This window comes from Pseudomonas cedrina subsp. cedrina (genome assembly GCF_001983175.1).
In the GTDB taxonomy this organism is placed as follows: domain Bacteria; phylum Pseudomonadota; class Gammaproteobacteria; order Pseudomonadales; family Pseudomonadaceae; genus Aquipseudomonas; species Aquipseudomonas cedrina.
The window spans coordinates 111,242-167,167 of sequence record NZ_MNPW01000006.1; the positions used below are offsets into that span (position 1 = coordinate 111,242).

Here is a 55,926-nt window from a genome sequence, read left to right on the forward strand (position 1 = left end):
AAGATGGGCGCGACCCATCAGGAATGCACGGTGGAAGATATCGTCGAAGACAAGGCACGCAAACTGGTGAGCACACCGGCCTACATGCTCGGCAAGAACATCAGCGAGGTCGCCTCGGGGATCAACAAGCTGGTGGACCGCGTGTTGGAGCTGACCCACGAGAACGACTGATCGTGATGAACGGGCTTGTGGCGAGCGGGCTTGTCGAATCGTCGCACCGCCCGCGTTGGGTGGCGAAGCCGCCCCCGTTCAGCCCTGGCGTATCAATCGAGTGAGAATGCGGTCCAACGCGTTGGCGAACGCCTGCTTGTCCTTCTCACCATGGGGCGGTGGCCCGCCGCCCATCTGGCCTTGCTCACGCAGGTCAGTAAACAGGTTACGCACCGCCAGCCGTTCACTCATGTTCGCCGGGCTGAACTCCTTGCCGCGTGGGTCGAGGGCGGTAACGCCCTTTTTCACCAAACGGTCGGCCAGGGGCACATCGCTGCAGATCACCAGCTCACCGGCCACTGCGTGCTCCACCAGGTAATCATCGGCCGCATCCGGGCCGCTCGGCACCACGATCAGCTTCACACACGAAAAACTCGGCTTGATCTGGCTTTGCCCGGCCACCAGCACCACTTCGAACTGGCGCTTGAGGGCAAACTTCACCACCTGGTCCTTGGCCGCCCGAGGGCAGGCGTCTGCATCGATCCACACGCGCATTTTCAATTCTCCATAAGCCCGCTCCCACACGCTCAGGCAACAGCGCGGCGCTTCTCGGCCAACCGACTGCGGCCATACAGGATCACAATCGCCAGGATCGCCACCGCTTGCGCGCTCAAGGAGTACGCATCGGCGTGGATGCCCAGCCAGTCGAAGTCGAAGAAGGCCACCGGCCGCGTGCCGAAGATGCCCGCTTCCTGCAACGCCTTCACGCCATGCCCGGCAAATACCACTGACAGCGCACACAGCAGTGCCGCGTTGATCCCGAAAAACAGCGCCAACGGCAGCTTCGCCGAACCGCGCAGGATCACCCACGCCAGGCCCACCAGCAGCACCAGCGCCGTGGCGCCACCCGCCAGTACCGCGTTGTGCCCGGCCGGGCCGGCTTGCAGCCACAGGGTTTCGTAGAACAGGATCACCTCGAACAGCTCGCGATAGACCGAGAAGAACGCCAGCATCGCAAAGCCGAAACGCCCGCCGCCGCCCACCAGGCTGCTCTTGATGTAATCCTGCCAGGCGGCTGCGTGGCGTCGGTCGTGCATCCAAACGCCAAGCCACAGCACCATCACGCTGGCGAACAGTGCCGTGCAGCCTTCAAGCAACTCACGCTGGGCGCCGCTGACGTCAATCACATACGCGGCCAACGCCCAGGTCGCCAGGCCGGCCAACAGCGCTAGACCCCACCCCACGTTGACGCTGCGTACCGCCGATTGCTGGCCGGTGTTGCGCAGGAACGCGAGGATCGCGGCCAACACCAGAATCGCTTCCAGACCTTCACGCAGCAGGATCAACAACCCGGAGATGTAGCTCAACGACCAGCTCAGGCCGTCGCTGCCCAGCAAGCCGGCGGACTCGCTGAGCTTGCCCTTGGCCACGTCCAGACGTTGCTGCACCTGCTCGACCGGCAAACCGTCCTGCAACGACTGTCGATAAGCCATCAGCGCCTTCTCAGTGTCCTTGCGCACGTTGGCGTCGACGTTATCCAGTGAGCTTTCCACCAGTTCGAAGCCTTCCAGGTAGGCAGCCACCGACAGGTCGTAGGCCTGTTCGTGATCACCCTTCTGGAACGCGGCCAGGCTCTTGTCCAGTGTGGTGGCGGTGTAGTCGAGCAACTGCGCCGGGCCACGCTTGACCTGCGGCGGTTGCGCGCGCTGGGCGCGGAACGTCGCCGCGGCAGCCGGGCCATTTGCGGCCAGCACTTCATCAGGCGTCTGGCGGGCCAGCTCGGCGAGATTGAACGGCTGCTCGCTGTGGGCGGCGGCCGGGTCGGCGGTGAAGCCGGCGATGTAGGTGGCCAGGTCCCAGCGTTGGCGGTCGTCGAGCTGGTCGGCGAAGGACGGCATATCGGTGCCTTCGACGCCCAGGCCAAGGGTGTTGTAGATCGCGTAGAGGCTCAGACGGTCCAGGCGCCCGGCGTCGCGCAGGTTGGCGGGTGCTGGCGTCATGCCAACGCTGGCCGGGCCGTCACCCGCGCCCGATGCTCCGTGGCAAACCGAGCAATGCTGGGCGTAGAGCGGTGCGCCGCGCGTTGGATCAGGCGTGATCGCCGGGGCCTGGCTAACCTCATAGGCCACTGCCAGTTGGGCACCCAGTTGACGGGCTTGGCGAGCGACCGCCGCGCCGTCCTGATGCGCAGTTACAGCTGCTGACAGTTCATCGACGCCTTTGGTCAAGGCCGCGCGTTCCGGGCGCTGTGGCAGTTCTGCCACCAGCCCCTGCAACACTCCGAGAAACTCTAGCTGTTCGCGGTATTCGGATTCGTCGATAACCTTGCCCGCCTCCACCGTCTGTGGATAGTCAGCGCCAATGTAATCCAGCAGATGCAAGGCTTGTTGGGCGCCCTCGGCAGTCGCGGCGAACAGGTTGAAGCTGCACGACATCAACGCCGGCAGCAGCAGCCCGGCGAGAAAACGGAAAGGGGCGGTCATGAACGAATCTCAAATGGAAATACGAAGTAACACATTGTCAAACCTTAAGGGGTTTGACTCAAGGCGTAAGTGATTTGAGGCAGGCACTTTCAAGAGCGGGATGGTGGCATCTTTGTCAATTCACGCTGCAAAAAGCCACTGTTTTGCCATTAATGGTGCTTATAATGCCGCGCCCTGTTAGTGCAAAAGGGAATTTGGTTCCTGGTTTTTATAAGGAATTCCGATGATTGATACTTTCAGGGAAGACATCTGCATGGCATTTCGCGCCCTACCTTCGCTTGCGCTTGTGGCGGTTACCTTGTTATCCGGCTGTTCGATGTTTCGCAGTTATGACACCGAACTGCAGGCGACCAACCAGCAATTGGCCACTGGCAATGTCGACGCCGCACTGACGCTACTGGAAAAGAACAACACCGGCGACGACAAGGACCTGCTCTATTTCTTCGAAAAGGGCGAGTTGCTGCGTGCCAAGGGCGATCTGACCGGCAGCCAGACCGCCTGGCGCAGCGCTGACCTGCAAGTCTACAAGTGGGAAGAGTCGGTCAAGTTCGACAGCGCCAGGTACCTGGCCCAGTTCGGCAGCTTCCTGACCAATGACAAAGTGCGCCGCTACGAAGGTTATGACTACGAAAAGGTCATGCTGACCACGCAGATGGCCCTCAACCTGCTCGCCCTGAACGACTTCGACGGCGCGCGCACCGAAATCAAGAAGACCCACGAACGCGAGGCTGTGATCGCCGACCTGCGGGACAAGGAATACCTCAAGCGCGAAGATGAAGCCCAGCGCGAAGGCGTGACCACCCAGCTGAAAGACCTGCGCGGCTACCCGGTGCAAGCCCTGGACGCGCCGGAAGTGGTCGGCCTGAAAAACAGCTACCAGAGCGCGTTCAGCCATTACCTCGCCGGTTTCGTCTACGAAGCCCTGGGCGAAAAAGACCTGGCGGCACCCGGCTACCGCAAGGCCGCCGAGTTGCGCCCCAATACCCCGTTGCTGGAACAGGCCCTGCTGAACCTGGACAAATCCAAGGTCGGTGCCGACGAAACCGACGTGCTGATCGTAGTGCAGAGCGGCCTGGCTCCAGCCCGCGACTCGATTCGCCTGCCGCTGCCGATCCCGATCAACGGCAACCTGGTAATTACCCCGCTGTCGTTCCCGGTGATCAAGGCCGATACCTCTACCGCGACCTTTGCCCAGATCGGTGTCGACGGCCAGCAACAGAACCTCACCGCACTCAACAGCACCACGGCCATGTCCCGCCGCGCCCTGCGCGATGACATGCCGGGCATCATCCTGCGCACGACCGTGCGTGCGGTTACCCGTGGCGTGGCGCAGAACAACCTGAACAAGACCAACCCCATGGCAGGCCTGGTGCTGGGTATCGCGTCGGCCGTCACCGAAGGCGCCGACACCCGCACCTGGCGCACCCTGCCGGACATGACCCAAGTGGCCCGCCTGCGCCTCAAGCACGGCGAGCATCAGGTCAGCCTGCCCAACGCCTTCGGCGGCACGCTGGTGACGGTCAAGGCGGACCAGCGCTACCAGGTCATTACACTGCGCGTGGTCGGCAACCAGGTATTCGCCGGTGGCCTGGCCGCCCATGTGGTGCCGAGCACAACCACCCAGGCCATCGCCCTCAAACAACCTTAAGGAGCACGCTATGCGTCATTTCATCCTCGGCGCCCTGGCGCTGGTCCTGCTCGCCGGCTGCGCCACCCCGCCGCCGCCGGAGCCCGGCAGCGCCGCGAGCAAAATCGTGGTGATGGGCAAGTTCAAGGGCATCGCCGTCGGTGCCATCCGCGTTGCGCGCGAGAACGGTTTTCTGACCGCCAAAGTGCAGTTGAGCAATATCACCAGCAGCAACCAGATGATGTATTACCGCTTTGCGTGGCTGGGTGCCGACGGCTTTCCGGTGGGCGACGAAGAAACCTGGAAAGTGCTGAACCTGTACGCCAACCAGGCGACCTTCCTGCCGGCGATTGCCAATCTGCCGCAGGCAGCCGACTTCCGTCTTGAAGTGAAAACCCCTTGAACCGTCCCTCCTTATTGCTGCTGAGAGAATTCCCCATGTTTGCACGCTTCACGATCCTTGCCGCCGTGGTCGTCCTGGCCAGCGGCTGCGCCAATACCTCCCCGGTCCTGGGTGGCAAGAACATCAGCTACGGTGATACCAAGGCTGTGGAACTGGTCACCAACGAGTTCGGCTCCACCGACCTGCAAATGATCGCCGAAAGCATGACCCGCTCCCTGGCCCAGTCCGGCATCCTGCAAGGCCGCCCGGTGGTGCAGGTGTATGACGTGAAGAACAAGACCAGCGAGTACATCGATACCCGCGAGATCACTACATCGATCAAGACCCAGCTTATGAAAACGGGTACCGCACGCTTCGCCAGTGATAACACCGACATGCAGAGCCAGGTCGACCAACTCAAGTTGCAGAACCAGAGCGGGCTCTACAAGAAGTCCACTGTCAGCAAGACCGGCAACATGGTCGCCGCCAAGTACCGCCTGGAAGGCTCCATCAGCTCCATCGTCAAGCGCAGCTCGGACTACAAGGACGTGTTCTACAAATTCAGCCTGCAGTTGATCGACGTCGAGAGCGGCCTGGCGGAATGGATGGACGAAAAAGAAATCCGCAAGACCACGGAGCGCTGAACAATGCGTGCATGGATCGGCATGATCGGCCTGCTGTGCGCCTTCGGCGCCTCGGCCGCCCCGAAGATCGCGGTGACCGACCTGGCCTACGAGGCACGGGTCGAGGAATACATCCACCAGGTTTCGGCCAGCAATAACTTCCAGGCAAGCGGCTACCACGCCAGCGGCGCGTCGACCTACAGCGAGTACGAAAGCCGTAACAGCTACATCGAACAGACCGAGCTGCGTAAATTCAGCGGTGATATCAAGGGCGAGATCCTCAAGTCCCGCCAGTTCCAGCTGGTGCAAGGCACGCCCTATACCGCCGATGCCAAAGGTGATGTCTACGACGTCATCAAGCGCATCAAGGCCGGCAACTTCAAGGGGGCGGACTATGTGCTGTTCGGCACGCTGTCAGACATCGACTTTACCCAGGACATCAACGCCCTGGACCACACCAACAGCTACTCGGCGGTGCTGGGCCTGACGTTGGTGGCGGATTTCAGCCTGATCAATACGCGCACCTATGAGATAACCTCGGCGTTTACCGCCATGGGTGAAGGCCAGGACACCAAGCTGGTGAACAGCCGTGACGTGCGCGTGAGCCTGAACCGGCCGCGTGTGGTGAAGGAGGTGTCGAAAGCCCTGGGTGAGGATGTGGCGCGGCAGTTGGCGGAGCAGTTGGGCGGCGGGTATCAAGACCCGGGCCAGCCGCCGTTGCGCAATAACCTGCCAAGGGATGAAGCGCCGAAAATTCTGCGCTGAACCGCTATTGCACAAGCACCACAAAACAAATGTGGGAGCTGGCTGGCCTGCGATGCGGACACCACGGTGTTTCAGAAACACCGAGGTGCCTGCATCGCAGGCAAGCCAGCTCCCACACTTTGATGCGGTTTTGTCAGTTATGCCGTTGCACGATGCAAGCTGGCAAGAAACCCCGCCGCCCCCACGAACAACCCGGCAAACGTACGGTTCATGCGTTTCTGCTGTTTAGGCGTACGCAGCAGGCGCAATACCTTCGACGCCAGCCCCGTATACCCCGCCATCACCACCATATCGACGCTGATCATCGTCGCACCGATGATCAGGTACTGGCTCAGCAACGGCGCCTGCGGGTTCACGAACTGCGGCAACACCGCCAGCATGAACACCAGCGCCTTGGGGTTGCTGGCGTTGACCAAAAAGCCCCGGAACATCATGGCGATCGGCTTGCCGATCGGGCGCACGGCAGCGTCGTCGGTCATGTCCATGGGCAAGGCGCGCCATTGCTTGATGGCCAGGTAAACCAGGTACGCCACGCCAAACCATTTGATCGCATAGAAGGCAGTGGACGACGTCGCCAGGATTGCACCCAAGCCGAAAGCAACGACCGCAATCTGCATTGCCAGGCCCAGCTGCAGGCCAATGGCGTTCCAGTAACCGCGCAGGAAACCGTATTGCAGGCCACTGGACATCGAGGCGATGGCGCCGGCGCCGGGGGAAAGGGAGATGATCCAACTGGCCAGGAAAAAGGCCAGCCACGTGTCGAGTGCCATTACACACCTCAATCGGGAGTTTGCTGTTGTGCCTTAAGCTAACTCCGCCGACCAAAGACTGGCTATAGATTTTTACAAGATGTGAATACTAGCGGTCACCCGGGAACACGTGGGTGCCGGGCCAACGTCGCACCGAGCGCTGAAAGAACAGGCTGTTGGGCACTTGCACCATCGCACTGTCGGTGCCGGCTTCCGCCACTTCGACCAGCGTGGTGTAGAGCAGGTTGATCGCCACGACGCGGCCCTTTACGCCGGGCTTGTCGACAGTATCCACCAGCTCGACAATGTCACCGAGGCGAAACGGCCCGACCGTAAAGATGAGGATGGCGCACAACAGGTTCGACAGCACCGACCACATGGCGAAAAACGCCACGGCGGCGACCGCCACGAACCCCGACAATGCCGTCCACAACACCGTCGCGGAAACGCCCAGCCGGCCCAAGACGAAGATCAGCGCACTGCCCATGATCAACCAGCGCAAGCCACCGCGCAGCGGCATCAACAGCTGCGGAGGGAACGGATAGCGCTCACCCAGGCGAGTCAGGCCTTTGCCGACAAAACGCTGGGCGAGGTAACCGGCCAGCAGGATCAACAGAATTTGCACGCCGATCCATACGGGTTCGACCCACTGCGCCGGTAACGCCAACTGCAACGCTTCCATCAAGACAGCGCCTCCAGCTCCGCTTGCAAGGATTCGAGCAGTTCGAGGGCTTCCATCCAGGTTTCCTCCAATTGTCCCTCGCGTACCTTGAGCCTGGCTTGCTCAGCCAGCAAGTCGCGCAACTCGTCCTTGCGGGCGGCTTCGTAGACGGCGCTGTCGCCCAGGCTGGCCTCGATACTGGCCAGGCGCTCATGCACCTTGCCCAGCTCGGCTTCCAATTTGTCCGCTTCACGCTTGTGCGGCGCCAACTGCTGACGCAGTGCAGCGGCGGCCTGACGCTGGGCTTTCTTGTCGGTTTTGTCCGGGTTGACCGGGGTGTTGCTGGCCGGCGCGTTGCGTAGGCGGTAATCCGTCAGCCAGCGTGCGTAATCGTCCAGATCGCCGTCGAACTCTTCGACTTTGCCGTCCGCCACCAGCAGGAAATTATCGGTGGTGCTCTTGAGCAAGTGACGATCGTGAGACACCACCAGCACCGCACCGCTGAACTCCTGCAGGGCCATGGTCAGCGCCAGGCGCATTTCCAGGTCCAGGTGGTTGGTCGGTTCATCGAGCAGCAGCAGGTTCGGGCGGTCCCAGGCGATCAACGCCAACGCCAGGCGGGCTTTTTCGCCGCCGGAGAAGTTCAGCACCGGCTCATCGATACGCGCGCCACGGAAGTCGAAACCTCCAAGAAAGTCGCGCAGGGGCTGCTCGCGCTCGGTCGGTGCCAGGCGCTGCAGGTGCAGCAACGGGCTGGCCTTGGCGTCGAGCGAGTCCAACTGATGCTGGGCGAAGTAGCCCACCACCAGGTTCTCGCCGCGCGTCAGGCGGCCGGCCAACGGTTGCAGCTCACCCGACAGGTTTTTGATCAGCGTCGATTTGCCCGCGCCGTTAGGCCCGAGCAAACCGATGCGCGCGCCCGGCGTGAGCTGCAGCTTCACTTTTTCGAGGATGGTTTTATCGCCATAACCCAGGCGTGCGTCAGAAAGATCCAGCAACGGGCTGGAGATCTTCACCGATTCGCGGAACACAAAGTCGAATGGCGAATCGACGTGGGCCGCCGAGAGCTCTTCCATGCGCTCCAGGGCCTTGATTCGGCTCTGGGCCTGACGGGCCTTGGTGGCCTGGGCCTTGAACCGGGCAATGTAGCTTTCCATGTGCGCACGCTGCGCCTGTTGCTTCTCGAACGCTTGCTGCTGCTGGGCCAGGCGCTCGGCACGGGCACGTTCGAACGCGGTGTAGCCGCCCCGGTAGAGGGTGATTTTCTTCTGTTCGACGTGGGCGATGTTGTCGACCACGGCGTCGAGGAAGTCCCGGTCGTGGGAAATCAGCAGCAAGGTACCCTGGTAGTTCTTGAGGAAGTCCTCCAGCCACAGGATCGCATCGAGGTCCAAGTGGTTGGTCGGTTCGTCGAGCAGCAGCAGGTCCGACGGGCACATCAACGCCTGGGCCAGGTTCAGGCGCATGCGCCAGCCACCGGAGAAGTCGGCGACCGGGCGATCCATCTGTTCGTTGGTAAAGCCAAGGCCGGCCAGCATCTTGCGGGCGCGGGCGTCGGCGGTGTAGCCGTCGGCGCTGTCGAGTTCCGAATGCAGGCGCGCCTGTGCGGCGCCGTCCTGGGCTTTCTCGGCCTCGGCCAGGTCGTGTTGCACCTGGCGCAGGCGCAGGTCGCCATCGAGCACGTAGTCGATCGCAATGCGGTCCAAGGTGTCGATCTCCTGGCGCATATGGGCGATGCGCCAGTCGGCCGGCAGCAGGCAGTCCCCGGAGTCCGGGGTCAGCTCACCGAGCAACAGGGCGAACAACGTGGATTTGCCGGCGCCATTGGCACCGATCAGGCCGGCTTTGTGACCGGCGTGCAGGGTCAGCTCGGCGTCTTCGAGAAGACGTTGCGGGCCACGCTGTAATGTTAGGCTTTGAAGTCGGATCATAATGGCGGCGGAGTCTACCAGCTTCGTTGCCCGCTGGCTTGGGTGTGAATATGTGCGCTGACCTGTGGAGCTTTTCTCTCTCGACTTACGCCCACCCGGGCGTCGAAGCGGCGTGCCTGCGTTTGCAGGCGCAAGGTGCGGATGTGTGCCTGTTGCTCTGCGGCGCGTGGCTGGAGCAACGCGCTGTTACCGTGACCGCCGAGCGTATACAGGCGCTGAAACAGCTCGCCGGACCTTGGCAAACGCAGGTAATCGAGCCATTACGACAGGTGCGCAGGCAGTGGCGCGAAACGGCGCAGCACGATGAAAATCTGGCGGGGTTACGCGAGCGGGTCAAGGCCCTGGAGCTGGATGCCGAACGACAGCTGCTGACGCGCCTGGAAGCACTGGCGCACTTATGGCCGACGGGTGATGCAACGGCTCAGCAACGGTGGCTGGAAGGACTGGCGGCTGAGGATGCCGCCAACCTTGACCACGACGCGCTGCAAGCGCTGCGCGTCGCGGCCACCAGCGCTTAGGAAGCGCTGGTTGGGGTGGCGCTTGGCGCTGCCGGTGCAGGCGTGCTGCTGGCCGGTGTAGTTGGAGCGGTGGACGCTACCGGAGCGACAGCAGGCGTCGGCTTGGCTGCGGCTGGTTTGGCGGTTGGCTTCGCAGCAGCAGGTTTGGCAGCTGGCTTGGCGGCCGGTTTCGCGGCAGCAGGTTTGGCAGCTGGCTTGGCGGCTGGTTTCGCGGCAGCAGGTTTAGCAACTGGCTTAGCGGCTGGTTTCGCGGCAGGAGTTTTAGCGGCTGGCTTGGCAGCCGGTTTCGCAGCGGCGGTTTTGGCAGCTGGCTTGGCGGCCGGTTTTGCAGCAGCGGTTTTGGCAGCTGGCTTGGCGGCCGGTTTCGCGGCAGCAGTTTTAACAACTGGCTTGGCGGCCGGTTTCGCGGCAGCAGTTTTAGCAACTGGCTTGGCGGCTGGTTTCGCGGCAGCAGTTTTAGCAACTGGCTTGGCGGCCGGTTTCGCAGCAGCGGTTTTGGCAACTGGCTTGGCGGCCGGCTTCGCGGCAGCAGTTTTAACCGCTGGCTTGGCAGCCAGTTTCGCGGCAGGGGATTTAGCGACTGGCTTGGCCACAGGTTTTGCGGCCGCTTTGGCAGGCGCCTTCTCTGCAACAACCTTGGCAGGCGTACGAGTGCTCAGCGCCTTAGCTACGGCTTCCTTAACGCGGCCAATGCCCTGGGCCAATTTCAGGCTTTCCTGGGCATCTTTCTTGAGTTGGGAAATGTAAGTGCGGGTTTCAGCCTGGCGATCCTTGAGGGCGTCCAGCAGGTCCTCGAGTTCTTTGACAGCGTCCTTGGCTTTGGCTTGAGCCTTGGCCTTGCCGGCAGTGGCGGCGTCTTGCAGTTTGGTGCGGGATTTGTGCAGCTTTTCTTGCGCTTTACCGCGTTGTTTTTCCAGCTTGGCGAGCAGTTTTTCTGCATCGGCCAAGGCTTGGGAACAAGCGCTTTCCAGATGTTCGAGCAGGCTGCCCGAAAGTTGTTGGAGTAAGTGCAACGGGGTATTAACAGGCTTCTGTTTGGCCGACATGGTTTACCTCCTGGCTGACGTGGGTGCGGCTCATACTAGCCCTCTGCTCTTACCGCCGCTAGGGCATGTTGACAGTATCGTTTGGCTTGCGTTGCAGCCGGCGAAAATTCTTATGGATATAACGAAAATACGCGGCACTTTTTAGCCTTTCACACTGGCATAATCCGTCCCACTTTCGGCGGGAGAAAACCCATGTCGCGTTACGTTTTTCTTGTACTTGGCTTGGCGATTTCGGTAGCCAATGCAAGTGATGGATCGCCTGCAAAAAACGTTGATCAGAACCAGCACGACCTCGCCTACAGCCTGGGTGCCAGCCTCGGTGAACGCCTGCGCCAGGAAGTGCCCGACTTGCAGATCCAGGCTTTGATCGACGGCCTCAAGCAAGCCTATCAGGGCAAACCGCTGGCCTTGGACAATGCACGCATCGAGCAGATTCTTGCCCAGCATGAAGCACGAAACGAAGCCGACACACAGGCCCCCCAAAGCGAAAAAGCGCTGGCGGCCGAAGAACTGTTCCTGAGCAAGGAAAAAGCCGCGAAGGGCGTACGTGAACTGGCGGACGGGATTCTGCTCACCGAACTCACTCCCGGCACCGGTGAAAAACCGAAGGCCAGCGACCAGGTTCAAGTGAAATATGTGGGCCGGCTGCCCGATGGGACGGTATTTGACCAGAGCACGCAGCCCCAATGGTTTCGTCTGGACAGCGTGATCAGTGGTTGGAGCAGTGCGCTGCTACAGATGCCGGTCGGTGCAAAATGGCGCCTGGTGATTCCATCGGCCCAGGCTTATGGCACCGACGGTGCCGGCGAGTTGATCCCGCCCTACACACCGTTGGTATTTGAGATCGAATTGCTCGGCATCCGCCACTGACTATCTATAAAAAACGGCGCGCCATGCGCACCGTTTTTTTGTGACGTTACCTAGGATCAAGCCTGGGTCGCGGACTCTTCCTTGTGAGCGTTGTGCAGCACTTCGATCAAGCAGTCTTCCAGTTCGAAACGCTCGTGCAGCAATGCGCCCAACTCTTTGAATTTTTCTGCAACACATTTCCCGGCATCACACAGGTCGGTGAACGCCAACAGCTTCTCGGTGATAACGTCGATACGCGGGTAAATCGTCTCGGCCAATTCCAAGCCACGCTGATCGTCGAAGGCTTGTGCCTCTTTGGTCAGTTGCTCGTAGACGCCAAAATGACCGGCGGACACGTAGTCAACCAATACGCCGCAGAAATCCTGTAACGACTCACGATTCTCAGCCAGTGCCTCTGGCTTGGCGCCGAGAGCATCAAAGGCCCGAACCAGTTCGTGACGCGCCTTCAGCCAGCTATCGATCAGCTTGTGCACCCCACCCCAGCGTTCCTGAGCATTCTGACAACTTTCCAGCATGATGATCTCTCTTCCCTATAGGGGGCGCTGCCGCCTGGTGCCCGCGCAACACTTCAAGGTAAAGCCGCAGCCGGACAGGGCCGCATCTGACAAATGGTTTCAATAACGCATGCGGGCCAGATTATGCCCGCATGCCTATGGCTTCAAGGTACGCAGGACACAAAGTTCATACAAGTGTTTAATCCCGCCCTGCAAACTGAACACGGGGTTCACTGCCTCGCGGGGCGCGAAGGCTGGCGCAGAAACAGCGGTGAAAACTGCATCACGCCCACTACCAATATCCCGACGAAGAACAACAGGCTCCACTCGGGAGGGCTCAGGTCAAACAGCGTCCAGTTGGTTTCCACGCAATCGACAGTGCCTTTGACGGTCAATTGCAGGGCCTGCCAGAACGACAAGTTTTCAATCATGTAATGCAGGCTGGGCCAGCAATCGGCGGCCTGGTCCGGCGCGGCATTTTGTAGCAGCACCTGGCGCACGGCTGTCAGGGCGCCGAGCAATGCGAAGCCGATGCTGGCCAGCCTGTATAAGTGCAGAGCCACACGCTTGGGATCATGGAGGGCGGCAACCAGATTGATCAAGGTGACAGCGGCCAGGAACCCCCGCTGCATCTGGCAAAGGAAACACGGCCGCAACGACACGCCGAACTCGAGGTAAAAGGACGCGCCCAATGTCAGCGCACCCGCCAGGAACGCAAGGAAAAACAAGGAGCGTGAAGGGGCCAAAGACATGCTTTATCCGCATCGCGAAAGATAGGTCGCTACGGTAGAGGAAAGGCCTGACCCCTTTCAATACGTGCCAGAGCAGACAATTCCGCGAGAAGGTACGGACTTTCCGCCAGAAGATGGAAGACCTTGGAAAACTGAGCGTCGGACTTTGCCTACAATCGCTCAACTCCCGGCTTTGAGGGCCTAATGCGGGGTCGGCTGCCAGATATATCTGAACCGACCCTCGCCAACTTGCCTACATCAGGCTCGAGCCGGTACCGGCAACGGCGACGCCAGCAGTCGGTTATCCAACAATCCCAGGCCTTCCTGGAACAACTGGTTACTGCGTTCGGTGTCACCCAGCTGGGCCAACAAACGCGCCAGCTCGGCACAGGCCTCGGGATTGCGTTGTACTTGAAGGCTGCTTTCCAGGTAATCGCGCGCCTTGCCCCACAGGCTGTTTTGCAGGCACAGGCGGCCCAGCGTCAGCAGCAGGCTGGCATCACTTGGATGGTCCTTGAGCCAGCCTTCGGCAAACTTCAATTGCCGGGCCGGGTCACTGCCGCGCAACAGGCCGTACAGCCGGATCAGGTGGCTGTCGTAGCCGCGCTTGATGGCGCCACGCAGCGCTTCCTCGGCCTTCGCATCGGCACCCAGTTGGCGCAATTGCTCGGCGTACGCCAGAACCAGTTGCGGCTCCTGGCGCTGGGGGGAAGTCAGTTGCTGCCAGGCCCGCTCAAGGGACTGCAAACCGGCCTCACCCTCCTCTTCGCGCCGGGCCGCCAGACTCAGGTTCTCACCCCAGGCGCGGCGCTCGAGCTCGGCCAATTCACTGGCCGGCAGCACTTTGTCCTTGCGCAGTTCGGGCAACAGGCGGATCACCGACGACCAATCGCCCCGCTGCTGATGCAGGCGCTGCAATTGACGCAAGAGCTGGGCGTTATGGGGATGACGTTCGTGCATCGCCTGCAGCGTGGTCAACGCACCGTCCGTGTCGCCACGGTCCAGTTGCAACTGCGCATGGCTCAAGGCAACCGCGAGCTCGGCCTGAGGCTGACGCTCAAGCGCGCGCTCCAGCAAACCGTCGGACTCTTCGTAACGCCCTTGTTCATTTGCGGCACGGGCCGCGCCGAGGTAGTACAGCAAAGGCTGGCGCTCGGCTTCGGCGGCGCGGTGCAGGTGACGTTCAGCGCTGGCCCAGCGGCCCTCGGCGAGGTCCATCTGGCCTTGCTCAATGGCGATCTGCACGCGGCGGCTGCGGTTGCGCCGCGACCAGGGGTTGACCACGCCACCGGAGGTGGTGACCAGGCTCAACAGCACGCGGAGCAGGTAGATCGCCAAACCAATGGCAACCACCGCCACCAAAGTCGCCCACAGGCTCGACTCGTAATGCAGCACATGAGGGTAGGTAATCAGCACGTAGCCGGTGTGTTTCGAAATGCCCACCGCCAGCGCCAGCGCGATGGCAATCGCCAGCACCAGGATCACATAGAAACGTTTCATCGGCTCTACTCCTGCTTCGCCGACGGGGCCGCCGGCGTCGCTGCCGCCTTGGCTTCGTCGGCAGACAGATGACGACGCTCAAGGTAGGCCTGCACGGCAGCCAGGCTCGCGGCCAGGTCCGGCGTCACCACCGACACCGCCTTGGGCTCAAGCTCGGCAATACGCGCCAGCATCGCCTTGCTCTGCGGGTTGTCCTGGTTGAAGTTGTCCTGCAACACGCTGCGCGCCTCGCCGAGTGAGCGGCTATACACCGCCGACTCGCCGTTGAGCGCCGCCCATTGCGCCTGCTCCAGGGCCAGGCTCAAGGCCAGGCGAACCTGGTTCAGGCCCTGGCCGGCCAGCAGAGGGCGAATGTTGTCGTCCGGGTTGAAGTCAATGCGGAAGTACCGGGAAATCTGCTCCCACCACTGACTCCAACGGCTGTCCGTGTCGGTGGTCGAACGCCCTTGGGAAGCGGGCTCGGTCAGTTGATACTCCGGGGCAATGGCTGCCAGTTGCACAACCTGATCGCGCAAGGCCGCCAATTGCAGGTACAGCCCGGTGCGGTCAGGCTGCTCGGTACTGCGCAGCGCGACGAGGCTCTTGGCCAATTGCTCGCGGGCAGCGTAGGCGCCCGGATCGCTCTGTTCGCGAAGAATCTCGTCGGCGCCCTGGACCAGCGCCTGGGCGCTGTTGATATCTTGCAAGGCCGACAGGCGCAGGCTTGCCAGGCGAATCAGGTGTTCGGCCTCGGCCAAGCGCCAGTCCTTGCGGCTGGAACCCAGCACGGTTTCCAGGCGCTGGCTCAGGCGCTGCTGATCACCCTGCAACTGGGCCACCAGGCGACGACGCTCCTCCAGCTCATCCGCGGCGGGCAACTGCGCCAGCCGTGCAGCCAATTGTTGCTGGCTTTGCTTGAGGGACTGGGATTGCTCATCGAGGGTCTGCACCTGACCCAACTGCTGCTGGCTGCTGGCTTGCAGGGCGCGGACCTGCCAGATCCCCCAACCGCCGGCGGCAACGCCGGCAGCGCCCAGCAGCAGGGCGACGATTGCCAGGCCATTGCCACGGCGCGGCGCGGGGGCCGGTGCAACCTGCGCATCAAGTGCGGGTTGAGCTTCATCTTTAGGCAAGGCTGTTTCGCTCACGTATCCGTCCTTTGCGTATCAGAGAGTGGGAACGGTATAGCTCCGTATCGCCACTAACAAAGCCGCGGCACTCGCACCGCGACAATCCACAACTTTTTCTGCGCCGGCGGCCCGCGCCATCTCTTGGACTCGCGGGCTCGGCACGAACAACGGCAGCTGTGCCAACTGTGGCCAATCGGCTCCGGCCAGGGCTCGCAAGTGTAAAAAACCTTGCCCACTGCTGACCACCAGGCCGTTCAAGCGTTCCAACTGGATGCGTCGCATCAGTACCCCGGCGTCGTAGGCCGGCAGGAACCGACGATACAGCTCCAGATAGTCGACACTAGCACCTCTCTCGCGCAAACGCTCCGCCAGCAGCTCGCGGCCGCCCTCGCCGCGCAGAATCAGCACTCGGGGATCGGCGCATGCGATAGCCTCGCGCAGTGCAGGCAATTGAAGCAAGGCCTCGCTGTCGTCGCCAGTAGGGGGATGCTTAACTTCCAGACCGTGCTCGGCCAGTACGTGCGCGGTGGCGGCGCCGACGCTGAACCATCGCAACTGCGGCCATGCTCGATCCAGCTGTTGCACGGCCAGGCGCGCAGCAGGCTTGCTGACAACGATGACCGCACAGTAGCGACCCAGGTCATGAAAGACCGCCTGCTGTTGAGCGGTAACGGGCAGTGGCTCGATATCCAGCAAAGGCAAGCTGCTGCTGAAGATGCCAACTTCGGACAACGACGCCGCCAGGGCCGTCGATTCCTCGGCAGGCCGCGTCAGCAGCACACGCCATTGGGTCACTGCGGGCCGGCCTCGCCGTAGACTTTTTGCAGAATGGCGCCGGCGCCCTTCTCCAGCAGCGCTTCAGCCACCTGGACACCCAGCGCCGTGGCGTCACGCTGCGGGCCACGCACCTCGGCGGTCAACAGCGTGCCGCCGTTGGGGTCGCCCACCAGGCCGCGCAGCCACAGGTTTTCACCTTCGAGCACGGCGTAGCAGGCGATCGGCACCTGGCAGCCGCCATTAAGGTGCTTGTTCAGGGCGCGTTCGGCCGTGACGCGCACTTCGGTGTCATGGTGATCCAGCGGTTTGAGCAGGGCATGGATTTCGCTGTCGGCGGTACGGCACTCGATGCCAACGGCGCCCTGGCCACCGGCTGGCAGGCTGTCCTCGACGCTGATGGCCGAGGTGATACGGTCTTCGAAACCCAGGCGGATCAGGCCGGCCGCCGCAAGAATGATCGCGTCATATTCACCGGCGTCCAGCTTTGCCAGGCGGGTGTTGACGTTGCCACGCAGGAAGCGGATCTGCAGGTCCGGGCGACGGGTCAGCAACTGCGCCTGACGGCGCAGGCTGGACGTGCCGACAATGCTGCCCAAAGGCAACTCATCAAGGGACGCGTACGTGTTGGAAACGAACGCATCACGCGGGTCTTCGCGCTCGCAGATGCAAAACAGGCCCAGGCCTTCGGGGAAGTCCATGGGCACGTCTTTCATCGAATGCACGGCGATGTCGGCTTGGTTTTCCAGCAGCGCGGTTTCCAGTTCCTTGACGAACAAACCCTTGCCGCCGATCTTCGACAGTGGCGAGTCGAGCAGCTTGTCGCCGCGACTGACCATGGGTACCAGGGACACCTTGAGGCCTGGATGCGCCAGCTCCAGGCGTGCTTTGACGTATTCGGCCTGCCACAAGGCCAGGGCGCTTTTACGGGTGGCGATGCGAATTTCGCGAGAGGACATGGAACAATCCGTACTGAATAGATACGGCAGATAATAACAGCTCAGGCAAATACGCTTTGATTTGAATCAGCAAGTGCGAGGCCTCCCTGGCCACGTCGCACCGGGATAAGGACTGCAGGCCTCTGCACAGCCCTCGGGCTAAAGCTGCTGCATCATCTTGCGCACACCGGCGACATGCCGCCGGCTGACGATCAACGCGTCGCCGTTAAGGCCTTTCAGAAACAACTGAAAGTGCCCCAGAGGCGTACGCTGCAGGCGCTCGATTCGCTCGCGGGCTACCAACGCATTGCGATGGATACGCACAAAGCGATCGCCGAATTCATCCTCAAGCGCCTTGAGCGGCTCATCGAGCAGCACTTCACCGCCTTGATGGCGCAGGGTCACATACTTGTGATCAGCGATAAAGTAGACCACCTCGCCCAGAGGGATCAGCTCAATGCCTTTGCGTGTGCGCGCGCTGATATGGCTGCGCGGCCCGTTGCCACTTTGAGCCGCGGGCTGGGTCAGCGCGGCGAGCTGGACGCGGGTTGGGCGCTCGGCTTTTTTCAAGGCCTTGAGCAAGGCATCACCGGCCACCGGCTTGGTGAGGAAGCTGACACCGCTGGCTTCCAGCGTCGGCGCGGGAAACTCGTCGCTCGCGGCACAAAACACCACGGCCGGAGGCGACTCTCGCTCGCTCAGTCGGGCGGCAACCTGGAGGCCATCAAGGCCAGGCATACGGATATCGAGCAACACCACATCCGGCTTGAGGCTGTCGATCAACGTCAACGCCTCTTCGCCCGTGGTGGCGCTTGGCTCCAGTACGGTATAACCCTCGATTTCACTGACTGAACGACTCAGTCGCTCGCGGGCTTGGGGTTCGTCATCAACGATCAGGACATTCATATAGCGCTGGATTCCTGCGTGAGTCTCGCACAAGGATAGCGTAGACAGGTGCGGTGACTTGCGTCACAGCGATCCACGCTAAGACTAGCGCGAGCGGCAAAAAGTGCCCTGGGAGTGGCACCCATATTTACCCGGACCTGTTCAATAGCGCCCAAGACCTGGTGCCTGCGGGCATCGTCGTAGGGTTTGTTGATACACAATCCGAATCCCCCCTTCTTTAATGGATAGTCTGGGCTCTGACCGCGTCACCCGACTTTGGTGCATTCCACGCACGGTCAGTCCAACTGTAGACGCTCACCGAGACGACATTGCTCAATCGATAAATATGGTTTCAAAAGCACCTGCGCCCAGTCTCGTCCTGGACGCGGTCGGCGGCAAGGCACTTAGCCATCCTTTGCGCAAATAAAATGCCGACAACCCACAGCACCGCCTCAACAGGCAACCCTGTTATTATCGCCGGCACACTTTCCTGTCTCTTATTAAGCAGATCACGAGCGAATCCATGAGCACCGACAAGACCAACCAGTCCTGGGGCGGCCGCTTCAGTGAACCCGTCGACGCCTTCGTCGCCCGCTTCACCGCCTCCGTCACCTTCGACCAGCGCCTGTACCGCCACGACATCATGGGCTCCATCGCCCACGCGACGATGCTGGCCAAGGTCGGCGTGCTGACCGACGCCGAGCGTGACAGCATCATCGACGGCCTGACCACTATCCGTGGCGAGATCGAAGCCGGCACCTTCGACTGGCGCGTCGACCTGGAAGACGTGCACATGAACATCGAAGCCCGCCTCACCGACCGCATCGGTGTGACCGGCAAGAAACTGCACACCGGCCGTAGCCGTAACGACCAGGTGGCCACCGATATCCGCCTGTGGCTGCGTGACGAAATCGACCTGATCCTGTCCGAAATCACCCGCCTGCAAAAAGGCCTGCTGGAACAGGCAGAGCGTGAGTCAGACACTATCATGCCTGGCTTCACTCACCTGCAGACCGCGCAGCCTGTGACGTTCGGCCACCATTTGCTGGCCTGGTTCGAAATGCTCAGCCGCGACTACGAGCGCCTGGTGGACTGCCGCAAGCGCGCCAACCGCATGCCGCTGGGCAGCGCCGCGCTGGCCGGCACCACCTACCCGATCGACCGCGAATACACCGCGCAACTGCTGGGCTTTGACGCCGTCGGCGGCAACTCGCTGGACGGTGTGTCGGACCGTGACTTCGCCATCGAATTCTGCGCCGCCGCCAGTATCGCGATGATGCACCTGTCGCGCTTCTCGGAGGAGTTGGTGCTGTGGACCAGCGCGCAGTTCCAGTTCATCGACTTGCCGGACCGTTTCTGCACGGGCAGCTCGATCATGCCGCAAAAGAAAAACCCCGACGTGCCTGAGCTGGTACGTGGCAAGAGCGGCCGTGTGTTCGGCGCGCTGATGGGCCTGCTGACCCTGATGAAAGGCCAACCGCTGGCCTACAACAAGGACAATCAGGAAGACAAGGAGCCGCTGTTCGACGCCGCCGACACCCTGCGCGACTCGCTGCGTGCGTTTGCCGACATGATCCCGGCGATCAAGCCCAAACACGCGATCATGCGTGAAGCGGCGCTGCGTGGGTTCTCCACCGCGACGGACCTGGCGGACTATCTCGTGCGCCGTGGCCTGCCATTCCGCGACTGCCACGAAATCGTCGGTCATGCCGTGAAGTATGGCGTGGACACCGGCAAGGACCTGGCGGAGATGAGCCTGGAGGAATTGCGCAGGTTCAGCGACCAGATTGAGCAGGATGTGTTTGCGGTACTGACCCTGGAAGGCTCGGTGAATGCCCGTAATCACATCGGCGGCACTGCGCCGGCGCAGGTGAAGGCCGCTGTTGTGCGTGGCCAAGCGCTGCTCGCCAGCCGCTAAAAGCATCGCAGGCAAGCCAGCTCCCACAGGAGACCGGGTATCTCCAGACACTTCGGCCAACTGTGGGAGCCGGGCTTGCCCGCGATGGCGCCCTCACAGGCGCCGTAAATCTACTTTCTAGCGGCAATCTTCGCCATAAAACCCGGCATCGCCGCCAGCCTGTCCGCTTCCACCTTCTGCGCATTGGGCATCTCATTCAAACGCCCCAGCAATGCCTTGGCCTTTGGCAACTCAGCCAACAGATCCAGCCCAAACAGCTTCTCGCCCACCCCCAAGGCCAGGTTCAGGCTGTACATGAAATACAGATCGGCAAGGGTGAAGCTGTCTCCCGCCACGTACGGCGTGAACTTGCCGTGCCTTGCCAGCGAACCGATTCCGAGCAGTAACTCCGCCCTGGTTTTTTCCTTGATCGCCTCCGGCACCGTCATGCCAAAAAACGCTTCGGCGAAACACGCACGCGCAGGCAACTCGATGTACAGCTCGATCTCCCTGCACAACGCCAACACCTGAGCACGCTCGAACGGCTCGGCGGGCAGCAGCGCGGGCCCTTGCTGGGTCTGCTCGATATACTCGAGGATCACACTGGTTTCGTTGATGAACCCCTGCTCGACGCCCAGCACCGGCACCTTGCCGCGCGGGCTTATGGCCAGCGCTTCGGGCGTTTGCCCGGCATAAAAAGGCACCTCTTCGAACGGCAGTCCTTTCTCCAAGAGGGCCAGTTTCACCATGTTGTAGTAGTTACTGACCGAAAATCCGTAAAGCTTGAGCATCGCAAAGCCTCCAGGCCGTGTGCGGGGTTGGCTGCAAGCGTTATAGATGCCCTGACGCGTCCTGACCAGCAGCATCACCTGCCTGAATGGCGGTAGACTGATGCCCTTTTCCTTGAGGAGCCTGCCATGAGCGAGCCGACCGATATCGACAACGACGAAGAAGAATTCACCGAAAGCACGCTGGTCCAGGCCATCGAGAACCAGATCGAAAGCGACAACCCGCCGGCGGCCAAGGCCACGTTCAACAAGCTGACGCTGGTGGGCTACGAGCGCGAAGAGATATTGAACCTGATGGCCCACGTGCTGGCCTTCGAGATCGACGCGATGCTGGATGAGGACCGGGCGTTCGATACCCAATGGTATGAAACCGCGCTGCGAGCACTGCCGGAGCTGCCGCCCGAAAAGGAATAATCCAGCCGCGCTGCAACACGCTGGACAGTTCGGCAAAGTGCGTTCACCTTATGGCCTGCTAGCCTCTAATAAATTTTAGAAAGTCTGGAGTCCTTATGTCGTATACCCCTGAGTTGGTTGCCGAACTGGAAATCCTTGTACTCTTCCCCTTGGACAGCACCAAGGAAGGTCTGAAAGTCCACCAGACCGCCGCCCCCACTGCTATCGCCGCCGCCAAACGCCTCCACGCGAAAGGATTGATCGACCAGCCGGACGGAGGCTACCTGACCAGCCTTGGCCGGGACGCCGCAGAGCAAGCCCAAACCTTGCTGACTATCTTGACCACCGCCTCGACCAAAGAAGCCGCCTGACACCTGATATGCCCATGGGGTCCGCCCTGTGCGGACTCCGAGGGCTTTGCCGTGCAACAGCGAAAATTCTGACGTCTAAATCCATTTCCCGCTAAAACTCCTACGCTACTGGCTGTAAACTCCTACACGGCCGCCCACGTCGGGCCCTGCGAGCCACCGAGTTCGACATGACCCGCACCCATGAAATCCGCCCCGACCTGGACGAAGGCATCGACCGCAAGGTGCTGGCCCAATTGCGCGCGCGTTTCATGGCCCTCAACGATGGGCGCATGGCCCGGGCGATCGAAGGGCTGACGCCGCGCCAGCAAAGCGTGCTGACCCTGCTGCCGCTGTTTTTCCACGTCAACCATCCACTGCTGCCCGGCTATGTGTCGGGCAGTACACCAGCCGGCCTGTCGAATTTCGAACCCGACACCCAGGCCCTGGCCGAAGCCCAGCGCCTGACCCGCTCGTTCTCCTACAAGCCACGCCGCGGCAATCCGCCAACGCCCATCCACGGCCTGTTCCTGATGGGCAGCCTTGGGACATTGGCCCAGGCCGACCAGAGCGATATGGACGTCTGGGTCTGCCACGCCGCCGACCTGAGCGAGAATGAACTGGCCGAGCTGCGCAAGAAATGCCAGTTGCTGGAAGCCTGGGCCCTGAGCATGGGCGCAGAGGCGCATTTCTTCCTCATCGAGCCGACACGCTTCGTGCTCGGCGAGCGCGACACCCAGCTCAGTTCGGATGACTGCGGCACCACCCAGCATTACCTGCTGCTGGACGAGTTCTACCGCACCGCCATCTGGCTGGCCGGGCGTACGCCGATCTGGTGGCTGGTGCCGGTGTATGAGGAAACCCGCTATGCCGAGTTCACCCACACGCTGATCAGCAAGCGCTTCATCCGCGCCGATGAAACCCTCGACCTTGGTCACCTGGCGCACATCCCTCCCGGCGAATTCATCGGCGCCGGGCTGTGGCAACTGTTCAAAGGCATCGAGTCACCCTACAAGTCGGTGCTCAAATTGCTGCTGACCGAGGTCTACGCCAGCGAACACCCGCATGTGCAGTGCCTGAGCCTGCGCTTCAAGCGGGCGGTGTTTGCCAACCAGATGGACCTGGACGAGCTGGACCCGTACATCGTGGTGTACCGCCGCATAGAGGAATACCTCAAGGCCCGCAACGAGCCCGAACGCCTGGAGCTGGTGCGTCGTGCGCTGTACCTGAAGGTCAACCGCAAGCTCAGCGCCGGCCAGCGCACCACCAGTTGGCAACGGCTGTTACTGGAGCGCCTGGCCCATGAGTGGGGCTGGAACCAGCGTCAGCTGGCGCTGCTGGACAGTCGCAGCCAATGGAAAGTGCGCCAGGTCGCCTCGGAGCGCCGGGCGCTGGTCAATGAGCTCAATTACAGCTACCGCTTCCTGACCCAGTTCGCGCGCACCGAGCAAACCGTCAGCCTGATCAACAAGCGCGACCTCAACGTGCTGGGCCGGCGCTTGTACGCCGCCTTCGAACGCAAGGCCGGCAAAGTCGAATTCATCAACCCCGGCATCGCCCCGGATTTGGCCGAAGACACCCTGACGCTGGTTCAGTCGCCCAATCGCAAGGAGCCGGGCCAGCACCACTGGGGCCTGTACAACGGCAACCTCACCGCCCTGGAATGGGAACATTTCGCGCCGATCAAGCGCAGCCGCGACCTGCTGGAAATGCTCACCTGGTGCCATCGCAACGGCGTGATCGACAGCAGCACCCGTTTGGCGCTGCATCCGGGCACCAGCGACATGACCGAATTCGAGCTGTTCAACCTGCTGGGTAGCCTGCAACAGACCGTCGCCCTGCCCTTGGCCACCGTTGATGAGGAGCGCCTGCTGCGTTCGGCGGTGCCCGAAGCGGTATTGCTGCTGATCAATGTCGGCGTCGACCCGCTCAAGCATCACCGCGACCTGAATATCCTGATGACCACCGAGCGCACGGACTCGCTGAGTTATGCCGGCGTGCGCGACAACTTGGTACTCACGTTGGACCAGGTCACGCTCAACAGTTGGAACGAGGTGATGGTTAACCGCTATGACGGCCCCCACGCCTTGCTTGACTGCCTGCGCGATTACCTCAACCAGTTGCCGCCGGATCACTTGCCACGGCTGCGGGTGCGCTGCTTCTGTCACAACCGTGCGCAGTTCATCGCGCAGCGCGTGGAAGAAATCTTCGACACGGCGCAGAACCTGCTGCTGGGTCAGTCCAACCATCGCTACCTGTTGCAGGTGCAACAGCACTATCACGTGATGGAATTGATGCCGGGCCAGGCCACCCATGTGTCGCTGCCGACCCAGGATGCACTGATCGCCTACCTCAGCGAAGAACTGGCCAGCTACAGCCCGCTGCACCTGGATGCCATGGCCCTGGAAGATCACGATCTGGCGTTGCTGCTGCCGATGGGCTTGGCCGATTGCGTGCAGGTGTTCTATCGGGTCAACGAAGGTTTCGCCGAGCTGTATGTGCTGGATGAATTCAACGCGCTCTGGCAGCAACGCCTGCCATTCCATGATGAGCAAAGCCTGCTGGCACCATTGCAGCGTTTTCTGCAATCGATCATCTATCGCCGGGAGGCGCTGTCGCCGCTGGACCCGCAGCAACCGCTGGGCGCAGTGCAAACCCTGTTTTACCAGCTAGTGCCGTCGGGCAGTGGCCGCGCTCGCAGCATCGAACCGCGCCCGGTGCCGATGAACCCGGCGAACAAACCGTTTTATGACGTGCAGGCGATTATCGGCAAGGCCGCGCCTGGCCAGGTGGGCATTACCCTGTATTGCGATCAGCGCGAATTTTCCGAACTGGAATTTGGCGACCAACTGTTTGCAGTGGTCGCCCGGGAAATCGTCGGGCAACGCCGGGAAACCGAACGTTACCGCTGCTACATCACCGACCTGGACCTGTCCGGACTGATCGGTGATGTGCAGAGCCCGAGTAACCTGTACCTGCGTTACAAGGCCGAGCTGGAGCTGTCGCTGAACGAGGCGTTGAGCCAGCTGTAGAGAACATGTGTATCTACGCATGTGTAGTGAGCGGGCTTGCCCCGCGCTGGGCTGCGCAGCGGCCCCAAACCAGGCGACCTGGTTCTATCTGGAGATCGGCGGTGCCTTTAGTGGGGCCGCTACGCAGCCCGGCGCGGGGCAAGCCCGCTCACTACAGGTATGTCGATTTATAGAGGGAACGCGCCGCCATCCTTAGGCTGGCCTTCGACGCTGAGCAGTTCCAACTTGAGGGTCTTGCCGCCCGGGGCCGGCCAGTCGATATGCTGGCCTACCTGCAGGCCGAGCAGTGCGCTGCCCACCGGGGCCAGGATCGAAATCTTGCCTTCGTCGGCGTTGGCGTCCTTGGGGTAAACCAGGGTCAGATGATAGTCCTTGCCGCTACCTTGCTCGCGGCAATGCACGCTGGAGTTCATGGTCACGACACTTGCAGGCACTTCATCGTGGCCAACCACTTCTTCGGCGCGGTCGAGTTCGTGTTGCAACGCTTCGACGCCGGGAAACTCGTCGCCCAGGCGGTCGATCAGTTGCTCCAGACGCTGCACGTCAAGACGGGTGAGGATGATGGACGGTGCGGTGGTCATGATTCAGGCAGACTCCTTTTTTCTGCACAAAAAAGCAAAACCCCGCCAGGAAAAGGCGGGGTTCTCACGGGCCTCGATGAGTTGAGGCGTACCCGGACACTACCACAGCGTCACAAATAAACAAGACGACTTCAGGCGTGGGCCCGGCGCTGCTGGGCCTGGGCACAGATCACGCGACGCCGCTCATCGTCGGCAGAGCGCCATTCGCGGATATCTTCCACATGGCGGAAGCAGCCGAGACAGACTTTCTGCTCATCCAGGCGACACAAACTGATACAAGGTGACGGCACCGCCGGGCTGACATTACTGAACAGCGGCTTGGGCGGGCGTACGGGTGCAGGCTGGGTCACGGTCAAATCTCGTCGAAGTCCAGCTCTTCGCCGGTATATTCCTGGACCAGGCGCGCAAGCATCTCGCCCAGCAACTCTTCACTCTTGTCGCACTGCCATTTGCCGCTTTCTTCGTCGTAGTCGAAGTGAACGCCACCGGAGCGCGCAGCCAGCCACAGCTGACGCAATGGCTCCTGGCGACTGAAGATCAGTTGCTGGCCGCTCTCGAACTTGACGGTCAGCACGCCAGCCGAGTTTTCCAGGTCCACGTCCAGGCCGCTGTCGTCGAAAATATCTTCCAGCGCCTGCTGGGTCGCATCCACCAGGTCGTGAAAACGGGCTTCGGTCAAACTCATTGTGGCAACCTCAAAAGTGTCTGGTTTTGCTCAAGCGCCGCACGATACGGGCGAGCCCCGCCGATTGCAAAGGATACCGATTTCAACACGATTGACGGTGTGAAATATCCTCAAGCAGCGTAGTCCGCTTCTCGGCTATCTCAGCAAACCCCCGCCGGACGGGTATTCCAGCGCATAGGCAAGCTGACGGGGGGTCGGTATACTCGGGCGCAATTAATGCATATTCAAGGATTTCGCCATGAAGCGCCTGATCTCTTCCCTTGCTGCGCTCGTCGCGGTCGCTTGCCTCGTTAGTGCCTGTGGTCAAAAAGGCCCGTTGTACCTGCCCGATGACAGCAAAGACCCGAATGAGCAGGCGCAATCGTCGCAAAAGCCGTCAAAAGCGCATAAGCACGATACCTACGAATAAGGGAACTCCATGGACGCTTTTAACTACCGGGACGGCGAGCTGTTCGCGGAAGGCGTGGCGTTGTCCGCGATTGCCGAGCGCTTTGGTACCCCGACCTATGTGTATTCCCGTGCACATATCGAAGCCCAATACCGTTCCTTCACCGACCCATTGGACGGCGTGCCGCACCTGGTGTGCTACGCGGTCAAGGCCAACTCCAACCTCGGTGTACTGAATGTCCTGGCGCGCCTGGGCGCCGGTTTCGACATCGTGTCCCGTGGCGAGCTGGAACGTGTACTGGCTGCCGGCGGCAAGGCTGACAAGATCGTTTTCTCCGGCGTCGGCAAGAGTCGCGATGACATGCGCCGCGCCCTCGAAGTGGGCGTGCATTGCTTCAATGTCGAGTCCACCGACGAGCTGGAGCGCTTGCAGGTCGTGGCCGCCGAGATGGGCGTTCGCGCGCCGATCTCGCTGCGCGTCAACCCGGACGTCGATGCTGGCACCCACCCGTACATTTCCACCGGTCTCAAAGAGAACAAGTTCGGCATCGCCATTGCCGACGCGGAGGACGTGTACATCCGCGCCGCGCAGTTGCCGAACCTTGAAGTACTGGGCGTCGACTGTCATATCGGCTCGCAACTGACCAGCCTGCCGCCCTTCCTCGATGCGCTCGACCGCCTGCTGGCGTTGACCGACCGCCTCGGCGAGTGTGGCATCTACCTGCAGCATATCGACCTGGGTGGCGGTGTGGGCGTGCAGTATCGCGACGAAGAGCCGCCGCTGATCGCCGATTACATCCGGGCCGTGCGCGAGCGTACCGAAGGCCGCGGCCTGGCGCTGATGTTCGAGCCGGGCCGCTATATAGTCGCCAACGCCGGCGTACTGCTGACCCAGGTCGAGTACCTCAAGCACACCGAATACAAGGATTTCGCCATCGTCGATGCGGCGATGAACGACCTGATCCGCCCGGCGCTGTACCAGGCCTGGATGAACGTCACCGCCGTGACGCCTCGCGACAGCGAAGCGCGCACCTATGACATCGTCGGCCCGATCTGCGAGACCGGCGACTTCCTGGCCAAGGAGCGTCAGCTTGCGCTGGAGGAAGGTGACCTGCTGGCCGTGCATTCGGCCGGTGCCTATGGGTTTGTCATGAGTTCCAACTACAACACCCGCGGGCGTGCCGCCGAGGTGCTGGTGGACGGTGATCAAGCGATTGAAGTGCGTCGCCGCGAGACGGTAGCCGAGTTGTATGCTGGCGAAAGCCTGCTGCCGGAGTAAGCCATGCTGCTGCGTTTTACCAAGATGCACGGGCTGGGCAATGATTTCATGGTCCTCGACCTGGTCAGCCAGCACGCGCACATCCTGCCCAAACACGCTAAACAGTGGGGCGACCGTCATACCGGCATCGGTTTCGACCAATTGCTGCTGGTGGAAGCGCCGACCAACCCGGAGGTGGATTTCCGTTACCGGATCTTCAACTCCGACGGCTCCGAAGTGGAACAGTGCGGCAACGGTGCGCGCTGCTTCGCACGCTTTGTGCTGGACAAGCGCCTGACCGCCAAACGGCAGATTCGCGTCGAGACCAAGGGCGGCGTGATCGAACTGGACATCCGCAGTGACGGCCAGATCAGCGTCAACATGGGCGCGCCACGCCTGGTGCCAGCGGACATTCCGTTCCAGGCGCCCGAGCAGGCCCTCAGTTATGCGCTGGACGTGGACGGCAAGACCGTGGATATCGCCGCCGTGTCCATGGGCAACCCCCACGCCGTGCTGCGGGTCCACGACATCAACAACGCGCCCGTGCATGAACTGGGGCCGAAGATCGAACACCACCCGCGCTTTCCGGCACGAGTCAATGTGGGCTTCCTGCAGGTGATCGACCGTTCCCGCGCGCAATTGCGTGTGTGGGAACGCGGCGCCGGCGAAACCCAGGCCTGCGGTACCGGTGCCTGCGCCGCTGCCGTAGCCGCGATCAGCCAGGGCTGGATGGATTCGCCGCTGCTGATCGACCTGCCCGGCGGACGCTTGTCCATCGAGTGGGCAGGCCCTGGCCACCCAGTGATGATGACTGGGCCGGCCTCGCGCGTATACGAAGGACAGGTCCGTCTATGAGTGAGTCAAGCCAATGACCGATAAGCCTCTAGTACCCGCACATGCCAACCCGAGCGACAGCCTGGAGGCCGCTGCCGTCGCGGCGTACCTTGAGGCTAATCCGGACTTCTTCGTCGAACACGAAGAGCTGCTGGCGGCCCTGCGCATTCCGCACCAGCGCGGCGACACCGTGTCGCTGGTGGAGCGGCAGATGAAGATCCTGCGCGAGCGCAATATCGAGATGCGCCACAAGCTCTCGCACCTGATGGATGTCGCCCGCGACAACGACCGCCTGTTCGACAAGACCCGCCGACTGATCCTGACCCTGATGGACGCCAGCAGCCTGGAAGAAACGGTCATCGCCGTGGAAGACAGCCTGCGTCAGGATTTCCAGGTGCCCTTTGTCAGCCTGATCCTGTTCAGCGACAACCCGATGCCGGTGGGTCGCTGGGTCAGCGGCAGCGACGCGCAGACTGCCATCGGTGGTTTGCTGTCCGAGGGCAAGACCATCAGCGGCACCTTGCGCGAGCATGAACTGGACTTCCTGTTTGGCGCCGAACAGTGCAAGCAGATCGGCTCAACCGCCGTGGTCGCCCTCAGCCATCAAGGCCTGCATGGCGTGCTGGCCATCGCCAGCCGCGATCCCGCGCACTACAAGAGCTCGGTGGGCACGTTGTTCCTGACCTATATCGCCGAAGTACTCGGCCGCGTATTGCCGCGTTTCACCACTGCCCTGCGCGCGGTGCGCTAGCCATGGAACGGCAACTGGACGCTTACTGCGCTCACCTGCGCAACGAGCGCCAGGTGTCGCCCCACACCCTGGAAGCCTACCGCCGGGACTTGAACAAGGTCCTGGCGTTCTGCGAGAAACACCAGATCACCAGCTGGAAAGCCCTGGATATCCAGAGCCTGCGCAGCCTGGTCGCGCGCCTGCACCAGGCGGGCCAGTCCTCGCGCAGCCTGTCGCGCCTGCTCTCGGCGGTACGTGGGCTCTATCATTACCTGAACCGTGAAGGCCTGTGCGACCACGACCCGGCCAACGGCCTGTCGCCGCCCAAGGGCGAGCGGCGCCTGCCCAAGACCCTGGACACCGACCGCGCCCTGCAATTGCTGGATGGCGCCGTCGAGGATGACTTCCTGGCCCAGCGTGACCAGGCGATCCTGGAACTGTTCTATTCTTCGGGCCTGCGCCTGTCGGAGCTGACCGGCCTGAACCTGGATCAATTGGACCTGGCGGACGGCCTGGTGCAAGTGCTCGGCAAAGGCAGCAAGACCCGCGTGCTGCCGGTTGGCCGCAAGGCGCAGGAAGCCTTGCAGCGCTGGCTACCGCTGCGATTGCTGGCCAACCCGGCGGATGACGCGGTATTTGTCAGCCAGCAAGGCCGGCGCCTGGGGCCACGGGCGATTCAGATGCGCGTCAAGGCAGCCGGCGAGCGCGAATTGGGGCAGAACCTGCACCCGCACATGCTGCGACACTCGTTTGCCAGTCATTTGCTGGAATCGTCCCAGGACTTGCGCGCGGTGCAGGAGTTGCTCGGCCACTCGGACATCAAGACCACACAGATCTACACCCACCTGGATTTCCAACACCTGGCGACGGTGTACGACAGCGCCCATCCACGGGCCAAACGCATCAAGGGCGGCGACTCATGAGTATCAAGCTGATCACCTTCGACCTGGACGACACACTCTGGGACAACGTACCCGTCATCATCAGCGCCGAAGCGTCGATGCGCGAATGGCTGGCAGTCCACGCCACCAAGGTGGGCGACCTGCCTCTGGAGCATTTCGCCAGCTTGCGTCAGCAGGTGCTGGAGCGTCATCCCGAGCTGAAGCATCGCATCAGCCTGCTGCGCCACAGGGTGTTGATGCATGCGTTTGAAGAGGCCGGTTATCCACAGCCTGAAGCCACGCAAATGGCGGATGTGTGCTACGAAGCGTTCATTCATGCGCGGCATCAACTCACTGTATTTCCTGAAGCCGAGCCGATGTTGAAGGCCCTGCGCCAGCACTTTTTGCTGGGCGTGATCACCAATGGCAATGCCGATGTGCAGCGCGTGGGCCTGGCGGACTATTTCCACTTTGCCCTGCGTGCCGAAGATATCGGCATCGCCAAACCGGATGCGCGCTTGTTTCAGGAGGCGTTGCAACGCGGTGGGGTGGACGCCGGTGCCGCGGTGCATGTGGGCGACCATCCCGGGGATGACATTGCCGGAGCGCAGCAGGCCGGGCTGCGGGCGGTGTGGTTCAACCCGACGGGCAAGGCGTGGGAAGGGGATAAAGCCCCAGATGCGCAGATTCGCAGTTTGACTGAGTTGCCGCCGTTGCTGAGTAGCTGGAATCAACGCTGAGCCCATGCTGGAGCTGGCTTGCCTGCGATTGCGGAGTATCTGCTAGCCCTTTGTTGTCTGGCCCATCGCTATCGCAGGCAAGCCAGCTCCCACAGGAATTGGGGCAAGCCAGCAGTTTTGCACCAGCCATGAAAAAGCCCGCAGCGACGGCGGGCCTTTTCGGCAAGCGGGAGGCAAACCTTAAATAGGTCGGCTGCCGTACTTGTTGTCCGGCTTCTTCGGTGGATCCGCAACCACATTGGGCTCGACTTCGACCACTTTGCCGCCTTTGGCGAGGAATTCTTCCATCGCACGGGCCAGGGCATCGCGCTCTTTGTTCTTGGCCTCAACGCTGGGCAGTTCGTCTACCGAAACGGCAGCCTTGGCTTTGCCTTTGGCTTTGGGAGCCGCATCATCGCCAGCACTGTCATCGAGGTCTTCAGCAACGTCCTCAGCCGCCACTTCAAGACTTTCTTCAGTGTCCTCTTCGTCACCTACTTCAAGGTCGTCGTTTTCCAGATCATCGTCGCTCATGTTCTACCTCATGACTTGCGAAAAGCAGATTAGTTATAGCCCAGCTTCACCCTCTGTCGAGGCAGCCGGAAAAAAATCAACGTCCACAGGATTCCCAGTGGCTTATGCCCCATCACCGTGCAAGGTGGCGAGGACTTTACGGGCACCGCCATGATCGCGGTGCTCGCCCAGATAAACACCTTGCCAGGTCCCCATCGCCAAGCGGCCGGCCTTGACCGGCAAACTCAGCTGGCAGCCCAGGAGACTGGCCTTGAAGTGCGCCGGCAGATCATCCGGACCTTCGTCGTTGTGTTCGAACCCTGCACGCCCTTGCGGCACCAGCGAGTTGAAAAAACGCTCGAAGTCACGGCGAACCGCCGGGTCGGCATTCTCGTTGATCGTCAACGAGGCCGAGGTGTGCTGCAGCCATAGATGCAACAGACCCACGCGACACGCCTTTAATTCAGGCAGGCCGGCCAGCAACTCATCGGTCACCAGGTGAAAGCCCCGAGGCTTGGCCCGCAGGGTAATCAGGGTCTGTTGCCACATACAGTTCTCCGCCCATCGGCGCGCATTCTAGCGCGCTCTGGGAAAAAACAAAGTGCCGAATACGCCTACATGCCTGTAAGACATTCGCACCCTTGAAAGTGCCGTATGCATCCCATCACAAATGCGGCGCAAAACCGGCACGGATTGTTATGACTGACAAACGCCAGGCAAAAAAATGCCCGGCAAGCCGGGCATTTTTTTTCGCGTACTTACAAGTTGTAGCCGCGCTCGTTGTGTTGCGCCAGGTCGAGGCCGACAGCCTCTTCCTCTTCGGTTACCCGCAGGCCCATGACCATGTCCAGTACCTTGAGGATGACGTAGGTCACGATCGCTGTGTAGAGCACAGTGAAGCCCACGCCTTTGCACTGGATCCAGACCTGTGCGGCGACGTCCGTCACCGTGCCGAAGCCGCCCAATGCAGGCGCTGCGAACACACCGGTGAGGATCGCACCGACGATACCGCCGATACCGTGCACGCCGAATGCGTCCAGGGAATCATCGTAGCCCAGCTTGCGCTTGAGGCTGGTCGCGCAGAAGAAGCAGATCACACCGGCGACCAGACCGATCACCAGGGCGCCCATCGGGCCCACGGTGCCAGCGGCCGGAGTGATTGCAACCAGGCCGGCCACTACGCCCGAGGCGATGCCCAGTGCGCTTGGCTTACCGTGGGTGATCCACTCGGCAAACATCCAGCCCAGCGCTGCGGCAGCGGTCGCAATCTGGGTGACGAGCATCGCCATGCCGGCAGTGCCGTTGGCCGCGGCAGCGGAACCGGCGTTGAAGCCGAACCAGCCGATCCACAGCATGGCCGCACCGATCAGGGTGTAACCGAGGTTGTGCGGCGCCATCGGGGTGGTCGGGAAGCCTTTACGCTTGCCGAGCACGATGCACGCTACCAGGCCAGCCACACCGGCGTTGATGTGCACCACGGTGCCACCGGCGAAGTCCAACACGCCCCAGTCCCACATCAAGCCGCCGTTACCGCTCCACACCATGTGCGCGATTGGCGCATAGACCAGGGTGAACCAGATAGCCATGAAGATCAGCATCGCGGAGAACTTCATGCGTTCGGCGAACGCACCAACGATGAGTGCCGGGGTGATGATGGCGAAGGTCATCTGGAAGGTGATGAACACCGCTTCCGGGAACAGCGCCGCAGGCCCGGTGATGCTGGCCGGGGTAACGCCCGCCAGGAACGCCTTGCCCATGCCACCGAAGAAGGAATTGAAGTTGACCACACCCTGTTCCATACCGGTGGTATCGAACGCGATGCTGTAGCCGTAGACAACCCACAGGATGCTGATCAGGCCGGTGATGGCAAAACATTGCATCATCACCGACAGAATATTCTTGGAGCGAACCATGCCGCCGTAGAACAGCGCCAGGCCGGGGATGGTCATGAACAGCACCAAAGCGGTGGCGGTCAGCATCCACGCGGTGTCGCCGGAATTGAGGACTGGAGCAGCCACTTCGTCTGCCGCCATGGCCAGGCTTGGCATTACGATGGACAACAGGGCTCCGAGCCCTGCGAATTTACGCAGAGTCATATTGTTTTCTCCTGGGGCGTTGGGGTTTGGCGGCTTAGATTGCGTCGGTATCGGTTTCGCCGGTACGGATGCGAATAGCCTGTTCCAGATTGACCACGAAGATCTTGCCGTCACCGATCTTGCCGGTGTTGGCGGCCTTGGTTATCGCCTCGATAACCCGGTCAAGATCCTTGTCGTCAATGGCGACATCAATCTTCACCTTCGGCAGGAAATCGACCACGTATTCCGCGCCGCGATACAGCTCGGTATGACCCTTCTGCCGACCGAAGCCCTTGACCTCAGTAACGGTAATGCCCTGCACGCCGATCTCGGACAACGACTCGCGTACATCGTCCAACTTGAACGGCTTGATGATGGCAGTGACTAGCTTCATGAAAACTCTCTCCCGAATTGGTGGACTTGCCCCAGGAAAACAAACCCGTCTCAAGTCTAAGCGCAGTGCCTGGCTTTGTAACGCATCGTCGCCTCGGCATTTGCCTTTGCGACGCCAGCGAACCACTGGTGACGAAACCTGTACCCCTGATCCGTCGGCGCACTGCATTCGTCACAGCGACTGCATCAGTGCATGGGTCATGATCGTCTAAGCAGAAACCTTGCCAGCTCCGTAAAAACCACTGAAATCAGTCCTTTGCTCACTTATGCCCACCCTCGAAGCTTTCCGGCGGCGCCAATGCGCACAAAAACAGTGCGCCTGCGCCCGGCACCCTGCGCGAAAACCGTGCGCTCACCACCGTGAAAAGACTATAGACGCTGCGTGATACACTGCCCGCCAACAGTTATTCCGGAATATTTCCCATGCTCGCGCCCAAAGACCTCCTCGACGCCCTGAGCGGCCACGCCTCTCGCTTGTTCAGCGGTGAAACCCAATTGCCTCGCAATGAAATCGAAAGCCAGTTCAAGGCGCTGCTGCAAAGCGGCTTCAGCAAACTCGACCTGGTGAGCCGCGAAGAGTTTGATAGCCAGATGGTGGTGCTTGCGCGCACCCGTGCACGGTTGGAGAACCTGGAGGCGAAGGTGGCCGAGCTGGAAGCCAAACTGACGCAACCTACTGAATAAACGCGCTAAATGTGGGAGCGGGCTTGCTCGCTCCCACAGGTGTTCTGTGTGTTCTCTGGATACGTTCTGTAAAACCTCCCCCGCAGCGCTTTCCCCCACCTCGTCTACCCTTGAAAAACCGCAGGAAGCGGCCTCCCCTTTCAAGGAACGAGCATGTCCCTCGCCATCGTCCATAGCCGCGCCCAGATCGGCGTCGAAGCCCCCGCCGTCACCGTCGAAGTGCACATGGCCAATGGTTTGCCGTCCCTGACACTCGTGGGCCTGCCGGAAACGGCGGTCAAGGAAAGCAAGGACCGCGTGCGCAGCGCCATCCTCAACTCGGCCCTGCAATACCCGGCCCGCCGCATCACGCTCAACCTCGCGCCCGCCGACCTGCCCAAGGACGGCGGGCGTTTTGATTTGGCGATTGCCCTGGGGATCCTGGCGGCCAGCGTCCAGGTGCCGGCGTTGATGCTTGATGATGTGGAATGCCTGGGTGAGTTGGCGCTGTCCGGCGAGGTGCGGGCAGTCAAGGGTGTGTTGCCTGCCGCGCTGGCGGCGCGCAAGGCCGGGCGCACCGTGATAGTGCCTCGGGCGAATGCCGAGGAAGCGTGCCTGGCGTCGGGGTTGAAGGTGATTGCCGTGGATCACTTGCTGCAGGTCGTGGCACACCTGAACGGGCATGTGCCGATTGAGCCCTACAAGTCCGATGGCTTGCTGTATCTGAATAAACCTTACCCGGATCTGAGTGAGGTCCAGGGCCAACTGGCGGCCAAGCGCGCATTACTGATCGCCGCGGCGGGTGCGCATAACCTGTTGTTCAGCGGGCCGCCCGGCACCGGCAAGACCTTGCTCGCCAGCCGGCTGCCCGGCCTGCTGCCACCGTTGAGTGAGCAGGAAGCCCTGGAAGTCGCCGCGATACAGTCGGTGGTCAGTCTTGCGCCGCTGAGCCATTGGCCGCACCGGCCGTTTCGCCAGCCACACCACTCGGCATCAGGGCCGGCGCTGGTGGGCGGTGGATCAAAGCCGCAACCGGGGGAAATTACCCTGGCCCATCACGGCGTACTGTTTCTGGATGAATTGCCGGAGTTTGATCGCAAGGTGTTGGAAGTGCTGCGCGAGCCTTTGGAATCGGGGCATATCGTGATTTCCCGCGCCCGTGACCGCGTGAGCTTTCCGGCACGCTTCCAACTGGTGGCCGCCATGAACCCCTGCCCTTGCGGCTACCTGGGCGAACCCAGCGGGCGTTGTCGCTGTACACCGGAGCAGATTCAGCGCTACCGCAACAAACTGTCCGGGCCGTTGATGGATCGTATCGACCTGCATCTGACCGTCGCACGGGAAGCCACTGCGTTGAATCCAACCCAACAGGCTGGTGATAACACGGCAAAGGCGGCGGCAGAGGTGGCCAAGGCCCGGGAACGCCAGGAGCGGCGTCAGGGTTGTGCGAATGCCTTCCTTGATCTGCCCGGGCTGCGCAAGCACTGCAAGCTGGTAAAGGTGGATGAAGGCTGGCTCGAGACCGCCTGCGAGCGACTGACGTTGTCGTTGCGCGCGGCCCATCGCCTGCTCAAGGTGGCACGTACCCTGGCGGATCTGGATCAGGTGGATGCCATCACCCGAGACCATCTCAAGGAGGCTTTGCAATACCGCCCGGCGGCGATCACGTGAGCCTTACACAGTCCCCAATGTGGGAGCGGGCTTGCTCGCGAATGCGGTGTGTCAGTCGCCGGATTAATTGACTGATCCACCGCCTTCGCGAGCAAGCCCGCTCCCACACTGAACGGCAGTATTTCAGCGGAAGCGGTCTACCTCATGCCGCAAGCCCGCCGCCAACGTTTCAAGCTCCTTCGCCGTAATCGCCAAGTTCGACACCACCTCACGCTGTTCGCTGTTGGCCAGCGCAATGCTCTGCAGGTTGCTGCTGAGCAAGGTCGCGGTGCTGCTCTGTTCCTGGGTGGCGGTGGTGATCGCAGCGAATTGCTCACCGGCCGAGCGGCTTTGCTCGTCGATGCGCGCCAGCGCCGAAGCGACATCGGCATTGCGCGACAGGCCTTCCTGCATCAGCGCATTACCCTGCTCCATGGTGCTGATGGCGTTGCCGGTTTCCTGCTGGATACTCTGGATCATCCCGGAAATTTCATCGGTGGCCTGGCGTGTGCGCGAAGCCAGGTTGCGCACTTCGTCGGCGACCACGGCAAAACCACGCCCCTGCTCACCCGCCCGCGCGGCTTCGATGGCGGCGTTGAGCGCCAGCAGGTTGGTCTGTTCGGCAATCGACGTGATCACCCCGACGATGCCGCCGATTTCCTGGGAGCGTTGGCCCAGGGTATTGATCACCGCAGCGGTGCTGTTCAGGGCGGCGGCGATGTGTTCCAGGGACGACGAGGCCTCTTGCATCGAGTTACGTCCGATGCGGGTTTGCTGGGCGTTCTCCTGGGCCAGACGCTCGGTGGCGCCCATGTTGTCGGCGATGTTCAGCGAGGTGGCGCTGAACTCTTCCACCGCGCCGGCCATGCTGGTGATTTCGCCGGACTGCTGCTCCATGCCTTCATAGGCGCCGCCAGACAAGCCGGACAATGCCTGGGCGCGGCTGTTGACCTGTTCGGCCGCCGTACGAATGTGCGAGACCATGGTCGACAACGCTTCACCCATCTGGTTGAAACTGCGCGCCAGTTGGCCGATTTCGTCATGGCTGGACACGTTCAGGCGTGCGCTCAAGTCACCCGCGCCCAAGGCTTCGGCCTGGCGCACCAGATCGCTCAACGGTGCCAGCTTGCTGCGCAGCAGCCACACCGTGGCGCCGACCGCCAACAGCATCGCCAGCACGCTGCCGATCACCAGGCGAAGGCCTACATCCCAGGTCACCGAGCGAATCTCGGCCTTGGGCATACTGGCTACCACGGCCCAGGGTCCGCCTTCGAAAGGGACCGAGACGCTATAAAAGTCTTCGCTTTTGTCGGCCCAGAAGCGGCCCACACCCGGGGTCTTGGCCAAGTCCAGCATCACTGGAACCGCCTGGTCAGGCGTCTGCACGCCGGCGGGCGGCACCAGCCAGCGTTTTTGCTCATCCAGCAGCGCCAGAGAACCGGTCTGGCCGATCCTGAAACGCTTGAGGTTTTCGAACTGCGTGTTCTGAGCGTCGGTGTAGTCGAAACCGATGAACAACACCGCAATCACTTTGCCGCCGGCGTCGCGCACCGGGCTGTATTGAGTCATGTAGGAGCGGTCGAACAATACCGCGCGACCGATATAGGTCTGCCCGCTGGAAACACGCGGATACGCCGGCCCATTGCGATCGAGCACGGTGCCGATGGCGCGATTGCCATCCTGCTTGGTCAGGGAGGTGCTGACGCGGATGAAGTCGTCGCCGCTGCGCACGAACACCGTGGCCACGCCGCCCGACATCTGCTTGAACTCGTCGACTTTGTCGAAGTTGTTATTCAGGACCTCGCTGCCCAGGTACAGGCTCGGCGTCTGTACACCGGCGACCGCGACTGGCTGGTCCGCCCGCACGCTCAAGCCGGCGCTGAAGCGCTTCTCGAACAGCCCCGTCAGACGCTCGGTACTCTCGCGCAGCGTACTGTGGAACGTATTGAGCTGGTCAGCGAGCAGTCGCGCCTCGCTGGCCAAGTGCTCCTCACGCGTAGCGAGGTTGGCGGCGTCCAGCGAACGCAGGGCAAAAACGGTGCTGCCACCAATGGCGACAGCCAGGATCACGGCGAGCGCGATACCTAATTGAGAGGCGATCCGAGCGCGAGGTTGAGACATGACAGCTCCTGGCCGAGGCCAGGATCATCCTGATCTCATCGCTACTCGGCTAATTATCTAGTGAGGAATCGTTGGTGCACGACTGTTCCAACACACCTTCTTCGGCTGGCAGAGACAATACTTGAGCGCGTCACAGGGATATCTCGCAAACGATTGCGTTACGGTATTGCCCGCACCTGGTCGAGGCGTTCCACCTGAGGCAAATCCATGGCGTTGACTTCCGCCTGAAGAAACTCCGCCAGCCGCCGCAAACGCTCGCCGCCGGGGCGGGTTTTCGGCCAGACCAGGTAGTAGCTTTCGCCACTGGCCACGGCGGTTGGCCATGGCAGGCTGAGCCGGCCCTGGGCCACGTCTTCGGCCACCATCAGCAAGTCCCCCATGGACACGCCGTAGCCTCGGGCCGCGGCGATCATGCCGAGCTCGAGAGTATCGAATACCTGACCACCCTTGAGCGACACCTGGGACGACAGCCCCATGCGCTCCAGCCAATTGCGCCAATCGCGACGGTCGGGCGTGGGGTGCAGCAATTCGGCAGTGGCCAGGCGGGCCGCGTCCCAGGGGCCATCCTCCAACAGGTTCGGCGCGCCCACGGGAATCAGCAGCTCCGGGAACAGATAACAAGCCTCCCAGTCCGCCGGAAAATGCCCGAAGCTCAACAGTACCGCGCAATCGAAGGGTTCCTGGTTGAAGTCCACTTCGTCAATGCTCATCCAGGCGCTGGTCAGTTGCACCTCATTGCCCGGCTGCAAGGCCCGGAAGCGACTGAGCCGCGCCAATAGCCAGCGCATGGTCAAGGTCGACGGCGCCTTCATGCGCAGGATGTCATCTTCTGCGTTCAGGGTATGGCAGGCGCGCTCCAGTGCGGCGAAGCCTTCGCGCACGCCCGGCAACAACAGGCGCGCCGCTTCAGTGAGCTGCAAGGTTCGACCGTTGCGCTGGAACAGGCGGCAAGCGAAGTGCTCCTCCAGCGTGCGGACATGTCGGCTCACCGCACTTTGCGTAATGGACAATTCCTCCGCCGCGCGGGTAAAGGAGTTATGCCGAGAAGCGGCTTCGAAGGCACGCAAGGCATAAAGCGGAGGAAGACGACGCGACATATGGAAACCTCCCACAAGGCAATTCCGCACACTAGCATGAGTTTAAGTCATGTGAACGATCGCATTTATCCCTTTGTGCAATGGGCTGGGAGCGCCGAGAATCAACCCTTCCTTAACCCTCCGACTTTTCGAGCGTGATGATCATGCAGCATCCGGCACGTACCGAACTCTGGGCAATCCTGCGGCTGTCAGGGCCGTTGATTGCCTCACAGTTGGCGCACATGCTGATGGTGCTGACCGACACCTTGATGATGGCCCGCCTTAGCCCCGAAGCCTTGGCCGGTGGCGGCCTGGGCGCGGCGAGCTACTCGTTCGTGTCGATTTTCTGCATTGGTGTGATTGCCGCCGTGGGCACGCTGGTTGCCATTCGTCACGGCGCGGGTGATATCGAAGGCGCCACTCGCCTGACCCAGGCCGGGTTGTGGCTGGCTTGGCTGATGGCCTTGGCGGCCGGCCTGCTGCTGTGGAACCTCGAACCACTGCTGCTGATGTTTGGCCAGACCGAAACCAACGTGCACTCGGCAGGGCAGTTCCTGACGATCTTGCCGTTCGCCCTGCCCGGCTACTTGAGTTTCATGGCCCTGCGCGGCTTCACCAGCGCCATCGGCAAGGCGACGCCCGTGATGGTGATCAGCCTCGGTGGCACGGTGCTCAATTATCTGCTCAACCACGCGCTGATCGAGGGCATGTTCGGCCTGCCCAAACTTGGCCTGATGGGCATCGGCCTGGTCACCGCCATCGTCGCCAACGGCATGGCGCTGGCGCTGATGTGGTACATCCGCAGTAACCGCAGCTACGCCGCTTACCCACTGAGCGCCGGTTTGCTGCGCCTCGACACTCGGTATCTGCGCGAGCTGTGGCGCCTCGGCCTGCCGATTGGCGGCACCTACGCAGTGGAAGTCGGCCTGTTTGCCTTTGCGGCGCTGTGCATGGGCACCATGGGCAGCACGCAGTTGGCGGCGCATCAGATCGCGCTGCAGATCGTTTCGGTGGCCTTTATGGTGCCGGCGGGGATGTCCTACGCGGTCACCATGCGCATCGGCCAGCATTACGGTGCCGGGCAGCTGTTGCAGGCACGTATGGCCGGGCGCGTCGGCATTGGTTTTGGCGCAACGGTGATGCTGGGATTTGCCGCCGTGCTGTGGCTTTATTCCGATCCGCTGATCGGCCTGCTCATCGACCACAACGACCCGGCGTTTCATGACGTGATCGTCCTGGCCGTCAGCCTGCTCGCCGTTGCCGCCTGGTTCGAACTGTTCGACGGCGTGCAAACCATCGCCATGGGTTGTATTCGCGGGCTCAAGGACGCCAAGACCACCTTCCTGATCGGCGCGGGTTGCTATTGGCTGATCGGCGCGCCGTCGGCCTGGCTGATGGCCTTCACCCTGGGCTGGGGACCGACCGGCGTGTGGTGGGGCTTGGCCCTGGGCCTGGCGTGCGCGGCGGTCAGCCTGACCTGGGCGTTCGAGGCGAAGATGAAGCGGATGATTCGGCGCGAGCCCGAAACCTACGGCACCTTACAGGCTGCCCAGCCGGACTGAAGGATGCACGCGGTCAGTGTGGGAGCTGGCTTGCCTGCGATTGCAGTGTGTCAGCCAAGAATTTGCTGGCTGGCCCACCGCTATCGCAGGCAAGCCAGCTCCCACATATGATCGGGTTTGCAACTTAGCCCAGCAGCGCCTGTTGGCCCTTCGCGAACGTCAGGTAATCGACCAATTCCGGCAACGGCAGTGGCTTGCTGATCAAATAACCCTGGGCCTGGTCACACCCGAACAAGCGTAACAACGCAAGCTGCTCAGGGGTTTCCACACCTTCGGCAACCACTTCCAGATTGAGGTTGTGGGCCAGGTTGATCATGGCGTGCACCAACTTGCGGTTCTCTTCGCGCTCTTCCATTCCGCCAACAAAGCTCTTGTCGATCTTCAACAAGGCAATCGGCAGGCTGTTGAGGTGCACGAACGACGAGAAGCCGGTGCCGAAATCATCCAGGGAAAACCGCACACCGAGACGGCCGAGGGCGTCCATGGTCTGCTTGACCAGGTCGCTGCGGCGCATCACGGCGGTTTCGGTGAGCTCGAACTCGAGCCATTGTGCCTCCACGCCACGCTCGGCAATCAGCCGGCTGAGGGTCGAGAGCAACTGACTGTCCTGAAACTGTCGGAACGACAGGTTGACCGCCATGTGCAAAGGCGGCAGGCCCCGTTCGCGCAGATCCTGCATGTCGCGCAGGGCGCGGGAAATGACCCAGTAGCCCAAAGGGACGATCAGGCCGCTTTGCTCGGCCAAGGGCACGAATTCGCTCGGCGGCAACAGGCCACGCTCGCCATGGCGCCAGCGCACCAAGGCTTCCAGGCCGACGATATGCCCGTCGTCCAGGTCCAGCCGTGGCTGGTAATGCAGCTCCAGCTCGTCACGACGCAAGGCGCGGCGCAGCTCGCTTTCCAGGTCGGCAAGGCTGCGCGCGTTGCGGTTGATACGCTCGTTGAATATATGAAAGGTGCAGCCCTGTGTGCTTTTGGCTTGTTGCATGGCGATATGGGCGTGCCACATCAACGGGTCGGCGCCAGCACGGGCGCGGGCATGCGCAACGCCCAGGCTGCAACCGATCAGCAGGCTTTCGCCATCCACCCAATAGGCTTCGGCCATGACTTCGGTGATGCGCTCGGCCATCCACTCGGCACGCTGGGGCGCACGACGGGTGTCGATCAACAGGGCGAATTCGTCGCTGCCCAGGCGCGCCAGTTGGTCCCCGGCTTCGAGCTGGCTCTTGAGCCGCGAGACCACTTGCAGGATCAACCGGTCGCCAGCCTGGTGGCCAAGAGCGTCGTTGGCATGCCGGAAGTTGTCGAGGTCCAGGTGACCAAGGGCCAGGCCGCGGCCTTCGTTCTCGGCCAGGCGCGCGGTCAGCAGGGTCTGGAAGCCCTGGCGATTGGCGATGCCGGTGAGCGGGTCCTGTTCAGCCAGGCGCTGCAGGGTGTTTTCCAGCAGCCCGCGCTCGCGCACGTGGCGCAGGCAGCGGCGCAGCGTATCGGCGTTCAATCCATCACGGACCAGCCAATCGCTGACGCCAAGGGGTGCTACCAGCGGTTCCTGCTCGAGCAGCAACACGCACGGCAAGCTGCAACGACCAGGGCCGGGTTGCAGGCTGGGCGTGGTCAATAGCACGGCGCTGTGGTCGTCATCGAACAGACGACTCACGGACGCCCAGTTTGGCGCGCTGATCAGCACAGCCCCATCGCCCATCGGCGCCAGGCACTCGCGCAACAACGCTGCCCACGCTGGCTCATCGGCCAGCAGCAGCAAACGCAAGGGTTCGACAGGCGTAGACAAGCTAGCTCCCTAGACTCTGCAAGATTTCGTTGGCGGCGGGCATTATGACCTGCGCCCCGATAATCACCAATGATAGGGCTTACCAAACACGCGGACTGTAAAGATTAGTCTCACATAACCCCCACATCCTGCGGCAAAGTAGCAAAACCGGCAAATTTAGATCGAGTGGTACGTCACACTGTCGTTCTGACAGGGCAGAATCCTGCCAGCCTGTTAAAATGCCCGCCCTTTTGAATAACGACTCCCTGAACTGCGTATGTCCCGACTCAACCCCCGGCAGCAAGAAGCCGTGAACTACGTCGGCGGCCCTCTATTGGTGCTCGCCGGTGCAGGCTCCGGCAAGACCAGCGTGATCACCCGCAAGATCGCGCACCTGATCCAGAACTGCGGCATCCGCGCCCAGTACATCGTCGCCATGACCTTTACCAACAAGGCGGCGCGCGAGATGAAAGAGCGCGTCGGCACCCTGCTCAAGGGTGGCGAAGGCCGTGGCCTCACCGTGTGCACGTTTCACAACCTGGGCCTGAACATTATCCGCAAGGAGCATGCGCGGCTGGGCTACAAGCCGGGCTTCTCGATCTTCGACGAGACCGACGTCAAGGCCCTGATGACCGATATCATGCAGAAGGAATACGCGGGCGACGACGGCGTCGACGAGATCAAGAACATGATCGGCGCCTGGAAAAACGACCTGATCCTGCCCGCCCAGGCCCTGGAAAACGCACGCAACCCCAAGGAGCAGACCGCCGCCATCGTCTATACCCACTACCAGCGCACGCTTAAAGCGTTCAACGCAGTGGATTTCGACGACCTGATCCTGCAGCCGGTCAAGCTGTTCCAGGAACACGCCGACATCCTTGAGAAGTGGCAGAACAAGGTGCGCTACCTGCTGGTGGACGAATACCAGGACACCAACGCCAGCCAGTATCTGCTGGTGAAGCTGCTGATCGGCACGCGCAACCAGTTCACCGTGGTGGGCGATGACGACCAGTCGATCTACGCCTGGCGCGGCGCCCGCCCGGAAAACCTGATGCTGCTCAAGGTCGACTACCCGTCCTTGAAAGTAGTGATGCTGGAGCAGAACTACCGCTCCACCAGCCGCATCCTGCGCTGCGCCAACGTGCTGATCTCCAACAACCCCCACGAATTCGAAAAACAACTGTGGAGCGAGATGGGCCACGGCGATGAGATCCGCGTGATCCGCTGCCGCAACGAAGACGCCGAAGCCGAGCGCGTGGCCGTGGAAATCCTCAGCCTGCACCTGCGCACCGACCGGCCCTACAGCGATTTCGCCATCCTGTACCGCGGCAACTACCAGGCCAAGCTGATCGAATTGAAGCTGCAGCATCACCAGATTCCGTATCGCCTGTCGGGTGGCAACAGCTTTTTCGGACGCCAGGAAGTCAAGGACCTGATGGCCTACTTCCGCCTGATCGTGAACCCGGACGACGACAACGCCTTCCTGCGCGTGATCAACGTGCCCCGTCGGGAAATCGGCTCCACGACCTTGGAAAAGCTCGGTAACTACGCCACCGAACGCAAGATCTCGATGTATGCCGCCACCGACGAAATCGGCCTGGGCGAACACCTGGACACGCGTTTCACCGATCGCCTGTCGCGCTTCAAGCGCTTTATGGACAAAGTGCGCGAGCAATGCGCCGGCGAAGACCCGATCAGCGCCCTGCGCAGTATGGTCATGGACATCGACTACGAGAACTGGCTGCGCACCAACAGCTCCAGCGACAAGGCCGCGGACTACCGCATGGGCAACGTCTGGTTCCTGATCGAAGCCTTGAAGAACACCCTGGAAAAAGACGAAGACGGCGAAATGACCGTCGAAGACGCCATCGGCAAGCTGGTACTGCGCGACATGCTCGAGCGCCAGCAAGAAGAGGAAGACGGCGCCGAGGGCGTGCAGATGATGACCTTGCATGCGTCCAAGGGCCTGGAATTTCCCTACGTGTTCATCATGGGCATGGAAGAGGAAATTCTCCCGCACCGCTCCAGCATCGAGGCCGACACCATTGAAGAAGAACGGCGCCTGGCCTACGTGGGTATTACCCGCGCGCGTCAGACCCTGGCCTTCACCTTTGCCGCCAAGCGCAAGCAATACGGCGAAATCATCGACTGTGCCCCCAGCCGCTTCCTCGATGAGCTGCCGCCGGACGACCTCGCCTGGGAAGGCAATGACGACACGCCCACCGAGGTGAAGGCCGTTCGCGGCAACACCGCCCTGGCGGATATACGCGCCATGTTAAAGCGCTAGAATCGACTACTTTTTAATCTACTTTCGGCGCACACCCGCCATTAGAGGAAGCTTTCCGTGGAAGCACTGCATAAGAAAATTCGCGAAGAAGGCATCGTGCTTTCCGATCAGGTACTCAAGGTCGACGCCTTTCTGAACCACCAGATCGATCCGGCGCTGATGAAGCTGATCGGCGACGAATTCGCTGCGCGGTTCAAGGATTCGGGCATCACCAAGATCGTCACCATCGAGGCCTCGGGCATTGCGCCGGCGATCATGACGGGCCTGAACCTTGGCGTGCCGGTGATCTTCGCGCGCAAGCAGCAATCCCTGACCCTGACGGAAAACCTGCTGTCGGCGACGGTGTATTCCTTCACCAAGAAGGTCGAAAGCACAGTGGCGATTTCCCCGCGCCACCTGACCAGCAGCGACCGCGTGTTGGTGATTGATGACTTTCTGGCCAACGGCAAGGCGTCCCAGGCGTTGATTTCGATCATCAAGCAGGCGGGCGCGACGGTCGCGGGCCTGGGGATCGTGATCGAGAAGTCGTTCCAGGGTGGCCGCGCGGAGCTGGATGCGCAGGGTTATCGGGTTGAGTCGCTGGCGCGGGTTAAATCACTGGCGGGTGGCGTCGTCACCTTCATCGAATAACTTGATAACACCGCAATTAAATGTGGGAGCTGGCTTGCCTGCGATAAGGGCCTGTCAGTCGACATTGTTGTCGTCTGACACTCCGCTATCGCAGGCAAGCCAGCTCCCACATTTGCTATGTGCGGCCTGTCAGTGCGCAGTGGCCTGCAGGCCGGCGAGCAGCAAGCGCTGATACAGGTCCTCTTTCAAACCCTGCGGCTTATCCAACTGCATCCGCTTCAAATGCCCAGGAAACACCTCCGGCTCCGGTGCATCCAGCGCCGCCTTGCCCAACTCCAGGATCTCCGTCAGCTTGAACTTGCTCTTTAGCCAGTTCAGCGCGCGCAACAGGTCCCGCTCCTCATCCGTGAAATCACTGCCCAGCGGATACTCCGTAAACAACCGACGATGGCGCGCTTGAATAGCCAGTAGCCGTTCGGGGGTGTTGTCGGCAAAGCGCGGATCCAGTTGAAAATCCTTGGGCAACTTGCCGGCCTTCTGTGCCTGCTCGATCAAATCATCCTGGAAGCGTGAGTCGGTGATGTTGAGCAACGCCTCGATCACCTTGGCATCCGTCTGCCCACGCAGATCGGCGATGCCGTACTCGGTGATGACAATATCGCGCAGGTGCCGAGGAATCGTGCAGTGACCATAATCCCAGACGATATTGGAACTGACCTCCCCCGCCGACTCGCGCCAGCTGCGCAGGATCAGGATCGATCGCGCGCCTTCCAGCGCATGACCCTGGGCAACGAAGTTGTACTGCCCGCCCACCCCGCTGAGCACCCGTCCATCTTCCAACTGGTCAGCCACGCCCGCGCCGAGCAGCGTCACCATGATCGCGCTGTTGATAAACCGCGCATCCAGGCGTTGCAGGCGCTTGAGCTCTTCCTGGCCGTAGAGCTCGTTGATGTAACTGATGCGGGTCATGTTGAATTCGAGACGCTTGGCGTGGGTCATTTCCTGCAAGCGCTGGTAAAAACTGCGCGGGCCGAGAAAGAAACCGCCGTGGATCGAGATGCCGTCAGGCTGTGCCGCATCGTCGAGGGTGCCGGCGTTGGCCTGCGCCTGGGTCGCCACGTCGGGGTAGACTTTGCGGCGGATAATTCCCGCGTCCGCCAGCACCAACAGGCCGTTGACGAACATCTCGCTGCAACCATAAAGACCGCGGGCGAAGGGGTCGACCCCACCTTCACGGCTGATCAGCGGCGCCCATTGGTACACGTCGAGGTCGGTGAGCAGCAATCGATAGGCTTCGTTGTCGGCCTGGCGCGCCAATAGCGCGGCGGTCAGCGCATCGCCCATGGAGCCAATGCCGATCTGCAAGGTGCCGCCGTCGCGCACCAGGGTGCTGGCATGCAGGCCGATAAAGTGGTCCTGGAAGCCCACCGGCATGTTCGGCGTGGAGAACAGCGTGGTGCTGTCTTTTTCGTCGATCAGGTAATCGAAGGCATCCATGCCCAGCTCGGCATCCCCGGGCATGTAGGGCAAATCGCTGTGGACTTGGCCGACGATCAGCACGGTTTCCCCGGCGTCACGGCGTTTGGCGATCATCGGCAGCAGATCGAGGGTGATGTCCGGGTTGCAGCTCAAGCTCAGGCGATCAGGATGGTCGGTGCTGCTCGCCACCAATTGCGCCACCAGGTTCAGCCCTGCGGCATTGATATCGCGGGCAGCGTGGCTGTAATTGCTGCTGACGTAATCCTGCTGGGCCGACTCGCTGTGGAGCAGGCTACCGGGCTGCATGAAGAACTGCTGCACGTGGATGTTTTTCGGGAGACGGTCTTTGTGCAGGTCGGCGAGGAAATCCAGTTCGGGATAATCGCCAAATACGCGTTCGATAAAAGGCTCGAGAAAGCGTTTCTGCAAGCCGTCGCCCAGCGTGGGTCGGCCCAGGCTCAACGCGGTATAGATCGTCAACGACCGTTCCGGCAACTTGGCGACACGGCGGTACAGCGCGTTGGCAAACAGGTTGGGCTTGCCCAGGCCAAGCGGCATGCCCATGTGGATATGCGCCGGCAAGCGCGCCAGTACGTCGTCAACTGCTTGCTCGATTGAACACAACTGCACCATCCGACCCTCCTGAACATTCCATGATTGGGGCTTGGACAGAGCGTGGCGGGTCTTTGCTGCAAAGAACAGCCTGGAAACATAAATTAAGCGCACAAAAAAGCCGCTGATCAGCGGCTTTTTTACGAAGGTCGGTTTATTTCAGACCCGACATCTTCTGGATTGCACCCTTGAGTTCTTCATCCGTGCAATCCGCACACGTGCCCTTGGGCGGCATGGCGTTGATACCCGTGATGGCCTTGGCCAGGATGCCATCGAGGCCGCCCTGGTGGTCGGCGCGTTCTTTCCAGGCCGCGGTATCGCCGATTTTCGGGGCATTCAGCAGGCCAGTGCCATGGCACGCGTTGCAGTGCTTGGCGATCACTTCGTCCGGGGTCTTGGCCCCCCCGCCACCGCCCGCCGCCACCGCGACTTCCATCCCCTTGCATTCCTGGCCCTGTACGCACACCTGGCCCACAGGCTCCAGGCGCTTGGCAATGTCATCATTGGTCGCAGCTTGAGCGCTGACAGCCCATAGGGCCAGTACGGTTGCTGGTGCAGCCAGCATTTTCATAATTAGGTTCACGCGTTCACCCTCATGGTGGCTATTCACGCCTGCGGCCACGGTTTCGCAGGCGGCGAAAGTATAACGGTTAGCCCGCCCGGCCGAAACAACCCTATTAAATAAAGGGAGATTCCGTCTCGCGGATACTGCACGGGAGTCTCTGCAACGCTGGCAGGACGCCTCTTTTGTTAAAAGTTCGCGGGGGTGGCTGCGCTGATTAGTCGCGCCGGCACGTCGAACGGATTGCGAAAACGATGGGGCTTGGTACTTTCAAAGTAGTAGCTATCGCCGGCTTCGAGCACAAAAGTTTCGAGACCGACCACCAACTCCAGACGGCCCTCCACCAGAATCCCGGTTTCCTCGCCTTCATGGGTGAGCATTTCTTCGCCCGTATCGGCGCCCGGCGGGTAGATTTCGTTGAGAAACGCGATCGCCCGACTAGGGTGTGCCCGTCCGACCAGTTTCATGGTCACGGCACCGTCGGAGATATCGATCAGCTCATTGGCTTTATAGACGATCTGCGTCGGTATTTCCTGGAGGATCTCCTCGGAAAAGAACTCGACCATCGACATGGGGATGCCGCCCAGCACCTTGCGCAAGGAGCTGATCGAGGGGCTGACGCTGTTTTTTTCGATCATCGAAATGGTGCTGTTGGTGACACCCGCGCGCTTGGCGAGCTCGCGCTGGGAAAGACCCTTCAGTTTACGGATGGATTGCAGTCGTTCGCCGACGTCCAATGCAGGTGCCTCCTAGGATTCAGGCTTTGTTGTAATTGAGCGTTATCATGGCGACAGCGTTCAGTATTTACAACACTTGGGCCTAAATCCTGGGCAGTGGCGTTCGTGCATGGCGCTCAAGCGCCGTAATAGAGCCTTGGCACGCGGCGCAGGTTGCAGAACAGCTGGTAGGGAATGGTATCGGCGGCGACCGCGATGTCACTGGCGAGGATCTGTTTGCCCCACAGCTCCACCGTGGAACCGAGGCCGGCCTGCGGCACGTCGGTCAGGTCGATGCATAGCATGTCCATGGACACGCGCCCCAGCAACTGGCTGCGTTGCCCGGCCACCCACACCGGCGTGCCCGTCGGTGCATGGCGCGGGTAGCCGTCGGCGTAACCCATGGCCACTACACCGATGCGCATCGGTTTTGGCGTGATGAATTTGGCACCGTAACCCACCGGCTCGCCGGACGGCAGTTCTCGTACGCAGATAACCTTGGATTCCAGGGTCATCACCGGTTGCAGACGCGAAGCCACCGCCTGCTCTTCGCCAAACGGTGTGGCGCCGTAGAGCATGATGCCGGGGCGCACCCAATCACTGGACACCTTCGGCCAGCCCATCACCGACGGCGAATTGCGCAGGCTGACCTCGGCCGACAAGCCCTGGCGCGCCGCCTCAAACACCGCCACCTGTTCATCACTGCGTACGCAGTCGAGCTCATCGGCGCGGGCAAAGTGGCTCATCAATACAATCTTGGCCACTTTCCCGCTGGCCAGCAGGCGCTGGTAAGCCTCGTGGTAGTCCTTGGGGTGCAGGCCAACGCGGTGCATGCCCGAGTCGAGCTTGAGCCAGACGGTCAGCGGTTTGCCCAGCCTGGCCTGTTCGATGGCCTCCAGTTGCCACAACGAATGCACCACGCACCACAAGTCATGCTCGATGATCAGCGGCAGCTCGTCAGCTTCGAAAAAACCTTCCAACAGCAACACCGGCGCGCGAATGCCAGCGGCGCGCAGCTCCAGGGCTTCCTCGATGCAGGCCACGGCAAACCCATCTGCCTCAGCCTCCAGCGCCTGGGCCACGCGCACGGCGCCATGGCCGTAGGCATCGGCCTTGATCACGGCAAGGGCCTTGGCCCCAGTGACTTCGCGAGCCAGTTGGTAGTTGTGGCGCAGGGCCTTAAGGTCGATGAGGGCACGGGCTGGACGCATGGCGGCGGGCTTCTAGGCGGCAGAGTGAAAAAATCGGCACCGACAGATTGCGTCAGCACCGGGAGAGGGATCTTTATTAAGAGTTAAGGCATGGCCGCCACGACGGACAGCTCTACCAGGATTTGCGGTTCGCACAGTTTGGCTTCAACGGTGGCGCGAGCCGGAGCGACGCCTTTGGGCAGCCACTCGTCCCACACTCGGTTCATGCCGACAAAATCGGTATCGATGTCTTTGAGGTAGATCGTCACCGACAGCAGCCGGGTCTTGTCGGTACCGGCCAGGTCCAGCAGACGCTCGATGTTGGCCAGGGTCTCCCGGGTCTGCTGTTCAATCCCGGCACTCATGTCGTCGCCGACCTGCCCGGCCAGGTACACGGTACCGCTGTGGACAACGATCTGGCTCATGCGCTCATTGGTGAGCTGGCGCTGGATTGACATGTTTTGCGGACTCCTGGTGGTTGCCATAACGGGAAATATCGAGGCCTGCGGCGCTGATCTGCGGCGTCTTCTTCGCCATCAGGTCGGCCAGCAAGCGCCCGGAACCACAGGCCATGGTCCAGCCAAGCGTGCCATGACCGGTGTTCAGGAACAGGTTCTTGAACGGGGTGGCTCCGACAATCGGCGTGCCGTCGGGTGTGGTCGGGCGCAGGCCGGTCCAGAACGAAGCTTGGGTCAAATCGCCGCCCTGAGGATAAAGGTCGTTGACGATCATCTCCAGGGTTTCGCGCCGGCGCGGGTTGAGCGACAGGTCAAAACCGGCTATTTCAGCCATGCCGCCGACGCGGATGCGGTTGTCGAAACGGGTGATCGCGACCTTGTAGGTCTCGTCCAGAATGGTGGAAGTCGGTGCCATCGCCGGGTTGGTGATCGGCACGGTCAGCGAGTAACCCTTGAGCGGGTAGACCGGCGCCTTGATCCCCAGCGGCTTGAGCAATTTCGGCGAATAACTGCCGAGGGCCAGCACGTAGCGGTCGGCGGTTTCCAGCTTGCCGTCGATCCACACACCGTTGATGCGGTCGCCAGCGTAATCGAGGCGCTGGATATCCTGCTCGAAACGAAATTGCACACCCAATTGCTTGCACATGTCGGCCAGGCGGGTCGTGAACATCTGGCAGTCGCCCGTCTGGTCGTTCGGCAGGCGCAGGGCTCCGGCGAGGATATCCGTGACACTGGCCAGGGCCGGCTCGATGCGGGCGATGCCGGCGCGGTCGAGCAGTTCGAACGGCACGCCGGACTCCTTCAACACCGCAATGTCTTTGGCCGCGCCATCGAGCTGGGCCTGTGTGCGGAACAATTGGGTAGTCCCAAGGCTGCGGCCTTCGTAGGCAATGCCGGTCTCGGCGCGCAGTTCATCGAGGCAATCGCGACTGTACTCGGACAGACGCACCATGCGCTCCTTGTTCACCGCGTAACGGCTGGCGGTGCAGTTGCGCAGCATCTGCGCCATCCACAGGTATTGATCGATATCGGCGGTGGCCTTGATCGCCAGCGGTGCGTGGCGCTGCAACAGCCATTTGATGGCCTTGAGCGGCACACCCGGCGCGGCCCATGGCGACGCATACCCTGGGGACACCTGGCCGGCGTTGGCGAAACTGGTTTCCATGGCCGCGGCGGGCTGGCGGTCGACTACGACCACGTCAAAGCCGGACCGCGCCAAATAGTAGGCACTGGTCACACCAATGACGCCGCTACCCAAGACCAGAACGCGCATTTTATATCCTCATCGCGGGCAAGGCCGCTGACGTGTGTTATTCGAGCAATGATGAGCGCAGTGTAAAAAACTATAGCCAGTGCAATTCACTATATAAGTGCCTATATTTGGCGACAATTCTCGGCAAAAACCCTTTTCACAGAGGCGTATCCCCTATGCGTACCAACACCCAGACCAAGCGGGAGCTGGACAAGATCGACCGCAATATCCTGCGCATCCTGCAAACCGACGGGCGTATTTCGTTCACGGAGCTGGGAGAAAAGGTTGGGCTGTCGACCACGCCGTGCACCGAGCGGGTGCGCCGGCTGGAGCGCGAGGGGATCATCATGGGCTACAACGCGCGGCTCAACCCCCAGCATTTAAAGGGCAGCTTGCTGGTATTTGTCGAGATCAGCCTTGATTACAAGTCCGGCGACACCTTTGAGGAATTCCGCCGCGCCGTGTTGAAACTGCCCCATGTACTGGAGTGCCACCTGGTGTCGGGGGACTTTGATTACCTGGTGAAAGCGCGAATTTCCGAGATGGCGTCTTACCGCAAACTGCTGGGTGATATCCTGCTCAAACTGCCCCATGTGCGGGAATCCAAGAGCTATATCGTGATGGAAGAGGTGAAGGAGAGCCTGAACCTGCCGATCCCTGACTGACCCACTGACACAACCCGCTCCCACATTTTGAACGCGTACACCCGTTACACCAACACTTGCCGCGTGCTCGCCATGTACTCATGAATCTGCTTTTCCACCCGCGGGTGAATCAGCTCAACCGGCCCCCGCCCATTGGGGCACGGCAAGCTCTTGGTGGTGCCGAACAGCCGGCAGATCAGCGGCCTTTCGTCGTACACCGTGCAGCCATTGGGGCCCAGGTGCACGCAGTTCAGCTCATCCATGGCGGCATCCTGCTCGGCGGCGGTCTTACGGGGCAGGCGTGACATCTCCTCGGGCGAGGTGGTCACCGGCCCGCAGCAATCGTGACAACCGGGGACGCATTCGAACGACGGTATCTGCCGACGCAGCGCGCTGATCTTCTGACTGTTGCAACTCATCGAAACCCATACCGAACGGCGAATAAGCGTGGAGTCTGCCGCAAAATGAGCTGCGCAGACAGCTTCGTCCGACCGTTGTATCCTGCGTCAAATTTTCCAAACAGGCATGCCCCATGACCGCCAGCGCCCAGCACACCGCTTCCTACTACGCCGCAAGCAGCCTGCCGCAGCCCGACTACCCGGCGCTGAGGGGCGAAGTGACGGCCGACGTGTGCGTGGTCGGCGGGGGTTTCTCCGGGCTCAACACGGCGCTGGAGCTGGCCGAACGCGGTTTCAGCGTGGTGTTGCTCGAAGCGCGCAAGATCGCCTGGGGCGCCAGCGGACGCAATGGCGGCCAATTGATTCGCGGTGTCGGCCATGGCCTGGACCAGTTCGCCAATGTGCTCGGCACCGACGGCGTACGCCAGATGAAGCTGATGGGCCTGGAAGCCGTGGAGATTGTGCGTGAGCGCGTCGAGCGCTTTCGCATCCCCTGCGACCTGACCTGGGGTTACTGCGACCTCGCCAACAAACCGCGTGACCTGCGGGGTTTGGCCGAAGACGCTGAAGAACTGCGCAGCCTGGGTTACCGGCATGCAGTACGCCTGCTGCAAGCCAGCGAAATGGGCAGCGTGATCGGTTCCGAGCGTTATGTAGGCGGCATGATCGATATGGGCTCCGGCCACTTGCACCCGCTGAACCTGGCCCTGGGTGAAGCCGCCGCGGCGCAGCAACTGGGCGTGAAGCTGTTCGAACAGTCCGAAGTCACGCGCATCGACTACGGTGCTGAAGTCAACGTGCACACCGCCCGGGGCAACGTGCGCGCCAAGACCCTGGTGCTGGCGTGCAATGCCTACCTCAATGGCCTCAACCCTCACCTGAGCGGCAAAGTGTTGCCTGCCGGCAGCTACATCATCGCCACCGAGCCATTGAGCGAAACCCAGGCTACCAGCCTGTTGCCGCAGAACATGGCGGTGTGCGACCAGCGTGTCACGGTGGACTACTTCCGGCTGTCCGCCGACCGCCGCCTGCTGTTCGGCGGTGCTTGCCACTATTCCGGCCGTGATCCCCAGGACATCGGCGCCTATATGCGTCCAAAAATGCTGCGCGTGTTCCCGCAACTGGCCGAGGTGAAGATCGATTTCCAATGGGGCGGCATGATCGGCATCGGGGCGAACCGCCTACCGCAGATTGGCCGACTGGCCGACCAACCCAACGTGTATTACGCCCAGGCCTACGCCGGCCACGGCCTCAACGCCACCCATCTGGCGGGCAAGTTGTTGGCCGAAGCGATCAGCGGCCAGCAACAAGGCCGCTTTGACCTGTTCGCCCAAGTGCCGCACATGACCTTCCCCGGCGGCAAGCACCTGCGCTCGCCGCTGCTGGCCCTGGGAATGCTCTGGCACCGCCTCAAAGAGCTGGTGTAAGTCAGCTGCGCCAGAAGGGCTTCAAACCTTCCTGGCGTGCCTGTTCGGCGCTCAGCCCGACGTCGCGAAGTTGCTCGCGGCTCAGGTGCAGCAAGGCTTTGCGCGTGTGACGACGCTGCCAGAACAGACGCCAGCCGCTGTTATGGCGCGGCGCCGTCGCCTGTTCCTGTCCAGCCTCCAGCTCCTGGCTGTGTAACGTCAGCCGCACATCGCTCATTCCGTTCATCTTTGTTGCCCCTCATCTGCCGTGTTGCCATGAGAGACCAGCATGGGCGCGCGGCAAAAACCATTACAGATTCAACCCAACTCTATTAAATCCATACAGATGCTGCCTATGAGCGGCTGAATCCTGTATTTTGCGCTTATCTGTACTGGTGCTCCGGGAGCAACCGCCATGACCCTCTATGTAAACCTCGCCGAATTACTGGGCACGCGTATCGAACAGGGCTTCTACCGCCCCGGTGATCGCTTGCCTTCTGTACGGGCCTTGAGCGTGGAGCACGGGGTCAGCCTGAGCACCGTGCAGCAGGCCTACCGTTTGCTGGAAGACAATGGATTGGCGATGCCCAAGCCGAAATCCGGCTACTTCGTACCGGTCGGTCGCCAGCTGCCCGCGCTGCCCGAGGTTGGCCGCCCGGCTCAACGGCCGGTGGAGATTTCCCAGTGGGACCAGGTGCTGGAGTTGATCCGCGCGGTCCCGCGCAAAGATGTCATACAGCTGGGTCGCGGCATGCCGGATGTATTGTCGCCCACCCTCAAGCCCCTGCTGCGCAGCCTGGCGCGGGTGAGTCGCCGCCAGGACTTGCCCGGTCTGTATTACGACAACATCCTCGGCTGTATGGAATTGCGCGAGCAAATTGCGCGACTGTCACTGGATTCCGGCTGCCAGCTGACAGCCGAGGATATTGTGATCACCACCGGCTGCCATGAAGCGCTGTCGGCCAGCATTCACGCTATCTGTGAACCTGGCGATATCGTCGCGGTGGACTCGCCGAGCTTCCATGGCGCCATGCAGACCCTCAAGGGCCTGGGCATGAAAGCCCTGGAAATTCCCACCGACCCGATCACCGGCATCAGCCTTGAAGCCCTGGAATTGGCCCTGGAGCAGTGGCCGATCAAAATCATCCAGCTGACGCCCAACTGCAACAACCCGCTGGGCTACATCATGCCGGAGGCGCGCAAACGTGCGTTGCTGACCCTGGCCCAGCGCTTTGACGTGGCGATTATCGAAGACGATGTATACGGCGAACTGGCCTACAGCTACCCGCGCCCACGCACCATCAAGTCCTTCGACGAAGACGGCCGTGTCTTGCTGTGCAGTTCCTTCTCGAAAACCCTGGCGCCGGGCTTGCGCATCGGGTGGGTCGCGCCCGGCCGATACCTGGAACGGGTGCTGCACATGAAGTACATCAGCACCGGCTGCACCGCCACGCAGCCACAGATCGCGATCGCCGAATTTCTCAAGGGTGGGCATTTTGAGCCCCATTTGCGCCGGATGCGCAGCCAATACCAGCGCAACCGCGACCTGATGCTCGATTGGGTCAGCCGTTATTTCCCTGCGGGCACCCGCGCCAGCCGCCCCCAAGGCAGCTTCATGCTGTGGATAGAACTGGCCGAAGGCTTCGACACCCTCAAGCTCAACCGGATGCTGGTGGAGCAAGGCGTACAGATCGCGGTGGGCAGCATCTTTTCCGCGTCGGGCAAATACCGCAACTGCCTGCGCATGAACTACGCTGCCAAGC

General features: G+C 61.5%; 57 protein-coding genes and 1 pseudogene (2 of these 58 only partly in view). 25 read left to right on the forward strand and 33 right to left on the reverse strand.

Annotated elements, in window-relative coordinates; all coding sequences use genetic code 11:
* A protein-coding gene (gene elbB, locus BLL36_RS13825) for an isoprenoid biosynthesis glyoxalase ElbB (RefSeq protein ID WP_076951984.1) crosses the window boundary here: on the forward strand, window positions 1-171 show its 3' end. 495 nt of this gene lie to the left of the window's left edge; the window shows 171 of its 666 coding nt (coding positions 496-666); its start codon lies beyond the left edge, outside the window; the stop codon is at window positions 169-171.
* 78 nt (window positions 172-249) lie between these two features.
* On the opposite strand, the gene BLL36_RS13830 is transcribed toward elbB, so the two are convergent.
* On the reverse strand, window positions 250-705 hold the full coding sequence (locus BLL36_RS13830) for a YaiI/YqxD family protein (protein ID WP_076951985.1): 456 nt from the start codon (window positions 703-705) through the stop codon (window positions 250-252).
* Between the two features lie 32 nt (window positions 706-737).
* The gene (locus BLL36_RS13835) at window positions 738-2,633 is read right to left on the reverse strand and encodes an FTR1 family protein (protein WP_076951986.1); all 1,896 of its coding nucleotides are present in this window, start codon (window positions 2,631-2,633) and stop codon (window positions 738-740) included.
* Window positions 2,634-2,886: 253 nt separating this feature from the next.
* Between BLL36_RS13835 and BLL36_RS13840 the strand changes: the two genes are divergently transcribed.
* The 4 genes from BLL36_RS13840 to BLL36_RS13855 are packed head-to-tail and all read left to right on the forward strand — an operon-like array spanning window position 2,887 to window position 6,030.
* Window positions 2,887-4,281 (forward strand): COG3014 family protein, encoded by a 1,395-nt coding sequence (locus BLL36_RS13840; RefSeq protein WP_076952266.1) that lies wholly within the window; start codon window positions 2,887-2,889, stop codon window positions 4,279-4,281.
* Window positions 4,282-4,291: 10 nt separating this feature from the next.
* Complete coding sequence (locus BLL36_RS13845; RefSeq protein ID WP_008439304.1) at window positions 4,292-4,663, forward strand: YcfL family protein; 372 nt, start codon at window positions 4,292-4,294, stop codon at window positions 4,661-4,663.
* 35 nt (window positions 4,664-4,698) lie between these two features.
* Entirely contained in the window at window positions 4,699-5,286 is a 588-nt protein-coding gene (gene lpoB / locus BLL36_RS13850; protein ID WP_076951987.1) for a penicillin-binding protein activator LpoB, read from the forward strand.
* Between the two features lie 3 nt (window positions 5,287-5,289).
* Window positions 5,290-6,030, forward strand: a complete 741-nt coding sequence (locus BLL36_RS13855; RefSeq protein ID WP_076951988.1) for a penicillin-binding protein activator LpoB — start codon at window positions 5,290-5,292, stop codon at window positions 6,028-6,030.
* A 137-nt stretch (window positions 6,031-6,167) separates the two neighbouring features.
* Here the strand turns inward: BLL36_RS13855 and BLL36_RS13860 are convergent, their stop codons facing one another.
* From BLL36_RS13860 to BLL36_RS13870, 3 genes are all read right to left on the reverse strand, one after another.
* On the reverse strand, window positions 6,168-6,800 hold the full coding sequence (locus BLL36_RS13860; RefSeq protein ID WP_076951989.1) for a LysE family transporter: 633 nt from the start codon (window positions 6,798-6,800) through the stop codon (window positions 6,168-6,170).
* Between the two features lie 88 nt (window positions 6,801-6,888).
* Window positions 6,889-7,461, reverse strand: a complete 573-nt coding sequence (locus BLL36_RS13865) for a mechanosensitive ion channel family protein (RefSeq protein ID WP_076951990.1) — start codon at window positions 7,459-7,461, stop codon at window positions 6,889-6,891.
* Window positions 7,461-9,371: an ATP-binding cassette domain-containing protein gene (locus tag BLL36_RS13870; RefSeq protein WP_076951991.1), complete on the reverse strand. Its 1,911-nt coding sequence runs from the start codon at window positions 9,369-9,371 to the stop codon at window positions 7,461-7,463. The genes BLL36_RS13865 and BLL36_RS13870 overlap by 1 nt, the downstream gene beginning before the upstream one ends.
* A gap of 50 nt (window positions 9,372-9,421) precedes the next feature.
* Here BLL36_RS13870 and BLL36_RS13875 point away from each other — a divergent pair, with 50 nt between their 5' ends.
* Window positions 9,422-9,889, forward strand: coding sequence for a TIGR02444 family protein (locus tag BLL36_RS13875; protein WP_076951992.1), 468 nt, complete (start codon window positions 9,422-9,424; stop codon window positions 9,887-9,889).
* Here the strand turns inward: BLL36_RS13875 and BLL36_RS13880 are convergent.
* Window positions 9,886-10,935, reverse strand: coding sequence for an AlgP family protein (locus BLL36_RS13880; protein ID WP_076951993.1), 1,050 nt, complete (start codon window positions 10,933-10,935; stop codon window positions 9,886-9,888). The genes BLL36_RS13875 and BLL36_RS13880 overlap by 4 nt on opposite strands.
* Window positions 10,936-11,127: 192 nt before the next feature.
* Here BLL36_RS13880 and BLL36_RS13885 point away from each other — a divergent pair, with 192 nt between their 5' ends.
* Complete coding sequence (locus BLL36_RS13885; protein ID WP_076951994.1) at window positions 11,128-11,805, forward strand: FKBP-type peptidyl-prolyl cis-trans isomerase; 678 nt, start codon at window positions 11,128-11,130, stop codon at window positions 11,803-11,805.
* Window positions 11,806-11,861: 56 nt separating this feature from the next.
* Here BLL36_RS13885 and BLL36_RS13890 read toward each other — a convergent pair whose 3' ends face one another.
* The 8 genes and pseudogenes from BLL36_RS13890 to BLL36_RS31975 form a co-directional block, all read right to left on the reverse strand.
* A complete protein-coding gene (locus BLL36_RS13890; protein WP_076951995.1) occupies window positions 11,862-12,320 on the reverse strand; it encodes an Rsd/AlgQ family anti-sigma factor in 459 nt (152 codons plus the stop codon).
* Window positions 12,321-12,529: 209 nt separating this feature from the next.
* A complete protein-coding gene (locus tag BLL36_RS13895; RefSeq protein WP_076951996.1) occupies window positions 12,530-13,051 on the reverse strand; it encodes a disulfide bond formation protein B in 522 nt (173 codons plus the stop codon).
* Window positions 13,052-13,288: 237 nt separating this feature from the next.
* On the reverse strand, window positions 13,289-14,530 hold the full coding sequence (locus BLL36_RS13900) for a heme biosynthesis protein HemY (RefSeq protein WP_076951997.1): 1,242 nt from the start codon (window positions 14,528-14,530) through the stop codon (window positions 13,289-13,291).
* Window positions 14,531-14,535: 5 nt separating this feature from the next.
* The gene (locus BLL36_RS13905) at window positions 14,536-15,657 is read right to left on the reverse strand and encodes a uroporphyrinogen-III C-methyltransferase (protein WP_076951998.1); all 1,122 of its coding nucleotides are present in this window, start codon (window positions 15,655-15,657) and stop codon (window positions 14,536-14,538) included.
* 18 nt (window positions 15,658-15,675) lie between these two features.
* A complete protein-coding gene (locus tag BLL36_RS13910; protein ID WP_076951999.1) occupies window positions 15,676-16,434 on the reverse strand; it encodes a uroporphyrinogen-III synthase in 759 nt (252 codons plus the stop codon).
* Window positions 16,431-17,372, reverse strand: coding sequence for a hydroxymethylbilane synthase (hemC, locus tag BLL36_RS13915; RefSeq protein ID WP_076952000.1), 942 nt, complete (start codon window positions 17,370-17,372; stop codon window positions 16,431-16,433). Before hemC ends, BLL36_RS13910 begins: the two co-directional genes overlap by 4 nt.
* A gap of 138 nt (window positions 17,373-17,510) precedes the next feature.
* On the reverse strand, window positions 17,511-18,257 hold the full coding sequence (locus tag BLL36_RS13920) for a LytR/AlgR family response regulator transcription factor (protein ID WP_076952001.1): 747 nt from the start codon (window positions 18,255-18,257) through the stop codon (window positions 17,511-17,513).
* A pseudogene (locus BLL36_RS31975) lies at window positions 18,254-18,388 on the reverse strand (sensor histidine kinase); the annotation flags it as partial. The gene BLL36_RS13920 and the pseudogene BLL36_RS31975, both read right to left, overlap by 4 nt.
* 371 nt (window positions 18,389-18,759) lie before the next feature.
* On the opposite strand from BLL36_RS31975, the gene argH reads away from it, so the two are divergent.
* Complete coding sequence (gene argH, locus BLL36_RS13925) at window positions 18,760-20,154, forward strand: argininosuccinate lyase (protein ID WP_076952002.1); 1,395 nt, start codon at window positions 18,760-18,762, stop codon at window positions 20,152-20,154.
* Window positions 20,155-20,264: 110 nt separating this feature from the next.
* On the opposite strand, the gene BLL36_RS13930 is transcribed toward argH, so the two are convergent.
* Window positions 20,265-20,924, reverse strand: coding sequence for a glutathione S-transferase family protein (locus BLL36_RS13930; protein ID WP_076952003.1), 660 nt, complete (start codon window positions 20,922-20,924; stop codon window positions 20,265-20,267).
* Window positions 20,925-21,050: 126 nt separating this feature from the next.
* On the opposite strand from BLL36_RS13930, the gene BLL36_RS13935 reads away from it, so the two are divergent.
* From BLL36_RS13935 to BLL36_RS13945, 3 genes are all read left to right on the forward strand, one after another.
* Window positions 21,051-21,335: a hypothetical protein gene (locus BLL36_RS13935; protein WP_076952004.1), complete on the forward strand. Its 285-nt coding sequence runs from the start codon at window positions 21,051-21,053 to the stop codon at window positions 21,333-21,335.
* A gap of 95 nt (window positions 21,336-21,430) precedes the next feature.
* Window positions 21,431-21,685, forward strand: a complete 255-nt coding sequence (locus BLL36_RS13940) for a TIGR02647 family protein (protein WP_003195403.1) — start codon at window positions 21,431-21,433, stop codon at window positions 21,683-21,685.
* A gap of 167 nt (window positions 21,686-21,852) precedes the next feature.
* Window positions 21,853-24,693 (forward strand): class I adenylate cyclase, encoded by a 2,841-nt coding sequence (locus BLL36_RS13945; protein ID WP_076952005.1) that lies wholly within the window; start codon window positions 21,853-21,855, stop codon window positions 24,691-24,693.
* A 167-nt stretch (window positions 24,694-24,860) separates the two neighbouring features.
* Here BLL36_RS13945 and rnk read toward each other — a convergent pair whose 3' ends face one another.
* The 3 genes from rnk to cyaY all read right to left on the reverse strand — a co-directional run bounded on the left by rnk (window position 24,861) and on the right by cyaY (window position 25,959).
* Window positions 24,861-25,274, reverse strand: a complete 414-nt coding sequence (rnk, locus tag BLL36_RS13950; RefSeq protein ID WP_076952006.1) for a nucleoside diphosphate kinase regulator — start codon at window positions 25,272-25,274, stop codon at window positions 24,861-24,863.
* Window positions 25,275-25,405: 131 nt separating this feature from the next.
* Window positions 25,406-25,624, reverse strand: a complete 219-nt coding sequence (locus BLL36_RS13955) for a DUF1289 domain-containing protein (RefSeq protein WP_076952267.1) — start codon at window positions 25,622-25,624, stop codon at window positions 25,406-25,408.
* A 2-nt stretch (window positions 25,625-25,626) separates the two neighbouring features.
* Entirely contained in the window at window positions 25,627-25,959 is a 333-nt protein-coding gene (cyaY, locus tag BLL36_RS13960) for an iron donor protein CyaY (protein WP_076952007.1), read from the reverse strand.
* Window positions 25,960-26,197: 238 nt separating this feature from the next.
* Here cyaY and lptM point away from each other — a divergent pair, with 238 nt between their 5' ends.
* Genes lptM through BLL36_RS13995 form a run of 6 tightly spaced genes read left to right on the forward strand, consistent with a single transcriptional unit; the run spans window position 26,198 to window position 30,789 of the window.
* Window positions 26,198-26,368, forward strand: coding sequence for an LPS translocon maturation chaperone LptM (lptM, locus tag BLL36_RS13970; RefSeq protein WP_010207449.1), 171 nt, complete (start codon window positions 26,198-26,200; stop codon window positions 26,366-26,368).
* Between the two features lie 9 nt (window positions 26,369-26,377).
* The gene (gene lysA, locus BLL36_RS13975; protein WP_076952008.1) at window positions 26,378-27,625 is read left to right on the forward strand and encodes a diaminopimelate decarboxylase; all 1,248 of its coding nucleotides are present in this window, start codon (window positions 26,378-26,380) and stop codon (window positions 27,623-27,625) included.
* A gap of 3 nt (window positions 27,626-27,628) precedes the next feature.
* Entirely contained in the window at window positions 27,629-28,459 is an 831-nt protein-coding gene (dapF, locus tag BLL36_RS13980; RefSeq protein ID WP_076952009.1) for a diaminopimelate epimerase, read from the forward strand.
* 13 nt (window positions 28,460-28,472) lie between these two features.
* On the forward strand, window positions 28,473-29,189 hold the full coding sequence (locus BLL36_RS13985) for a DUF484 family protein (RefSeq protein ID WP_076952010.1): 717 nt from the start codon (window positions 28,473-28,475) through the stop codon (window positions 29,187-29,189).
* 2 nt (window positions 29,190-29,191) lie between these two features.
* A complete protein-coding gene (xerC, locus tag BLL36_RS13990; RefSeq protein WP_076952011.1) occupies window positions 29,192-30,091 on the forward strand; it encodes a tyrosine recombinase XerC in 900 nt (299 codons plus the stop codon).
* The gene (locus BLL36_RS13995; RefSeq protein ID WP_076952012.1) at window positions 30,088-30,789 is read left to right on the forward strand and encodes an HAD family hydrolase; all 702 of its coding nucleotides are present in this window, start codon (window positions 30,088-30,090) and stop codon (window positions 30,787-30,789) included. The genes xerC and BLL36_RS13995 overlap by 4 nt, the downstream gene beginning before the upstream one ends.
* A 180-nt stretch (window positions 30,790-30,969) precedes the next feature.
* Here the strand turns inward: BLL36_RS13995 and sutA are convergent, their stop codons facing one another.
* The 4 genes from sutA to glnK all read right to left on the reverse strand — a co-directional run bounded on the left by sutA (window position 30,970) and on the right by glnK (window position 33,750).
* Window positions 30,970-31,302: a transcriptional regulator SutA gene (gene sutA, locus BLL36_RS14000; protein WP_076952013.1), complete on the reverse strand. Its 333-nt coding sequence runs from the start codon at window positions 31,300-31,302 to the stop codon at window positions 30,970-30,972.
* Window positions 31,303-31,404: 102 nt separating this feature from the next.
* On the reverse strand, window positions 31,405-31,830 hold the full coding sequence (locus tag BLL36_RS14005; RefSeq protein ID WP_017845176.1) for a secondary thiamine-phosphate synthase enzyme YjbQ: 426 nt from the start codon (window positions 31,828-31,830) through the stop codon (window positions 31,405-31,407).
* Window positions 31,831-32,039: 209 nt separating this feature from the next.
* A complete protein-coding gene (locus tag BLL36_RS14010) occupies window positions 32,040-33,377 on the reverse strand; it encodes an ammonium transporter (protein WP_076952014.1) in 1,338 nt (445 codons plus the stop codon).
* A gap of 34 nt (window positions 33,378-33,411) precedes the next feature.
* Window positions 33,412-33,750: a P-II family nitrogen regulator gene (glnK, locus tag BLL36_RS14015; RefSeq protein WP_002555808.1), complete on the reverse strand. Its 339-nt coding sequence runs from the start codon at window positions 33,748-33,750 to the stop codon at window positions 33,412-33,414.
* Window positions 33,751-34,172: 422 nt separating this feature from the next.
* Here glnK and BLL36_RS14020 point away from each other — a divergent pair, with 422 nt between their 5' ends.
* A complete protein-coding gene (locus tag BLL36_RS14020) occupies window positions 34,173-34,433 on the forward strand; it encodes an accessory factor UbiK family protein (protein WP_076952015.1) in 261 nt (86 codons plus the stop codon).
* Between the two features lie 153 nt (window positions 34,434-34,586).
* On the forward strand, window positions 34,587-36,083 hold the full coding sequence (locus tag BLL36_RS14025; RefSeq protein WP_076952016.1) for a YifB family Mg chelatase-like AAA ATPase: 1,497 nt from the start codon (window positions 34,587-34,589) through the stop codon (window positions 36,081-36,083).
* Between the two features lie 123 nt (window positions 36,084-36,206).
* Here the strand turns inward: BLL36_RS14025 and BLL36_RS14030 are convergent, their stop codons facing one another.
* Together BLL36_RS14030 and BLL36_RS14035 are read right to left on the reverse strand one after the other, a co-directional pair.
* Window positions 36,207-38,183 (reverse strand): methyl-accepting chemotaxis protein, encoded by a 1,977-nt coding sequence (locus BLL36_RS14030; RefSeq protein WP_076952017.1) that lies wholly within the window; start codon window positions 38,181-38,183, stop codon window positions 36,207-36,209.
* Between the two features lie 158 nt (window positions 38,184-38,341).
* Window positions 38,342-39,280, reverse strand: a complete 939-nt coding sequence (locus tag BLL36_RS14035; RefSeq protein WP_076952018.1) for a LysR substrate-binding domain-containing protein — start codon at window positions 39,278-39,280, stop codon at window positions 38,342-38,344.
* Between the two features lie 137 nt (window positions 39,281-39,417).
* Here BLL36_RS14035 and BLL36_RS14040 point away from each other — a divergent pair, with 137 nt between their 5' ends.
* Entirely contained in the window at window positions 39,418-40,821 is a 1,404-nt protein-coding gene (locus BLL36_RS14040) for a NorM family multidrug efflux MATE transporter (RefSeq protein ID WP_076952019.1), read from the forward strand.
* A 124-nt stretch (window positions 40,822-40,945) separates the two neighbouring features.
* Here BLL36_RS14040 and BLL36_RS14045 read toward each other — a convergent pair whose 3' ends face one another.
* On the reverse strand, window positions 40,946-42,610 hold the full coding sequence (locus BLL36_RS14045) for a putative bifunctional diguanylate cyclase/phosphodiesterase (protein WP_076952020.1): 1,665 nt from the start codon (window positions 42,608-42,610) through the stop codon (window positions 40,946-40,948).
* A 256-nt stretch (window positions 42,611-42,866) separates the two neighbouring features.
* On the opposite strand from BLL36_RS14045, the gene rep reads away from it, so the two are divergent.
* Window positions 42,867-44,876 (forward strand): DNA helicase Rep, encoded by a 2,010-nt coding sequence (gene rep / locus BLL36_RS14050; protein WP_076952021.1) that lies wholly within the window; start codon window positions 42,867-42,869, stop codon window positions 44,874-44,876.
* A 57-nt stretch (window positions 44,877-44,933) separates the two neighbouring features.
* Window positions 44,934-45,506, forward strand: a complete 573-nt coding sequence (locus tag BLL36_RS14055) for a xanthine phosphoribosyltransferase (RefSeq protein WP_053258645.1) — start codon at window positions 44,934-44,936, stop codon at window positions 45,504-45,506.
* Between the two features lie 129 nt (window positions 45,507-45,635).
* Here the strand turns inward: BLL36_RS14055 and BLL36_RS14060 are convergent, their stop codons facing one another.
* From BLL36_RS14060 to dadA, 6 genes are all read right to left on the reverse strand, one after another.
* Entirely contained in the window at window positions 45,636-47,558 is a 1,923-nt protein-coding gene (locus tag BLL36_RS14060; RefSeq protein ID WP_076952022.1) for an acetyl-CoA hydrolase/transferase C-terminal domain-containing protein, read from the reverse strand.
* 133 nt (window positions 47,559-47,691) lie between these two features.
* The gene (locus BLL36_RS14065; protein WP_076952023.1) at window positions 47,692-48,108 is read right to left on the reverse strand and encodes a c-type cytochrome; all 417 of its coding nucleotides are present in this window, start codon (window positions 48,106-48,108) and stop codon (window positions 47,692-47,694) included.
* 179 nt (window positions 48,109-48,287) lie between these two features.
* Entirely contained in the window at window positions 48,288-48,836 is a 549-nt protein-coding gene (locus BLL36_RS14070) for a cupin domain-containing protein (RefSeq protein WP_003176893.1), read from the reverse strand.
* Between the two features lie 116 nt (window positions 48,837-48,952).
* A complete protein-coding gene (gene alr, locus BLL36_RS14075) occupies window positions 48,953-50,026 on the reverse strand; it encodes an alanine racemase (RefSeq protein ID WP_076952024.1) in 1,074 nt (357 codons plus the stop codon).
* 83 nt (window positions 50,027-50,109) lie between these two features.
* The gene (locus BLL36_RS14080) at window positions 50,110-50,463 is read right to left on the reverse strand and encodes a RidA family protein (RefSeq protein ID WP_076952025.1); all 354 of its coding nucleotides are present in this window, start codon (window positions 50,461-50,463) and stop codon (window positions 50,110-50,112) included.
* Complete coding sequence (gene dadA, locus BLL36_RS14085; protein WP_076952026.1) at window positions 50,435-51,736, reverse strand: D-amino acid dehydrogenase; 1,302 nt, start codon at window positions 51,734-51,736, stop codon at window positions 50,435-50,437. Before dadA ends, BLL36_RS14080 begins: the two co-directional genes overlap by 29 nt.
* Window positions 51,737-51,891: 155 nt before the next feature.
* On the opposite strand from dadA, the gene BLL36_RS14090 reads away from it, so the two are divergent.
* A complete protein-coding gene (locus tag BLL36_RS14090; protein ID WP_003176896.1) occupies window positions 51,892-52,380 on the forward strand; it encodes an Lrp/AsnC ligand binding domain-containing protein in 489 nt (162 codons plus the stop codon).
* A gap of 44 nt (window positions 52,381-52,424) precedes the next feature.
* On the opposite strand, the gene BLL36_RS14095 is transcribed toward BLL36_RS14090, so the two are convergent.
* Window positions 52,425-52,778 carry a YkgJ family cysteine cluster protein gene (locus BLL36_RS14095; protein WP_076952027.1) on the reverse strand — a complete coding sequence of 118 codons (354 nt, stop codon included), beginning with the start codon at window positions 52,776-52,778 and terminating at the stop codon, window positions 52,425-52,427.
* Window positions 52,779-52,891: 113 nt separating this feature from the next.
* On the opposite strand from BLL36_RS14095, the gene BLL36_RS14100 reads away from it, so the two are divergent.
* A complete protein-coding gene (locus tag BLL36_RS14100) occupies window positions 52,892-54,184 on the forward strand; it encodes an NAD(P)/FAD-dependent oxidoreductase (RefSeq protein ID WP_076952028.1) in 1,293 nt (430 codons plus the stop codon).
* Window position 54,185: 1 nt separating this feature from the next.
* On the opposite strand, the gene BLL36_RS14105 is transcribed toward BLL36_RS14100, so the two are convergent.
* Window positions 54,186-54,410, reverse strand: a complete 225-nt coding sequence (locus tag BLL36_RS14105) for a DUF1127 domain-containing protein (protein ID WP_076952029.1) — start codon at window positions 54,408-54,410, stop codon at window positions 54,186-54,188.
* A 168-nt stretch (window positions 54,411-54,578) separates the two neighbouring features.
* Here BLL36_RS14105 and BLL36_RS14110 point away from each other — a divergent pair, with 168 nt between their 5' ends.
* Window positions 54,579-55,926, forward strand: the 5' portion of a protein-coding gene (locus BLL36_RS14110) for an aminotransferase-like domain-containing protein (RefSeq protein WP_076952030.1). Its footprint extends 77 nt past the window's final position; the window shows 1,348 of its 1,425 coding nt (coding positions 1-1,348); it begins with the start codon at window positions 54,579-54,581; its stop codon lies beyond the right edge, outside the window.

Coding starts and splice junctions, on each gene's coding strand:
- alr (WP_076952024.1), bottom strand. CDS start 50,026: ATGCGTCCAGCCCGTGCCCTCATCGACCTTAAGGCCCTGCGCCACAAC.
- BLL36_RS13875 (WP_076951992.1), top strand. CDS start 9,422: ATGTGCGCTGACCTGTGGAGCTTTTCTCTCTCGACTTACGCCCACCCG.
- BLL36_RS14060 (WP_076952022.1), bottom strand. CDS start 47,558: ATGGTGCAGTTGTGTTCAATCGAGCAAGCAGTTGACGACGTACTGGCG.
- BLL36_RS14095 (WP_076952027.1), bottom strand. CDS start 52,778: ATGAGTTGCAACAGTCAGAAGATCAGCGCGCTGCGTCGGCAGATACCG.
- BLL36_RS13870 (WP_076951991.1), bottom strand. CDS start 9,371: ATGATCCGACTTCAAAGCCTAACATTACAGCGTGGCCCGCAACGTCTT.
- BLL36_RS14100 (WP_076952028.1), top strand. CDS start 52,892: ATGACCGCCAGCGCCCAGCACACCGCTTCCTACTACGCCGCAAGCAGC.
- BLL36_RS13860 (WP_076951989.1), bottom strand. CDS start 6,800: ATGGCACTCGACACGTGGCTGGCCTTTTTCCTGGCCAGTTGGATCATC.
- glnK (WP_002555808.1), bottom strand. CDS start 33,750: ATGAAGCTAGTCACTGCCATCATCAAGCCGTTCAAGTTGGACGATGTA.
- BLL36_RS13830 (WP_076951985.1), bottom strand. CDS start 705: ATGCGCGTGTGGATCGATGCAGACGCCTGCCCTCGGGCGGCCAAGGAC.
- lptM (WP_010207449.1), top strand. CDS start 26,198: ATGAAGCGCCTGATCTCTTCCCTTGCTGCGCTCGTCGCGGTCGCTTGC.
- BLL36_RS14030 (WP_076952017.1), bottom strand. CDS start 38,183: ATGTCTCAACCTCGCGCTCGGATCGCCTCTCAATTAGGTATCGCGCTC.
- dadA (WP_076952026.1), bottom strand. CDS start 51,736: ATGCGCGTTCTGGTCTTGGGTAGCGGCGTCATTGGTGTGACCAGTGCC.
- BLL36_RS14035 (WP_076952018.1), bottom strand. CDS start 39,280: ATGTCGCGTCGTCTTCCTCCGCTTTATGCCTTGCGTGCCTTCGAAGCC.
- BLL36_RS13855 (WP_076951988.1), top strand. CDS start 5,290: ATGCGTGCATGGATCGGCATGATCGGCCTGCTGTGCGCCTTCGGCGCC.
- BLL36_RS13995 (WP_076952012.1), top strand. CDS start 30,088: ATGAGTATCAAGCTGATCACCTTCGACCTGGACGACACACTCTGGGAC.
- BLL36_RS13840 (WP_076952266.1), top strand. CDS start 2,887: ATGGCATTTCGCGCCCTACCTTCGCTTGCGCTTGTGGCGGTTACCTTG.
- BLL36_RS14010 (WP_076952014.1), bottom strand. CDS start 33,377: ATGACTCTGCGTAAATTCGCAGGGCTCGGAGCCCTGTTGTCCATCGTA.
- BLL36_RS13845 (WP_008439304.1), top strand. CDS start 4,292: ATGCGTCATTTCATCCTCGGCGCCCTGGCGCTGGTCCTGCTCGCCGGC.
- BLL36_RS14080 (WP_076952025.1), bottom strand. CDS start 50,463: ATGTCAATCCAGCGCCAGCTCACCAATGAGCGCATGAGCCAGATCGTT.
- BLL36_RS13945 (WP_076952005.1), top strand. CDS start 21,853: ATGACCCGCACCCATGAAATCCGCCCCGACCTGGACGAAGGCATCGAC.
- BLL36_RS14105 (WP_076952029.1), bottom strand. CDS start 54,410: ATGAACGGAATGAGCGATGTGCGGCTGACGTTACACAGCCAGGAGCTG.
- BLL36_RS14065 (WP_076952023.1), bottom strand. CDS start 48,108: ATGAAAATGCTGGCTGCACCAGCAACCGTACTGGCCCTATGGGCTGTC.
- BLL36_RS13865 (WP_076951990.1), bottom strand. CDS start 7,461: ATGGAAGCGTTGCAGTTGGCGTTACCGGCGCAGTGGGTCGAACCCGTA.
- cyaY (WP_076952007.1), bottom strand. CDS start 25,959: ATGAGTTTGACCGAAGCCCGTTTTCACGACCTGGTGGATGCGACCCAG.
- BLL36_RS13900 (WP_076951997.1), bottom strand. CDS start 14,530: ATGAAACGTTTCTATGTGATCCTGGTGCTGGCGATTGCCATCGCGCTG.
- BLL36_RS14040 (WP_076952019.1), top strand. CDS start 39,418: ATGATCATGCAGCATCCGGCACGTACCGAACTCTGGGCAATCCTGCGG.
- xerC (WP_076952011.1), top strand. CDS start 29,192: ATGGAACGGCAACTGGACGCTTACTGCGCTCACCTGCGCAACGAGCGC.
- BLL36_RS13895 (WP_076951996.1), bottom strand. CDS start 13,051: ATGTCTTTGGCCCCTTCACGCTCCTTGTTTTTCCTTGCGTTCCTGGCG.
- BLL36_RS13935 (WP_076952004.1), top strand. CDS start 21,051: ATGAGCGAGCCGACCGATATCGACAACGACGAAGAAGAATTCACCGAA.
- BLL36_RS14025 (WP_076952016.1), top strand. CDS start 34,587: ATGTCCCTCGCCATCGTCCATAGCCGCGCCCAGATCGGCGTCGAAGCC.
- BLL36_RS13940 (WP_003195403.1), top strand. CDS start 21,431: ATGTCGTATACCCCTGAGTTGGTTGCCGAACTGGAAATCCTTGTACTC.
- hemC (WP_076952000.1), bottom strand. CDS start 17,372: ATGTCCTCTCGCGAAATTCGCATCGCCACCCGTAAAAGCGCCCTGGCC.
- BLL36_RS13890 (WP_076951995.1), bottom strand. CDS start 12,320: ATGCTGGAAAGTTGTCAGAATGCTCAGGAACGCTGGGGTGGGGTGCAC.
- rep (WP_076952021.1), top strand. CDS start 42,867: ATGTCCCGACTCAACCCCCGGCAGCAAGAAGCCGTGAACTACGTCGGC.
- dapF (WP_076952009.1), top strand. CDS start 27,629: ATGCTGCTGCGTTTTACCAAGATGCACGGGCTGGGCAATGATTTCATG.
- BLL36_RS13985 (WP_076952010.1), top strand. CDS start 28,473: ATGACCGATAAGCCTCTAGTACCCGCACATGCCAACCCGAGCGACAGC.
- BLL36_RS14020 (WP_076952015.1), top strand. CDS start 34,173: ATGCTCGCGCCCAAAGACCTCCTCGACGCCCTGAGCGGCCACGCCTCT.
- BLL36_RS13835 (WP_076951986.1), bottom strand. CDS start 2,633: ATGACCGCCCCTTTCCGTTTTCTCGCCGGGCTGCTGCTGCCGGCGTTG.
- BLL36_RS13880 (WP_076951993.1), bottom strand. CDS start 10,935: ATGTCGGCCAAACAGAAGCCTGTTAATACCCCGTTGCACTTACTCCAA.
- BLL36_RS14005 (WP_017845176.1), bottom strand. CDS start 31,830: ATGTGGCAACAGACCCTGATTACCCTGCGGGCCAAGCCTCGGGGCTTT.
- sutA (WP_076952013.1), bottom strand. CDS start 31,302: ATGAGCGACGATGATCTGGAAAACGACGACCTTGAAGTAGGTGACGAA.
- lpoB (WP_076951987.1), top strand. CDS start 4,699: ATGTTTGCACGCTTCACGATCCTTGCCGCCGTGGTCGTCCTGGCCAGC.
- lysA (WP_076952008.1), top strand. CDS start 26,378: ATGGACGCTTTTAACTACCGGGACGGCGAGCTGTTCGCGGAAGGCGTG.
- BLL36_RS13930 (WP_076952003.1), bottom strand. CDS start 20,924: ATGCTCAAGCTTTACGGATTTTCGGTCAGTAACTACTACAACATGGTG.
- rnk (WP_076952006.1), bottom strand. CDS start 25,274: ATGACCACCGCACCGTCCATCATCCTCACCCGTCTTGACGTGCAGCGT.
- BLL36_RS13885 (WP_076951994.1), top strand. CDS start 11,128: ATGTCGCGTTACGTTTTTCTTGTACTTGGCTTGGCGATTTCGGTAGCC.
- BLL36_RS13920 (WP_076952001.1), bottom strand. CDS start 18,257: ATGAATGTCCTGATCGTTGATGACGAACCCCAAGCCCGCGAGCGACTG.
- BLL36_RS14090 (WP_003176896.1), top strand. CDS start 51,892: ATGCGTACCAACACCCAGACCAAGCGGGAGCTGGACAAGATCGACCGC.
- argH (WP_076952002.1), top strand. CDS start 18,760: ATGAGCACCGACAAGACCAACCAGTCCTGGGGCGGCCGCTTCAGTGAA.